Consider the following 55214-nt stretch of genomic DNA (forward strand, 5'->3'; position numbering starts at 1 on the left):
ACGACCAGACTGATGGCCCGTCCTGTCCCGAGTGTGGCAAAGGACTCGACGAAGACCTCGAGTTCTGTCACTGGTGTACGACTCGCCTCGAGCCAGTGGACCCGGACGCCGAAGACGTCGACGAGGCGGAGCGAGAAGAGCCCGTTCACAACTAATTCCTCCTCTGCAATCCTCGAGTCGAGAACGGGCTGACCCGCCGAAGCCGAAACCGGGTAGGAAAGGAATGGAGCGACTTACTTCTCGATGATGCTCTCTTCGACCGGTTCGCCGAAATGGCGGGCCGTATCCTCGTAGTAGTGAAGGAGTTCGTCGCCGGCCTCGAGGTCGGTGATCGCGGTTCGACCGTCCGAGGTTGCGACTTTGATCGTCTCCGCGTTCTGGAGGAGGGTCTCGATTCGGTCGCCGTCTTCGGTTTCGAGGGCGACGCGAAACATCGGCCGCTTTTCGATTTTGACGCGGCCGACGATCGCTTCGCGCGTGTTTCCGTCGATGTCGACGACCTGCACTTCGTCGCCGCTCTGGAGTTCCGAGAGGTACTTCGTGCCGCCGTCGGGCGTCCGGACGTAGGCGTGGACGGCACCGGCGTTGACGCGGAACGGTCGAGACGCAACGTAGGGCGACTCTGCCGTTTCGGCGTGGACGAACACGAGACCGCGGGACATCGAGCCGACGAGCATACCTTCGTCGTGCTCGAGGAGGGTGCCCGTATCGACGCAAACGCGGTCGGCGCTGCCGATGCGTTCGACGTCGAGGACTTCCGCGTACTGGAGGTCGAGCGATTCGCGGTCGGCGTCGTCGCGAACGTCGACCGTCTGTCGAATCTCGTCGGGGTCGTCGGAGTCGAGCAGGACGGAGTCCGCACCGATTTCGAGCGTTTCGAACGCCGTCTTCGCTTCCGCGGCACTCGTGACGCCGGCCACGAGGTCGGTTTCCTCGCCGATGCGAGCGATCAGGTTCTCGAGGGGGATAATCGTCCAGTCTTCGCCGACGACGATGGTGTAGTCGGCGTCTGCAGCGGCGGTTTCGGCGAAGTGCTCGTACTCCTTCGCGAGGATGCGGATGTACGCGCCGCGGTCGATGTCGCCGTCACGCCGGCGGAGCGTCGAGAGGTCTGCGGAGCCCGAGAGGTCCTCGGGGAGGTCGATTGTCGCGTCGCCTTCGCCTTCCTTGCCGACGATGATGGCGTCGGGTTGTGCGCCCGACTCATCGTCGCTATCGGCTTCGGCGTCGTCGATGTCGTCCACGAGCGTCACATCGCCGTCGGTTCGGTAGGCGGCGACGTTGATGTCGCCGAGTTCCCGTACCCGTGCAACCTCGTCCTCGTCGACCAGTACCCAGTCTGCACCCGCCTCGAGTGCAGCGGTAATCCGTTCGCGTCGGTCGTCCCAGTCGCCGACGGTGTCGTCGGCTTTGACCCAGACAGATCGCGTCATGAATTCACCGTCGAAGGGGATTGGCTTGAACGTGGCGAATGTCACAGACGACCTGTCGTCGTCGCGTCATTCGGTGTCAGTACCTCGGTTCGAGAGAGACGGCACGCTCCCGCTCGCTCGAGCGACCGCCGGAGGCGGTTCACAGAACGTGCTTCACTATGACACACTGGCGAAACGTTGAGAACGCTCGCACCCCATCTTCTGAATAATGAGTGCGTACGATGCGATCTGTTTCGATCTCGATCGAACACTCTGTGAGTCGACGCAGGACCCCGAGGCGCTTCTCGAGTCCGCGTTCGATCGAGCCCACCTCGAGCCGTTTTGCACGCCGAGGGATCTCAGAACGGCCGTGCCGTCGGTTCCGACCGCCGAGACGGCTCTCGAGTTCTACGAGAATCTCTTTACAGCAGTCGCTGCAAATGCCGACGTCGAATCCACTCACACGTCGACGCTCGCAGAGCGCTATCTCGAGGCGCAGGATCCGTCTGCTGTTCGATTTCGCCCCGGCGCGAAGGCGGCACTCGAGCACGCCCGCGAGCGCGGTCCGGTCGGCTTGATCACGAACGGTGGCCGTCCGACGCAGACGCAGAAACTCGAGGCACTCGACATCGCGGACGCGTTCGACGTGCGGGTGTTTACGGAGCCGAGCAAGGGCATTCATCCCAAACCCGACGCCGCCCCTTTTGAGCACGCGTTGAGAGAACTCGAGGCGACGCCCGACGCGGCGCTTCACATTGGTGACTCCCTGCACGCAGATGTCGCGGGGGCGAACGCGATGGGTCTCGATTCGGCCTGGCTCGATCTGGGCCACGACGACCCTGCAAGCGTCGGTCACGAACCGACGTACGAACTCGCGTCGCTCGAGGCGTTCGAGACGATCGTGTAACTGGCCGGTTTTCGAACGGTGACCAAAAGAAGCGAGCAGCGCAGAATCTAGCTATTGGGCGCGCGATTCAGGGGTGGGGAGGGAGCACGTCCGTGTGAACGACGGCACGATACTGTTCGTCGGTCGCCTCCTCGAGTCGTTTGAGCAGGGCTGCACCGTCGTTGAAGGTGTCGGGCAATTCGAACTGATCGTCGACGTGATCGTCTCGCTGCTTGCACCGTTTGACGAACGAGAGGAGCGTCGGGTAGGTGTCCGGCCGGGCGTAAACGATTCCGATGTCGTCGTCGACCTGCTCGTGCCAGGTGTCGAGGACGGCCCGGGCCTCCTGTCGCGGGTTCCGCTGGCGCTCGGTCAGATATTCTGCGTCGATGTCGACTTCGCCGAGGACCTCGTCGAACACGCTCTGGACATCGTCGGTGTCGACCTCGAGCGACGGTGCGTCGGCTTCCGCCTCGAGGAGGTCGAGAAATCCCTCGAGTTCGACGCGTCGGACGGCGACCGGGTAGACGAAGTCGTGTGTGTCTTTCGGCAGTTTGTACGACCGTCCCTCGACGCCCTGTTCGCCGGGGCCCGATTGGCCCAGCATCAACTCGAGTAATCCCATAGATGAATCAGTACGCGGGACTCGAATAAGTGTTCCGTGGCGCTCTCACGAGCGCTGTGGCGAGCGAGTGTCTCGCGCTGGTCGTCGTCGACTCGCTCGGGCTTACCACGTCTCGCCGAGGGCTGCTTTCACGCCACCGTACTCACTCGCACTCGTCCAGGTCCGCCCGCTCTCAGCGTGTTCGACCTCGTAGTCGTGTCCGCACTGGCCACAGCGATACTGGTCGGGCGCTTTCACCGGCTTGGACGCGCGGTGTCGCCGCGCCGACCACTCACACGCCGACCCGAGACAGCGCAGGACGTATCGCGGCTCGGAGAACGTCTCGCAGTGGCGAGGGGCCTCGAGTCGCGTCGCCTGCTCTCGAAAGCGGGTGCCGTGGCCGGACTCCCCGAAGCGCTGGAACTCCCAGGCGTGGACGAGTTCGTGTCTGACGACGCCGGCGAACGTCTCCCACTCGTAGCGTTCGTACGCTTGTCGAGTCAACACGATCGTCGCGACCTCGCGCGAACGGTTCCACCGACAGGCCCCGGCACGTCGGCGCGCGCGAGTCGACACCTCCCACTCGAGGGCCTCGCGATCGATCTCGAGGTCGTACTCGCGACAGACCTCTCGGGCGTGGATCCGGGCGCGAGCGACGATTTCGTCGTCGATCGTGAGGTCGGCGTCGGTCACGGGCCGGAAAACGCAGGCGGATTTTGAAGCTGTTACGGTTGGATTCGACGCCGCAGTCGGATGGCGACACCTCGTCTGGGTGTCCTGGATGTCGATAAGGAGGTTCTATGCGGGTGCCCCGGCTATCGGGAATTAGATTCCATGAGCGAGCCCTCACGACCCGAGCCGCGAGCACCGGAACCGGACGACCCAGTGTCCCCCACTGCGTTGGTCCTCACGGCCGCGTTCGAAGCCCCGCTCGACGAACGACGGCCGTGGCTCGAGCGCGCCACCCTCGTCGACGCGCTCGAGGTTCCCGGGACGGAGACGCCGCTGTATCTGACCGAAGACGACGTTGCGATCACGACGACTGGGATCGGCAAGAGCGACGCGGCGACGACGACGACCGCGTTACTCGCCACGCCGGGAGTCGACCTCGAATCGACCTACGTCGTCTCGAGTGGTATCGCGGGTTCGTCCCCCGAAACGACCGCGCTCGGGTCGGTCGCCATCGCCGACGCCGTCGTCGACTGGGACCGAAAACACCGTTGGGACCACCCGGAAGACTCGAGTTCCGCCGACGCGGCCGTCGAATCCCCCGCGGAGCGCCCGATCGACCTTCTTGCCTACCGTCCGCGAGACTACGTCCACCGACTCGAGGAGAGCCTCGTCGAGTGTGCGCTCGAGGCCGCCCGGGGCGTCGCCCTCGAGGCGGATGAGGACGCCCGTGCGTACCAGCGAACGTATCCGAACGCGCCGAACGCAGGGCCGACGATCGAGCGCGGGACGACCGTCTGCGGGGACGAGTTCTGGCACGGAACGCGCTACGCCCGAGAGGTCGAGTGGCTCTGTGGGGAGTACGACGCAGAACCGTACGTGACGACGCAGATGGAAGACGCGGCCACGGCGCGCGCCCTCGAGCGATTCGGCCTGCGCGAGCAGTACCTGAGCGTTCGGTCGGTTGCCAACTACGATCGGCCGGCACCCGGTCAGTCGGTCGCCGAGAGTTTCGACGGCAATCCAGGGAGTCTCGCGCTGGGGATTACCAACGCCGCCCGCGTCGGCGAAGCCGTCGTCGAGGGGCTCGTGACGGTGGATCCGCTCGGTCTCGAGGCGACCTCCTCGCGTTAGAGCCACCCGGAAATGGTGGTTGCGAGCGAGTCGGCCGTCGTGATGCTGCCCAGCAACAAGACGAGTGCGACGAGGCCGAACGCGATGTTTTCCGCCCGCGACACGTCTCGGTAGCGGTTGACCGCACCGATGAGCGCCAGGACGGTGATCGGCAGGGCGATGAGACCGTTGATCGCAGGCATGATGATGGCCATTCTGACGGGCGTGAGCCCGGTGTTCGCGAGCAACCAGAACGCGGCGACCGCCGAGAAGATGATGAGGGCGACGACGGTCGCTCTGAACTTCGTGTCTCCGAACCGGGTGTGATGGCCGAACGCCTGTGGGACCATGTAGCCAGCGCCGAACAGCGTCCCGGTCGCCGAACTGAAACTGGCGAGCAACGCGGCGAACAGGAAGATGTAGAGCGCCCCGCTTCCGAGGAGTGCAGCCAGGGGTTCGCCGGGCCCGGTAAGCGTCGTCGGGCCCTCGGTCAGCGTAATCGCGGAGACGATCATCACGAACGCACCGATCGTGAGCGTCGTGATGATGCCGGCGGCGTTGTCGCGGCGATAGGTGTTCACGTCGGACCACTCCTTCGTCGGCCCGATGCTCGACTGGATGAAGAAGTTCGGCCAATAAACCGTCGTCCCGAGCAAGGCGATAATGGCCGTGAGGTAGCCGACGTCGCTCTCTAAGGCTGGCACGAGGCCGGCGACGACGTCACCGACGGGAATGTCGAGGCCGATCAGCAGGAGGCCGTAGGACGCGAAGACGGTAATCACCATTGCAGCGATCGCGCCCTCGATGCGTTCGTACACGCGCAACTCGACGAGGGCGATTCCGACGCCGCTCGCGAGCAGGATGCCGATGATGACGTTGTCCAGGCCGGGAACGAGCCAGGCTAACGCCGCGCCGGCGATCGCGTAGTTCGCGATAGACCAGAACGCACTCATCACTGCCATCGAGATGATGACCAACTGACCGCTCGGGCCAGGGAGTCGATCGACGATGTAGTCGGTCAGCGGTTCTCGAGAGACGGCCAATCGAGCGGACATGTCGTGGAGTGCAATATCGATGAGAAACGCCAGCGGGAGCACCCACAGTAAGGCGAAGGCGAAGTTTGCGCCCGTATCCGCGAGAATGTAGACCGACCCGGCACCGAACACGTTTGCTGCGAACAATACCCCGAGACCGTACGACTCCAGTAAGTTTGCTATTCGAGCTTGCACACCGCCGATTTCGTATGTTTTACTCGCCATCGAGAACCACCTCGACACCGCGAACGTGAATGGTGACAGTCGTGACTGCGACAGATCGTGGGACCATGTCAGACTAATCAGGAATGAGCGGGGAGTGGGTTCGGCCTGCAACAGCCACTGCTGTGTGAATGACCTGTGAGCGTACGCGACGTATCACTTCGATTATCAACGGAGACGCCTCGAGCGTGCGACGCCGCCCGGATGAGCCCGAATACGGTGTGAGAAAAAACAGTACAGATACGCAAGCAGTCGAGAACGCTGACCGTCGAGTATCGGTTGCGTTCGGTACTCGCAGGTGGGTCCCGGTTACGCCTCGAGTGCGAGCCCGGATTTCGCCAGTGCGTCGTCCGTCGAGATATCGTGGTGGACGACGCCGGAGACGGCGTTCGCGATCGCTTGCGGGTTTTCGTGTTGGAAGATCGATCGCCCCATCGAGACGCCGGCGCCACCGGCGTCCATCGCGCCGCGCACCATTTCGATGGTCTGTCGGTCGGTCCCTCTCGAGCCACCGGCGATGACGACCGGCAGTCGAGTCGACTCACAGACGTGCTCGAAGCTAGCTGCGTCGCCGCTGTAGCCCGTTTTGACGATATCCGCTCCGAGTTCTTCCGCGAGTCGGACGGCGTGGCCGAGCGCTTCGGGATCTTCGGGGTCGACGTCGGGGCCGCGCGCGTAGGCCATCGCGAGCACCGGCATGCCCAGTCGCGTCGCCTGCTCGGTTACGTCGGCGAGTTGGGTGATCTGGTCGGGTTCGTGATTCGAGCCGACGTTGATATGAAAGGAGACGGCGTCGGCACCGACTCGAACGGCTTCTTCGACGGTGCCGGTCACCCGTTTCTCGTTCTCGTCGGGGCCGATCGACGTCGATCCGTTGAGGTGGACGATGTAGCCCTTGCCGTTTTTGTGTTCGTGAACGCGGGGCGCGATGCCTTTCTGCGTGAGAACCGCGTCTGCACCGCCGCTGGTGACACCGTCGATCGTCGATTCGATGTCTTTGAGCCCCTGTACGGCGCCGATCGTAGTGCCGTGATCCATCGGAACGATCACGTAGGAGCCGTCTGTACCGATTCTGTCGAGTCTGGCGTCGATTCCTGTGGTAGTCATTGCGAGTGTGTAGCAAGCTTGCAGTTATGGCTGTTCTGGTTCCGGTGTATCTTCCGTATCGTTCGTGAGGGTCTCGCCTCCCCGAAGAGCGCCGCGTTTGAGCTCTCGAGCTTTGGCCTCGAGGGCGTCTGCCGCGGGGGCCTCGCCCGCCGACCCGTGCTCAGCGACGATGTCGACGAGCGCGCTGCCCACGATGACGCCGTCGGCACCGGCGTCGATGATTTCGGCCGCGTGATCGCCCTCGCTAACGCCGAAGCCGACGGCCTTGGGCACGTCGTAGTCGTCGAGTCGCGAGAGGCTGTCGTGGGTCGCGTTCGAGACGTCCGCGCGCGCGCCGGTCGTTCCGAGGCGAGCCTGCACGTAGGCGAAGCCGGACACCTGCGACATGATCCGCTCGAGGCGCTCACCCTCGGTCGTCGGCGCGACGATGAAGACGAGGTCGAGGCCGTGATCGTCGCAGGCCTCGCGGAGGGGATCGGCTTCTTCGGCGGGGAGATCCGGAACGATAATCCCCGAGAGCCCGGTCTCGGCGGCGCGCTCGACGAAGGGGCGAACGGCCGCAGACGGCCCGTACTGCAGGATCATGTTGTAGTAGGTCATCACCAGCAGCGGCGCCTCCGTTTCGAGGTCGTCGATCAGTTCGAAGAAGCCCTCGGGCGTCGTTCCGGCCTCGAGTGCGCGGTTGATCGCGGCCTGAATCGTTGGCCCCTCGGCGATCGGCTCCGAGAAGGGAAGGCCCAGTTCGATCAGGTCTGACCCGCCGCGGTCGAGGGCTTCGACGTACGCTTTGGTGTCCTCGAGCGACGGATCGCCCGCCGTGATGTACGTGATGAGCGCGGGGTGGTTCTCGCGGATAGCGGCCTCGACGTCGCTGTCGTACTCGGTCGCCGTCGACTCGCCGCTCATCCGTCGAACACCTCCACGTCGGGGGCCGCCTCGAGATCACGCTTCTCGGTTTCCTCCAACACGGTCTCCAGATCCTTGTCGCCCCGGCCGGAAACGTTGACGATGACGAGGTCGCCGAGGTCTTCGTGCGCTTCTTCGAGATAACCTAACGCGTGACTCGACTCGAGTGCGGGGATGATCCCCTCGAGTCGCGACAGTCGGTGAAAGCCCTCGAGTGCGGCCTCGTCGTCGACGCTGACCGGGGTGACCCGTCCCGTGTCGACGAGATGGGAGAGTTCGGGGCCGACGCCCGCGTAGTCGAGTCCGGCACTCACGCTGTGTGATTCCATGATCTGGCCCTCCTCGCTCTGTAGCAGTTTCGTCATCGCGCCGTGGAGCACGCCGTCCGTCCCCGTCGACAGCGTCGCCGAGTTCGGGGCGATCGCGTTCTCGGCGTCGATCTCGAGGCTCGAGCCGCCGGCCTCGACGGCGTACAGATCGACTGCATCATCCGGCACGAACTCGTGGAACGCCCCCATCGTGTTCGACCCGCCGCCGGCGCAGGCGACGACGCTGTCGGGGAGTCGACCCGCCTGCTCGCGGATCTGCTCGCGGGCTTCTCGCCCGATAACGGCCTGAAAGTCACGAACCAGTTTCGGGAACGGGTGGGGTCCGACGACCGATCCGATGACGTAGTGGGTTCGTTCGACCGTCGTCGCCCAGTCGCGCATCGTCTCGTTGATCGCCTCCTTGAGCGTCCCGCTTCCGGCGTCGACGGGGTTGACCTCGGCCCCGTTCATCCGCATCCGGTAGACGTTCGGCCGCTGGCGGTTGACGTCCGTTCGGCCCATGTAGATCTCACAGGGCATCTCGAGGTGGGCCGCGGCCATCGCCGTCGCGGTGCCGTGTTGGCCCGCGCCGGTCTCGGCGATGATTCGCTCCTTGCCCATGTACTTCGCGAGCAGGACCTGTCCGAGCGCGTTGTTCAGCTTGTGTGCGCCGCCGTGGACGAGATCCTCGCGTTTGAGGTAGATCTCGCGGTCGTAGCGCTCGCTCAATCGGTCCGCGCGCTGGAGCGGCGTCGGCCGGCCGCCGAACTCGCGCATGCGCTCGCGGAACTCGTCTAAAAATCCGTCTTCGTTGTTCAATACGTAGCGCTCGTAGGCGTCCTCGAGTTCCTGGACGGCCGGCATCAGTGCCTCGGGGACGTACTGGCCACCGTAGTCGCCGAAGGTGGCGTCGCTGTCGCGCTCTCGGTTTCGTTCGTGGTCGTGGTCGCTCGTGCTCATCTCTCGTCTCCGTGGCTGTCTGCGTCGTCGATCATTCTCCGTGCTCCGTCGCGGTGACCAGCCGTCGGGTGTTCTCCGTCACGTTGCTGTCGCCCGCGCCGTGGTCCATGATGGCGCTTCCGACCAGGAGGGCGTCGGCACCCGCCTCGCGCATTCGTCTGACATCGTCGGGCGAGGAGACGCCACTTTCGGCGATCAACGTTACGTCGTCAGGGACGTGGGGCGCGACGGACTCGAAGGTTTCGAGGTCGACCTCGAGTTTCGCCAGATCGCGGTTGTTGACCCCGATGATGTTCGCTCCGGCTGCGAGCGCGTCCTCGAGTTCCTCCCGGTCGTGGACCTCGACGAGCGCCTGAAATCCTCGCTCGCGAGCGGCGACGACGAGTTCCTCGAGGTCAGCGTCAGAACGTGACGGGTTCTGACTGGCTCGCGAATCGTTCGATTTCCGAGCGCCGACGAAGCGTGCGATGAGCAAGGCGAGGTCGGCTTCGACGACGTCGAGTTGGTCCTCGCGGACGACGAAGTCCTTGCGAAGCACGGGGACCGAAACGGCCTCTCGGATTCGCGTCAGTGCCTCGGGTGAGCCACCGAAGTGCGTCGGCTCGGTGAGGACGGAAATCGCCGCTGCGCCACCCTCGACCATCGCCCGGGCTAGTTCTACGGGATCGTCCGCACGCGTTCCATCGGCGGTCGGACTCGTCGGCTTTACCTCCGCGATCACGGGCACGCGACCGTCCGCCTCCGCTCGCGCCAGCGCGTCGGGTAACGAGCGCGCGTCGACGTCGACGGGGGCATCACCACCCGGGCGCTCTCTGGCGGCCTCGAGGATCGACGCCACCGCCGGAGCGAGCTCCGTTCTGGAGTTCATTATTGTACATCGACGTACTCATATGTACAAAAGCCTTCCGCCATCGTCGCGAACGAACGGGCGTACAGCGGACGCGGGAGGTGGTCGTGGCGTACGAATACGGCTGCTACCGGGCGATCAGTTCGATCGCCGATCGTCAACTCGTTCATCGCGTCAGTCGATAGTGATCGACCGGCGATTATTCAACCCCGCATCACCTAGGCACACGTATGGAGGACGCCACGGACGCAGGAATCTACGCGCGCGAGTCAACGTACCTCGACCGATACGTCCAGCTCGGTGCCGCGAGCGGCCGGGTCTTGAGCGTCTCGTTTCCCACGACCCCCGACGCGGATGCCGAGGACGAACACCCCGTCCTCGAGGAGATATTCGAATACCTCGACGGTCTCGAGGAGGTGGACTTCGACGATATTCAGATCGCGTTGACCGTGCCGACCGACCAGCGGGCCGTCCTCGAGCAGGTTCGCGAGATCCCCTACGGCGACCAGGTGAGCGTCGAGGCGCTCGCGCGGATGACTCCCGAACTGGACCCGGAGGACGAAGACGACATCATCCTCGTCCGAACCGCGTTAGATGAGAATCCGACCCCGCTTTTGATCCCGGACCACCGCGTTCGTGACGGCCCGAGTGCTGCACCGCCGACCGTCGAACAGAAGCTCCGGTCGCTCGAGGAACTCTAAACCGCCCTTATCCGACGGAAAAATCTCTTCTCACTCGGCGTACCAGACCGCATAGAGGTACAACCCGATGCCGGCGAAGACGACGATGGACGAGACCTGATCGAGGACGAGAACGCGCGTGAAGAGGTAGCCAAACTGAAACATTCCGCCGGCCACGAGACAGACGGCTGCCCCGAGCAGCGCCGGCGATGTCGTCGTCTCTCTGGTCTGGATGAACAACACCGTTCCGACGCCGATGGCGATTACCCCGAAAACGAACTCCGCTGCGAGAATCGCCACGGGCTCGCCCGCGCTTTGCCCGTACAAGAGGAGCGCGAAGTACCCGAGTATGCCGTAGAAGATCGCCCGATACACCGCGTCCGGAATCGCTTCACGTGTGTCCATACTGAATTCGAACAGGTCCGTCCTCTTAGCCTTCGAGGATTCGCGCCCACTCGAGTTCGAGACCCTCGTGGACGACGAACTCGAAGGCGTTGATCAGGTAGTGAGCGACGACGACGACCAGAAAGCTCCCCGTGACGACGAAAATCGCCGCGAGGACGAATCCGAGGGCGCCCGTCACGACGATACCGACCGACCCCTGAATGCCGTGTCCCACCGCGAACGCGACGGAGGAGACGACGGCGAGGAGCCACGGCGAAACGCCGAACCCGGCTTCCATCGCGCCGATCATCGCGGCTCGAAAGAGCAGTTCCTCGAAGACGGCGATGATCGGCAACACGACGACGAGCAACACGCCCCACTCCGTCGCCGAGTCGGGGCCTAACAGCTCTCGCAGTTCCTCGTCGTGGTCGAACCCGAAGCGCGTCGCCAGCGCCGCAGCGACCTCGTTCGCCACGTAGAGGGCGATTCCGAAGACCGCACCCAATAGGAGCCCCTGCTCGAGGTAACGCCACGAGAACTCGATCCCGAGTGCGTCGGCAGGAATTCCCGTGTAGATCACTGCGCCGAGCAAGACGAGCGCGAACAGTCCCTGCGAGAACGCGACGTTCGCCAGCAACGCCATCGTCGACAACGATCTGGGATCGACGTCCGCTGGCTCACCGGAGGCGGGGTCGGCGTCGGTGTGACTCGATGGCCGTTCGTTCTCACCTGGGGGACTCGCGTCCGAATCCGCCTCGAGCGAGGACGTTTCCGACGGGGGGAGGTTCCCAGGGGTCGGCGAATCCGCGGGAGTCTGAATTGCTTCGGTTCGGTCGGATACCGTCGACTGGCGAGCGTCGGAGTCGGAGTCGGAGTCAGGGTCGGAACCCTCGAAAGCATCCTGCGTCAACTGCGATAAAACGAGCAACACGACGAGGACGACGCCCGTAATCCCGGCGAACGTCGCCCACGCAGTCATCTATTGTGGGTTCGGGTTCGAGCCGCTGGCGGAGCCAACGGCACCCTGACCGCCTTCGAACGCCGAGCCGGTAATCGATTTGAGGCGATCGACCAGCGAGTCTTTCTTCGGCTCGCCCTCGAGGGCGACGTCTAACACTTCGCTGATGTTCGAACACGGGATGATCTCGATCATCTCTTCGTACTCCTCTTCGATCATCACGTCCTGTTCGTTCGCCTCGGGGATGATGACCTTGGTGCAGCCAGCTTTGGCTGCAGCCTCGATCTTGTGGGTTACCCCACCGACGGGGAGGACGTCCCCGCGAACCGAGAGCGAACCGGTCATCGCGATCGACTGATCGACCGGAATGTCCTCGAGTGCGCTGATGACGGCCGTCGCCACCGTGATGGAGGCGGAGTCGCCGTCGACGCCCTGTTGGCCGGCCTGGACGAACTGGATGTGGATGTCTTTCTCCGAGAGATCGACGTCCGAGAACTTCTTGATGATCGCGGAGACGTTCTGGACGGATTCCTCGGCCATCTCTTTGAGCTGTCCCGTGGCGATGACCTGTCCGCCGCCCTGTGCGGGGGCGATTTCGGCCATGACGGGGAGCATGATCCCGGAGTCCTCGCCCATCACGGCGAGTCCGTTGACGCGGCCCTCGACGCCGTCGTCGGTGACCTGGAGCTCGTAGTCCTTGCGCCGTTCGATGTAGTCGTCGGCGAGTTGTTGCTCGATCGACCGGGAGCGGCTCTTCGCCTGCAACACGTCGTCGCGGGTCGTGCGTTCGCGGTCCTCGGAACGGGCGATGTCACCCGCAACGCGGACGAGACCGCCGAGGTCCCGGAACAGGAGCGTCAGGTGATCCTTCCGGCCCGCCCGGCGCTTGGCCTCGAGGATGAGCTCCTCGACGGCTTCGCGCTCGAAGTGTGGGAGACGTCCATCGCGTTCGACCTCCTGGGCGATGAAGCGGGCGTACTTGCGCCGCATCTCGGCCGTGTCCTCGATGGTGTCGTCCATGTACACTTCGTACCCGTATCCCTTGATCCGCGAGCGCAGTGCGGGGTGCATGTTCTCCATCGCGTCGAGGTTCCCCGCGGCGATCATGATGAAGTCACAGGGGACGGGTTCGGTCTGGACCATCGCGCCCGAGGAGCGCTCGGACTGGCCCGTGATGGCGAACTCGCCCTCCTGAATCGCGGTCATCAGCTTCTGCTGGGTACGGACGTCGAGCGTGTTCATCTCGTCGACGAATAACACGCCCTTGTTAGACTGGTGAATCGAGCCGGGTTCGACGCGGTCGTGGCTCGGCGTCTCCATCCCACCGGACTGAAACGGGTCGTGGCGGACGTCACCGAGCAGTGCACCGGCGTGGGCACCGGTTGCGTCCTCGAACGGCGCGGTGCGCTGATCGCCGTTGTTGACGATCATGTTCGGCACCATTGCGTCCGTGCCGCGGGACGTGTAGCGGAAGATCAGCCAAACGATACCTGCGGCGATGATGCCGAGCAGGATACTGGTCGGGCTGAGCAGCGTGTAGCCGATAATGATCGCGATGATGACCCACATCAGGATCGAGCGCATCTGGTTTCGCTTGCGCGCTTCTTCCTTGTGGGCGTCGATAATCTGTTCACCCTTCCCGGCGGGGACGGTTCGGACCTTCGGCTCGTTGCCGTCGTCCGGGTTGTGGTAGACTAAGACATCTTGAAGATCCTCTCGCGGGAGCAACTGGCTCATCGCCTTCGCCAGCATCGACTTCCCGGTACCCGGGGAGCCAATCATCATCACGTGTCGGCGCTGTTTGGCCGCTTTGATGATGATGTCTCGTGCTTCGTCCTGACCGATGACCTGGTCGACGAGCCGGTCTGGGACCTCGATATCGGCGGTCGAATCGACTTTGAGCCCGCCGAGAAGATCGTCTTCGGCGTTCTCTTCGTCTACTTCGACACCCGGATCGACTTCGACCGTGCTCCCGAGGTCTTCGACGGTTTCGATGTCGTCTTCTTCCTCGGTCGTCGAATCCGACTCGAGTTCGTCGTTCGGGTCGGCGATCGGATCGTCGAACTCGTCACTATCGTCGAGTTCGCCGGTATCGCCGTTCGAATCGTCGATATCGTTACGTTGGTCATCGTCGTCGACGTCGTCGCGCCGGTCACCTTCTTCTTCGAGGAGCGACCGTTCTCCCTGACGATCCGACGCCGGCTCCTCGTCGCGGGGCCGTGACTGAGTCTGGTCTGACTCAGGCTCAGCGTCGGGGTCGTCTTTGGGAGGATCGTCAACGTTCGTATCGTTGCTCATAGAACTCTGTTCAGTACCTGATTCGAAGGGACTGGCACTGATATACTTTCTCCATGCGGCGGATAGCAAAAACTCCAGATATACGGGGACTCGACTGCTATAAACCCGGGTCAGCGTTTCCCGCCGGCTCGATTTAGCGATGAGATTTCCAACTTATGTGCAGTGATAACACACTGAACTATTCTACACGTGTGACTCGCTTTCGTCGTTCGCAACTGTTGGGAAACTCGCCACGCTTAAGCATACCGCCCGAGCAATTTTCCGCATGAGCAGGGGGTTTTACATCGGGCGTTTCCAGCCGTTCCACAACGGGCACCTCAGTATGATCGAGCAAATTGCCGAGGACGTCGACGAACTCGTCCTCGGGATCGGCAGCGCCGACGACTCGCACACGGTCCGAAACCCGTTCACGGCCGGCGAACGGATCATGATGATCACGAAGTCGCTGGTCGAGTTCGATCTCGTCACCTACGCCGTCCCGATCGAGGACCTCGAGCGAAATTCGGTCTGGGTGAGCCACGTCCAGAGTATGAGCCCGGACTTCGACGTCGCCTACTCGAACAATCCACTCGTCATCCAACTCTTTCGCGAAGCCGGCATCGAAATCCGACAATCACCGATGTTCAATCGCGAGGTCTTAGAGGGGACTGAGGTCCGCGAACGGATGATCAACGACGGCGACTGGGAGACGCTCGTCCCCGAAGCCGTCGTCGGCGTCGTCGACGAGATGAACGGAATCGAGCGTCTCCAGATGATCAGCGACTCGGACTCGAACGGTGCTTGATATTCTACTCCACCTGAAGGCGACGGAACCTCGAGTGTTGGCGGCCCACGACTCAAGTGATCGGCAGCCAAAATACGCCGATTGGCGAGCGTATCTCCTTTCTGTGGCCGTCTCGTACCGTCGGCTATGATCACGCTCGCATCGGATTTTGGGACGCCGTACCCCGCGGCGATGAAAGGCGTCCTGGCCCGACGGACGAACGCCCGATTGGTCGACGTCGCACACGACTTTCCGCGACAGGACGTGCGGGCGAGTGCATTCTGGCTTCGAGAAGTGCTCCCCTACTTTCCGCCAGCGACACACCTCGTGGTCGTCGACCCCGGCGTTGGAACCGACCGACGGGCGATCGTCGTCCGTGCTGGCGAACACCTCCTCGTCGGCCCCGACAACGGCGTACTCCTGCCAGCAACACGGCGACTCGCCGACAGCGGACGTGACGGAGACACCGACGTCGACTACGAATGCTACGAGATCGAGGAATCTGCCCTCGAGCAGGTCGAACCTGTGGGAGCCAATACTGCCGGAGCTAATACCGGATCGATTCCGAACGGACCGGACGCGACGGCGCTCCACCCGAGCGAGGACGATACCGGTCGCCCCGACGGCCCTGCCAGCGCGACCTTCCACGGGCGGGACGTCTTCGCACCCGCCGCGGGCGAGGTCCACGAAGCTGGACTCGAGGGAGTCACCGACCTCGAGTGGCTCACACCGCTCGTCGACGACCCCGTCGACTGTCGCCTTCCAGAACCGACGCTCGAGGACGAACGCGCGGCGGGTGAAGTGCTGACCGTTGACGACTTCGGGAACGTGATCACGAACGTTCCCGGCGGATTTCTCACAGGGTGCGACCGCGTGAGCGTGAACGACGAGGTCGTCCCTATCGGCGAGACGTTCGCATCCGTTCCGGTCGGTGAGCGACTCGCGACCGTCGGCAGCCACGGCTACGTCGAACTCGACGTGAATCAGGGCCGTGGCGACGAGGCGTTCGGCCTCGAGGGTGGGAAGCACGTGACGCTCGAGACGATTGAAGACGACTGAGACGGAGACAGAGACGAATAGCGATTCTCCGTGATCTGGTCGTCCTTATCCGACCCTTGACGATGAGCCTCGTTCGCGGACGTGGTGATCGGGATCGATGACGATCTCGCCATCGGCGTAGACGGTGATTCGACACGAGGCATACCGAAAAGCAACCGATCCGTTAGACGCACGCGGGTCGGTTTTGTCCCAGTGACCCACGAGACCGTTCAACGCGTCTGGATCGACCCGTCTCGAGAGTGACTCGAGATCCTCGGTTTCGACACCGAGTATCGACGAGACGGCGAGAACGAGTGCTGTACTTACCGGTTCGTAATCACCGGTCTGACACCAGACGTGATACGTCCCCCGACTGTCGTCGTAGTACACCGGACGCCCGGTCTGTTCGTTGACCTGCGTCAGGCGATCTCGAGTGGTTTTGGACATGATACAGGATACAATCATGCGTGTTAACACTTAACATTATTGGCTGCGAGTAACTCATCCCTATTGATACATCTTGTACCGTATACGATTACTGACTGATCGGTTACCGGTGTGCTTTCTACGTTATACGAACGGAAAAACGGTAAAAAACTGACTCGGCGTCGTTATTCGGCGGCGATGACGTCGTCGATACGGACGATCATCGTTGCGGCTTCGGTCGCACTCTCGACGGCTTCACGCTTGACGTCCGCCGGGTCGACGACGCCGTACTCGAGCGGGTCGTCGATGGTGACGTCCTCGCCGTCGGTAATCAGGCCTGCGCGACCCTCGGACTCGTGAGCGGAACGAAGGTCCACGAGCGCGTCGATTGGGTCCTGGCCGGTGTTCGCCGCGAGCGTTCGGGGGACGATATCGAGGGCGTCGGCGAAGGCCGTCACGGCGAGTTGTTTGCGGCCTTCGATACCCGCTGCCTCCTGGCGGATCTTGTCTGCGATGGCGATCTCAGTCGCACCGGCACCGGGGACAACTTCGCCGGAATCGAGCGCCGTCGCGACGACGTCCAGCGCGTCACCGATCGCTCGCTCGAGTTCGTCGACGACGTGTTCGGTCCCACCGCGGACGAAGACCGTGACGGTCTCTGCGGCCGCGCCGCCTTCGATGAACGCGAGGTCGTCGTCGCCGTAGTTCGCCGAGCGAACCCGGTCAGCCTCGCCGAAGTCGGACTCCTCGAGGTCGTCGAGCGCACCGACTCGCGTCGCACCGGTCGCGGAGACGACGTCTTTCGCGTCGCTGCTACCGATGTTTTCGAAGAGCAAGATGCCCTCGCTCGCGAGGAAGGAACTGACGCGGTCGTCGACGTCGTCGGTCGTGATGACGACGTCAGCACCGCTTTCGGCGACCGTTTCCGCGTAGCCACGGACCTCGCTCTCCTCGGCGCCGATCGCCGTGTTGAGCTGGTCGATGGAGTCGATAGCGTACTCGGCATCGATCTCTCCCGTACGGACGCCGAGTTCGACGTCGAGTACAGCGATCGAGGCATCTTCGACCTCCGCAGGCATGCCGTCGTGGGCAGGCTCCTCGTCGAAGACGATTCCGGGAACGAGCTCCGTCGCGTTCGAGGAGGCTCCGACCTGGGTGTGAACGGCGACGTTGTCGCGGGCGACTGCCGCGTCGGTTTCGACGTGACGAATCGCTTCGACGACCGTTTCGGCCAGCGATGCTGCAGTGAGGCCGCCGGTGCCCTTGCCGGTCATGCTCGACTCGGCGACTTGTTTGAGCACGTCGTCGTCGACGCCGTCCTCGTTGACCTGCTCGGCGATTGCCTCGAGTGCGATTTCGGACGCTTCGTGATAGCCTTCGACGATCGTCGTCGCGTGAACGTCCTGTTCGATGAGGTCTTCGGCTTCACCGAGGAGGTTCCCGGCGACGACCGCAGCCGTCGTCGTTCCGTCCCCGACTTCTTCCTCTTGGGAATCGGCGACTTCGACGATCATCTGGGCTGCAGGGTGTTCGATGTCCATCTCGTTGAGAATCGTCGCTCCGTCGTTGGTGATGACGACTTCTCCGCCGGAGTCGACGAGCATCTTGTCCATCCCACGGGGACCGAGTGTCGTCCGTACCGCTTCCGCCACGGCCTTCCCGGCCATGATATTCGACGACTGGGCATCGCGACCCTGCGTTCGCTGACTATCCTCGCTCATGATAAACATCGGCTGTCCGCCCATGCGTCGCTGTTGTGCCATAATTGAATCCTCACTAACTATGTCGTCAGCACTTCTATATAAATATTGCGCTCCAGAACCCCTCCCGTCTGGCGATTGCTCGCTCGGCTCAACGCCGCGAGTCGTCGCCACTCGAGTCCCTCGTGGCCGGTAGCAAAATATGGGTCGGCTAGAAAGTCCCGGCAGGGATGCTGGAACTTGAACACGGGTTTCGCGTCGTCGACGTCTACGCGAGACTGCCACCGGATGGGGCGTCTCCCGGCGGAAGGGACTCCACGAGTACCCCGGATCGACTCGAGCGAGAGATGCATCAAGCGGGAATCACCAGATCGGTCGTCTTTCCACCGGCGAGCGCCGACACGAGTTACGTCGGTGCGAACAACGGCGTCGCCCGCCACAGCGTCGACCGGCCGTTTATCGCACTCGCTCGAATCAACGGAACACGACGACCAGGAACCTCCTCGATCGGACGACTCAGAAACGCCGTCAGCAGCCGAAACCCGTATCACACGACTCCGGACGATATCGAAAAGTACGCCTACGATGACCGATTCCACGGCTTCGTCATCGATCCCAACGTCGACGATTATCCCGACAAAGCCGTCCTCGAGACGCTCGAGTCAGTCGGGCTCCCCGTCCTCGTCGCCGGTACTGGTGACGTTCGTCCCGTCCACCTCGAAGCCACCCTCCTCGAGCGATCGTTTCCCGTCGTCGTCGCACACTTCGGCGGCCACCCCCTCGAGCGCTCGCGCATGCACGAGATGATAGATTTACTCGAGCGCTACGACGAGTGCTACGTCGAGACGAGCTTCGTCCAGTATCGCGAAGTTCTCGAGCGCGCGTTGCTCGAACACCCGGATCGCGTGCTCTTCGGCAGCGGCGTTCCAGCCCGTCACCCAAACGTCGCCGTGATGGAAATCCTGACGCTCGACGTCTCCGAGGACAAACTCTGGCGTGCCTTTTCGAAGAACGCCTGTCGTGTGTTTGAGGCCCTATCCCCCGCGGGAAGCGGATAGAACGTCGCTCGAAGTACTATCGGGCATCGACCGGCCTATCACTTCCAATAGCCGGACGACGATACCACAGTCCCCCCGAGCAAGCCCACCGCTCAGAATCACGGACTCAGGGTCTGCGACGGAACGGGATCCGTCGATCGAGCACCCTCATCCGCCGAGACCCTCGAGAATCTCGTTCGCGACTCGTTCACCCGAACGGATCGCCCCCTCCATGAACCCGCGCCCCTCGAGCGCCGTCTCCGAACCGGCCCAGTGGACGCCGTCGACGGGTTCGCGGAGCGCACCACCGCACGTCGTCACCGTTCCAGGAGCCATCACGGCGTTGTACCCGCCCGTCGACCACCGCGTCGTCGACCAGGCTTCGTCGACGTACTCGAGGGGATCGACCGCCCGCGAGCCGAGGTAGCGGGCACACTCCTCGAGCACTCGTTCCCGGCGTTCGGACGCTGGCCGTTCGCTCCACTCGAGGGCGTTGCCGCCGGCGACGAACGCGATGAGCAACCCTCGGTCCCCGTCCGGAAGCGTCGCGTCCGCGATTTCGGACACGACGCCGTCGGTTGCCAGTACCGACCCCGAATAACCGGCCTCGCGCCAGAACGGCTCCTCGTACGCCGCGACGCACTTGATTACCGCCCCCATCGGCATCCGCTGTAGCAACCCTCGTCGGCGGGCAGGTAACGGCGGATCGTGCTCGATACGTTCGATCAGCGGCGGCGGGACGGCGACGACGGCGTTCGAAACGACGTAGGATCCGTCGGACGTCTCGAGCGTCACGTCGTCCCCGCGTCGGTCGATCCGTCTCACCGGCTCGCTCAATCGGAGTGCGTCGCCGAGAGTCTCGGCCAGCCCCTGAGAGAGCTGTTGGGTACTGCCGGCGAGGCGATACTCCTGGGTAACGCCGCCCGAGTCGGTGACCGTCTCGAGCCCACCGCCAGCGTCGACGGCCGAAACAAAAGACAGCAACGAGAGTTGCGTCGGCTCGACGGCGAATTCCGCGCGGACGAAGGCGTCGAACGTCTCCCGTGCGGCGTCGGTCGCTAACACCTCTCGCTTCCAGGATTCGAGAGTCGTCCCGTCCCACCTGTCGGCCTCGGCCGCCTCCTGGGGCGCCTCGAGGGGAACGTCGCGACGGAGGGTCTCGACCCGTTCGAACGCGTCGCGCAACTCGGCCGTCGATTCCGGTGCCAGCGCCCGAAACCGCTCTTCGTGTTCGAACACCTCACCCGTTACGGCGACTCGATCGACGCCCGAACGGTACTGTTCGCAAAGCTCGAGGTCGAATTCGTCGACTAACTCGAGAACCCGCGCGTGCTCGCTTCCGATCCACTCCGCGCCGAGGTCGATCGTCCCGCCAGTTGACAGCGACTTACTCGCCGTTCGACCGCCGACGCGATCTCTCGCCTCGAGCACAACCGCGTCCAGCCCTCCAGCGGTTAGTTCTCGCGCCGCCACCAATCCGGCGAGTCCCGCACCAACGACGCCGACGTCGGCGCGATCCGTCGTTCGAGTATTGGTCATAGTTGCGAGCACATCACTGGGCAAAATAGCGTTGGGGCCTGCGGCGGATCGTTGATTACAGTCGCGGTTAGACCGACGACTCAACCGATGTACCGAAGATCCTCGTCGGTCGGCACGTCCATCTGCTGTTGTTGCTGTTGTTCCATCTCCTGAATCTTGCCGATCACGTCCTCCATCTCGTCTGCGCGCTCGTCGAGCGAGTCGTACTCGAGGTCGAACTCGAGGAGTTCCTCGAGTACCTCGAGCACTGCGCGTGCACTTTTCGGATCGACGAGATAGCCGCTGGTTTCACCCATCAGACAGGCCGCGTCGAATCCGCGGCGCTCGCCCAATCCGAGTAAGAGTCCCGACACGCCGACGATCCCACCAGCGGGTTCGTCCTCGCGAAACTCGACCCCGACGTCCTCGAGTTCCTCCAGCAGCGACTCGTCGCTGACAGCGCCAATGACGGCGTACTCGTCGATGAGTTCGCCGGTCGGAACACCCCCGAGTGCGTACACCTCGCTCGCGCCGAACTCCTCGGCGATATCGAGAAACGCGTTCGTCAACGTGTAGTGACCCTCGTTCGTCTGGGCCTGGTGATCGCCGGTTAAAACGAGTAAATCTCTGCCGTCGGGAACGGAGACGGCGTGTAGTTCAGCGCAGGTGAGTTCGGCAACGCCGTCCTCGAGACTCACCTGCGGTGGAAACTCTTCGGAGTACACTCGGCGGACGAGCGTACTGTCGCCCTCGAGTTCTTCGAGCAGGTGTTCGACGGCGAGACTCCCGACGTGTCCGACGCCCGGTAGTCCCTCGACGAGGACGGGGTCAGTAACGTCGGCCTCGGCGACTGCATCGATCTCGAGTTCGTCCATACCGTATCAGCGCCGGCGACGTTTAAGAGCGCGTCGGTACTCGCCGTGTGGATCGTTCGGATCGAACGGCGCAGGCGCGGTATTCTCGGTCTCGCTCCCACAGTCAGGACACGTCTCAGAAAGCGTGTACACCGGGCGGTCGTGTGCGTCGCGCCACGCCGAACACACCCTGATGTCCGATTTCATGGCTTACTCGTCGTCGGTTCGTCGATCGCGGTGGTACTCGCCGTCGCCACCTTCACCTTCGATCGCGGTGATCGCTCGCTGTGCGCTCTCCTCGAGGTGGGATTCGGCGGTCTTGTAGTTCGGCGCACGAACTTTGATTCGATACTCCGGTGCACCGACGTAGCTCACCTCGAGGTCGACTTCCTCGGGGACCTCGCCGTTTCCTTCGGCGGCCGCAAGCGCCTCGCGAATGCCGTCGACGCCACTTGGCGAGGCGTTCTCGAGGTCGACGTAGCCGGTTACGTTGACGTACGGAACCGAGACGTTTTCGCGAGCCGTCTCGACGAGCGAGTCGATTTCGTCCTCGGAGAGATCGGTGTCCTCGAGCGCTTCGACACCGTGGATCGCCGCCTGCTTGAAGCCGTTGTAGAGGCTGCCGTGGGCCGCGATCAGTTCGTTCGCGATTGCGGTGTAGGTCTCGTCGTCGGCGTCCTCGCCGAGGGCGATACCCATCCAGTTGTCTGCCTTTTGCTCGTTTTTCCACTCCTGAATCTTGTCGGAGCGCTGGTGGTCGTTGACGTCTTTCAACGAGAGATCGATCTGCTGGGAACTCTCGTCGATGTCGAGGACCTTGCAGACGACGATCTGACCCTCGCGGACGTGGTCGCGGACGTTTTTGATCCATCCGCTCGCGACCTCGGAGATGTGAATCAGGCCGCGTTTGTCCTGATACTCCTCGAGATCGACGAAGACACCGAAGTCCTCGATCTCGTCGATCTTACCGACGACGAGTTCGCCGGGTTCGGGCCAGCCGCTGTATTTCATCGTGACTCGACAGTTTCGACGATCTCGTGTTCGATCTCGGCTTTGCCACCGGTCGGTCGCGCGAGCGTCGTGCCACAGACGGCACAGGCGACCTCCGAGGAGGCTTTGCCGAAGACGGTCTGTTCGTTCTCGCAGTCACTGCATCGGACACTGTAGAAATTTCCTGCCATTGAAATCACTCCTGGAACTCGAGTCGGCCAGCGCGCCATCCCTCGCGGAGGTGGGCCTTGCCACATTCGCCACAGCGGTACTTGAGGTCGGTTTTCTTGGTTGGCTTCTCGCCACCAGGAACCTTCGAGAAACGACCGGAGTTACCGATCGTTGCGCTGTTCCGTCGGGTACGGCGAGCGTCCCATTTCATTCCGCTGGAACGGCCGGATCGGGCCTTCTCGACTTCGTGCTCGTGGTGTTCGTTACAGTGCGGGCAGTACGTGTTGAATCGGCGTGGCATCTGCATTGTTAATTCACTTGGCGTGGGGTAGGGCAGGGCTGTTTAAAACCCGTTTGGTTCGCTCTCGTGCCAGAAGTCCTTCGTGGACTCGGAATGAGCGTATCGTATTCACGATCGTGCGTAGTGACTGGTTCTCGAGGACCCCTTCGAAGCGTTTAATCGCCTCTCCTGTGAAGTGGGAGGTATGAAGCGCCTCATCATTCACGGCGACCCGGGCATCCGGAAGGGGGCTATCGTCGAGTACGACGGCGAGGAACTGGTCTGCTTCGGGATCAATCGCAACGGCGAGTGGCACGGCCCCGAAACCGTCCAGTTGTGGTGTACCGTCGGGAGCGAAGACGAGTACGAGGACTTCGAAAAGCGAAATTTCACCCCGCACTTCCTCGACGTCGAACGCGTCGACGCCGACGACGTCACCGTCGTTCGGCCGTCGGCCGATCTCGCGATCTGACTCGAACTTGCCGCCGCCGGGCAACGTTCCCTTCTCTCGGTCGGTTCCCGTCGTCGACCTCGAGAGCTGTGGCCTACGCGTACTGTGACTCCTCTTCTACACGTTTTCCCCTTCTGCACGTTTCCGAACACGCCGTCGTCTTTCGCCGGTGGGTCGTTACACTTCGTATCCACCCACCTACACCGTTTTACAAGTCGAGGTCCGAAGACGCGTTCTCGATGGCACGCAAACCTGTCGGCGAATCGCAACACGGATACGGGTGCCGAAGCCAGTGGTCGTTACGGTCGACGCTGCACACCGCACTACTACGCGGCCCTATCGAGGTACTATATGACTCCAAACTCGCTCTCCGAGGCGATTCGGACGCGATTTCGAGCGTTGTGTTCGACATCGCGGTTCACCCAATTCGCTGGCGTCGGTTTCGTCGGCGCGGCGGTGGACAACCTCGTCCTCATCTTGTTGGTCGAATTGACGGTCCTCGGCCCGCTCTCCGCGAAAGTCATCTCGTGGGAGCTGTCGATCGTCGTCATCTTTCTGATCAACGAGTGGTGGACCTTCGCCGACTACGGGGCGATGACGCCTCGAGCGTTCGGCACCCGATTCGTTCGCTCGAATGCGGTCAGATTCGGCGGCTTTCTGGTGACGATGTTGGTCCTCGCTGTGTTAGTCGAATGGTTCGACGTCTGGTACGTCGCAGCGAATATCATCGGTACCGGAATCGGCTTCTTCGTCAACTACACCTGCGAGAGCCTCTACACGTGGAAGGTCCATCGAGACTAACGGTAGAAATCCCCATACGGTAGTCGAATCACAACCCTTATCTAACACACTCGGTTATGAAGTGATAGCGGGATGGGATAGCCAGGAGATTCCGGCGGGCTCATAACCCGCAGACCGGTAGTTCAAATCTACCTCCCGCTACTTTTCGACGCGAGCAATAACGAAGAACGGAGTTATGAGTGACGTGAGCGTCGAAAATACGCTGAGTAGATTTGAAGTAGACGACGAGGGGGCACAGCGACCGAAGTCGCCGTAGTTCAAATCTACCTCCCGCTATGTTTTGGCGCGAACAAGCACGTGAGCGCCATCCATAGCACGGGGTAGATTTGAATCAGGGAACAGCGTTGCTGTGACCGTGGTTAAAATCTACCTCCCGCTACTTTTCGAGACGAACAATACCGCCGAGCGAAGCGAGGGGTCCGTGAGTCTCGAAAATACGACGAGTAGTTTGAACGAGAGAAGACCGGAGTGAAACGACGGTCTTCACGTAGTTCAAAGCTACCTCCCGCTACGTTTCATTGCAAACAACAACGAGGAATAGAGTACCGAGTATGGTGAAAAAGCGTTCTGAACAGGGAGGACGAGTCCAACACCTCAACTTCGCGCTGGTTATAGAGTTACCGTCTTAGTGACTGAGTATCTCATTGGGACCTCTCCACTCGTCATGTAATAATCCATACCGGTCAACATCCACGTATTCTCCACCAGCAAATTGGGCCTCACGCGCGGTCCCTTCGTGGACGAATCCCAATCGCTCACAGAGCGTCTTGGAAGCCTCGTTGGGTGCCATCACGGTTGCCGAAATCCGGTGCAATCGGAGGTATTCAAACCCATACTCGATGAGATACGCGCTGGACTCGAGTGCGTAGCCGTTTCCCCATGCTTTTGGGTGGAACCAGATACCGAAGTTCGCGTATCCGTCCCCCTTGATGATTGGCGAGAGCGAAAGCGATCCGACTGGTTCACCGACGAATTCCCCTTCTGACGGTACGGCGAGGAGAGTGACCGAATCACCATCGTTGTCGATCGGCCAAAGTTCGTCTCGATATCGGTCGTTGGTATATGGTGTTCTGAACGAACTGATGAAACGTCGGACTTGCGGATGGTTTACTCCTTCTCGGAGGAACCTAATATCTCCTTCTTCGGGTGGTTTGAGCTCGAGTCGGTCGCAATTGATGAACGTCGGTCGTGTCATAATAATCTCTAGTAGTCAAATGATTGATAGACAGTACTGTGGAACGCAAAGCTAACAGACCTCGTTTGAGACGGCGTGGCAGTCAGCTTAGAAGCAGAAAGAAGCAGTCATTGGTCAACTCTGTTGCGTGATTTGAGGTGAAAGAAAATAAACGTATTGACCAGTTCTACAATATTGGTGAAAATAGCGGAATCATGTCCGTAGATGTAGTGGTTGGTATTTTCACTAACGCAGATGTCTGAGAAGCGGGTTTTAACAGCACCCTTCCAGTGCTTCAGCGGGAAGCACCCGAGAGCGGAATCGGTCCACTCTCTGTCACGACCCGTCGAATTCGAATACAACCACCAGCAATCGGGCCCACTGGCGAGGTGGTGCTGTTATCGAGGGACGAAGAACTGCCTCGAGTCAGTCCCGAATCTCGATTTCGGTTCGGTCGGTCAGGCCGCGCTCCTCGGCGTTCTCGCAGGCGATAGCGACTTCGATGGTGTACGTGCCTGTATCGACGGATTCCCACTCGCCCGGTTCGACCTGAATCCGCTGTGGCCACTCGCGGCGAAACCGCTTGCGCTCGCTGCGCGAAAACGAGAAGGCGTCCAGTCGATCTGGCACGTCTCGAGGCACCTGAGAGGCTGCTTCGAACCCGTCGACTGCCCACGTCCAGACGTTCGGCGACTCGGTTCGCAATCGGACGGGAAACGGAATCCGATTGCGGAACTCGACTCCGATCCGAACCGGTTCGCCGAGTTCGTAGGTGTCCCGATTCGTCGTGACCGAGACGTCGATCGCTCGATTTCGAAGGGCCTTCGGCATGAACGCGTGACTGAACGCGTCCCAGTTGATCGTCCGACGACTGTTCTTGTCGTCGTCGGCTTTCGAGGGCGTGAAGGGTTCGTCCCCGCGCTCGAGCGCTCGCGATTCGTAAATTCGTCTCATCGGTCAATTTCGGGTGCGAGTGCGTCCGGCGGTTCGTCGACGGCGTCCGCGTACGCAGCGTCGAATCGGTGGCACGCGATCGGATGGTGTTTTTCCCCCGCTTCGAGGGTCGGACGGTCGGTCTCACACGGCGTGGTAAACGCCGACTCGAGTCGTTCTCGTGCGCTCTCGACGTCGTCTGTCGCGATCTCCTCGAGCGTGTCCGAGACGATTTCTTCCGCGCGTGCGTCCTGAAGTTGCTGTGGAATTCCGAATTCGTCGCGAATCGCCGTCGGAACGTCCGCTGCCTCCGAAGGCTCCGGGAGGACCGACTCGAGGCCTGCTTCGGCGTCGGCGAGTCGGAGTCGCAAGGTGAACACGCTGTGGAAGGCGTCCTGGTCGAACTCGAACTCCGCTGGGGGGATGACCTTCGGACAGCGGGTGTGGAAGCGACAGCCCGACGGTGGGTCGATCGGCGAGGGAACGGTTCCCTCGAGGATGACGCGGTCGCCCTCCCACAGCGGGTCGGGTTCGGGAATCGCGGAGAGCAACGCCTCCGTGTAGGGGTGTGAGTCGCCGGAGAACACCTCCTCCGGGTCGCCGGTTTCGACGATGTTGCCGAGGTACATCACGGCGATCCGATCCGCGACGTGCTCGACGACCGAAAGGTCGTGTGCGATGAAGAGGTACGAGAGGTTGAACTCCTCCTGGAGGTCGTTGAGCAGGTTCAGGATCTGGGCCTGAACCGAGACGTCGAGTGCGGAAACCGGCTCGTCACAGACGATGAACTCCGGTTCGACGGCCAGTGCGCGGGCGATTCCGATTCGCTGGCGTTGCCCGCCGGAGAACTCGTGTGGATACCGGTTGGCGTGACTGGCTTTGAGGCCGACAGTCTCGAGGAGTTCTTCGACTCGTTCGTTCCGTCGCTCAGACTCCGACCGATCGTCTGCGTCGTCGCTCTCGAGGATGTCGTGAACGTCGAGCGCTTCGCCGACGATGTCGTTGATCGTCAGCCGCGGATTCAGGCTCGCGAACGGATTCTGGAAGATGTACTGGATGTTCGTCCGCATATCCCGCATCTCCGTTCGCGAGAGTTCGGTCAACTCGGTGCCGCGGTATTTGACCGATCCGCCTGTCGGCTCGGTGAGTTGCACGAGTGAGCGGCCGAGGGAACTCTTCCCGCAACCACTCTCGCCGACGAGGCCGAGGGTCTCTCCCTCGTGAATCTCGAGGTCGACGCCGTCGACGGCCTTGACTTCCTCTTGGCCCCCGAGGAACCGATCGAGGAAGCCGTCGTTGGTCGTGTAGTACTTCTCTAACCCTTCGATCTCGAGGAGTGGCTCCCCCGAATGCTCACTCATTGGGACTCACCTCGAACGTCGATATCGTAATCTAATCCGTTCGCGAGTTCGCCGGTGTATTCGTGACAGGACGCCACGTGACCGGTGTTTTCTGTGTCGTCGGCGACTACCTCTTCGTCCGTGTCCATGAGTGGGGGTTCGCGTTTCATACAGACGTCTTCGGCGTAGGGACATCTCGGATGGAACCGACACCCCGTCGGCACGTCGATGAGGTCGGGCATCGCCCCGGGAATCGTCGTTAACTCCTCGCGTTCGTCTCCAATTCGCGGAATCGACGCCATCAATCCAACCGTATAGGGATGTTTTGGCTCGTAGTAGAGTTCCTCGACGGGCGCTCGCTCGACGGCCTGTCCCGCATAGAGGACCATCACCCGATCGCAGAGTTCGGCGACGACGCCGAGGTCGTGCGTGATCAGTTGGATCGCCGTATCGAAGTCCGAGGCGAGTTCGTCGAGTAACTCGAGAATCTGGGCTTCGATCGTCACGTCGAGTGCCGTCGTCGGTTCGTCACAGATCAGGAGATCCGGGTCGCACGACAGCGCCATCGCGATGACGGCTCGCTGTTGCATCCCGCCGGAGAACTCGTGGGGATAGTCCGAGTAGCGCGCCGACGCGTCGGGAATGCCGACGCGCTCGAGGAGTTCGATCGTCTCTTCTTTGGCCTCCTCGTCGGTCACGTCCTTGTGCGTGCGGATCGCTTCGGCGATCTGTTCGCCAACCGAGTAGACGGGGTTGAGCGCGGTTTCTGCGTCCTGGAACACCATCGCGATGTCGTTCCCGCGGATATCCCGCAACTCGCTTTCGGAAAGGTCGAGGAGATTCTGCCCCTTGAATCGAATCTCACCGCTGACGATTTCGCCGGGGCTCTCGATCAGTTGCATCAGCGAGAGGCTCGTGACGCTCTTTCCGGCACCACTTTCGCCGACGATACCGTACTTTTCGCCGCGTTCGATCTCGTAGCTGAGTTCGTCGACTGCGCGGACCACCCCGTCTTCGGTGTAGAACTGTACGACGAGATCTTCCACTTCGAGTAGTGACATTGTTATCGCATCCTCTCTTTTGCTGCGTTTCCTTGCGGGTCGAGTGCGTCGTTGATACCGTCACCGACCAGGTTGATGGCCATCACGAACAGGAAGATCGCACCCCCGGGGAAGAGCGTGATGTGCCAGTGGCCGTAGACGATCGAATCACGTCCGTTCGAGAGCATCGAGCCCCATTCGGCGCTTCCCGGCTCGAGGCCGATCCCCAGGAATCCGAGCGCTGCGGCCGCGAGCACGATCGTCCCGATGTTCAGCGTCGCCTGGACGATGACGGGTGCCATCGCGTTGGGGACGATGTGTTTGAAGACGATCGTTCGGTCGGGGGAGCCGAGTGCTTTCGCGGCCAGCACGTACTCGTTTTCTTTGACCGAGAGTATCTCTCCGCGTAAGAGTCTGGCGTAACTCAGCCACCCCGTAACGACGAGCGCGAAGATGATCACCCAGAATCCGGATCCGAAAATCGCGACGATGGCGATCGCCAGGACCAGGAACGGGAACGCGTAGAGCATGTCGATCATTCGCATGATGACCTCGTCGATCCAGCCGCCGAAGTAGCCCGCAACTGCTCCGAGCGGGATTCCGACGACTAACGCGAGCACGACGGCGATAAACCCGATACTCAGACTGAGTCGTCCGCCGACGAGGACGCGAGAGAAGATATCACGCCCCGCCCAGTCCGTCCCGAACGGATGTGCGAACGACGGTGCCTCGTTCGCCTCGCCGACGTACATCTCGTTCGGACCGAACGGCGCGAGTGAAATCGGCTGCAGCGTGATCTGATAGCCCATCGTCGACACCTCGATCGGACGGGCGAAGATGGCGAGAACCGCCATCACGGCAATAATTAGCATCCCGAATAACGCCGTTCGATTCGATTTGAATCGGAGCCAGGCGTACTCGAGGCGACTGCGTCCGCTACTTTCCGATTCGCCGTCCCAGACTTCGGTGTCCGTCTGGTCGGCGACCGCTTCGTCGAATCCAGTAATGCGGATTCGACCACGTTGTGTCGTTGGTTGTCGTTGGCTCATAGTTAATATCGAATTCGTGGATCGAGATACGAGTAGATGATATCGACGATCAGGTTGGCGACGATGATCGTGACTGCGATCAACAACACGCCGGCCTGGATGATGGGGAAGTCACGCTCGAAGATTGCGCCGACGAGCAATCGACCCATTCCCGGCCAAGCGAAGACCTCCTCGACGACGACTGCGCCGTCGATGAGGAACGCGATCTGCAACCCAGCGACGGTCACGACTGCGATCAACGAATTACGCAGCACGTGTTTGAGGATGACCGTTCGCTCGCGCAACCCTTTCGCTCGTGCGGTCCGGACGTAGTCCTTGTTCAGTTCCTGGAGCATCGACGACCGCATCAGTCGCGTGATGAGTGCGGCGGATGCCGTCCCGAGCGTGATGGTCGGGAGGATCATGAACCAGAGCGTGCTGAAACTCAACAGCGGCGCGTCCGGCGGAATAACGCTGAACCATCCGAAGTGAACGCTGAAGATCCACAACAACACGAGACCGAGCCAGAAGTTCGGCGTCGCGATACCAGCGAGTGCAGCGATTCGGCTGACTTCGTCTGCGGTTTCGCCTTGCTTGACTGCGGCGATGATCCCCGTCGGGATACCGATCCCGAGTGCGAGAACCCACGCCGAGACACCGAGGAGAATCGTGTGTGGCAGTCGAGCGGCGATCGATGCGCCGACATCTCTACCGGTGATCGGCGATTCACCGAAATCGAGCAACAACGCGTCTTGTAACCAGAGCAGGTACTGTTCCCAAAGAGGGAGATGGAGGTTGTAATCCTCTCGAATTCCATCGAGGACCTCTTCGTCGACGTCACCGAAACCAGCGATCATGTCGACCGGGTCGCCCGGTGCGATGTGAATGAACGAGAACGTAATCGCTGAGACACCGAACAGAACTGGTATCGTGACGAGAACCCGCTTTAGTATATAGCGTGAAAGAGACATTGACCTGTTAGAGGGTGCGTCTTACTGTACTTCGAGGTGTTCCTCAGCGAGTTCGTCCTGATAGTCCGTTCCGGTGAAATCTTCCAGAATCGGGGAAATTGGCGTGTACGCCAGCTCTCCGACGTCGTGGAACACGTTGTCCATGATCGTCTCGCGTGGAATCAGGCCACTGATGCCGCGGCGAACTTTCGGATTGTTGAACGGCTCCTGCCAGAGCGGGAAGGTCAGGTATTCGTTCGAGAGTCCGAGTGCGCCGTCGACGTCGAAGTCGTCGTCGTCTTCGAACTCGGCGACGCTTTCGGCCGGGAGTCCCTGGCTGAGGTCGATGTCCCCGACTTCGAGCGCCTGGTGACGTGACGACCCTTCTGGGATAACTTCCATGACGATCGTTTCGACTGGTGGGGTTTCGGGGACGTCGTTGTCGTACTCGTCGCCGGTGTACCAGTGGTCGTCGTACCGTTCGATCACGAATCGGTCGTCTTCTTGATGTTCGTCGAATTGGTACGGACCGGTTCCGACTGGGCCGTCGGAGAGGTTGACATCGCCATCTTCGGCACCTTCTGGGACGATCGGGACGTCACCGGCACCAGTCGCCTCGAACGGTCCACTGTAGTCTCGGTGGTGTTCGATGACGATTTCGTGGTCGTTGACGATCTCGCTGCTTTCGTACCAGTCGTAGACGTCCGACTCGCGAACTTCGTCCTCGTAGCGCTCGTAGGAGGTTTGGACGTCGTGTGCGGTGAACTCGTCACCGTTGTGGAACTCGACGCCTTCGCGGAGGTAGAACCGCCAGGTTGTGTCGTCTTCTTGCTCCCAGTCCGTCGCAAGACCGGGTTGTGGAGTACCGGCGAAATCGACGGCGATGAGGCTCTCGTATACGAGCGTGGTCGCCATGAGCGAGACCGTGTCCTCCTGACTGATCGGATCGAAGTCGGGGACGTCGGAGCCGAGGTCGACACGAAGCTCGTCGTCGTCGTTGTCGACTTCCGTGTACACTCCCTCGTGTGGCGCGTACACTGCGGTGAACTCACGTCCTGCCATCGGATGCGTCTTGAACCCGCTCACCTCGTCGTTATTCCAGGCAGTTACCTGTTCGCCGAATTGAATGAGTGCAACGGGGGAGAGTTCGACGAGTCGTTCCTGTGCATCCGCGTAAATATCTTGTCGCGCTTCCTGGTCCGACTCTTCGACCCCTTCGTCGACCAGGTCGTCGTACTCTTCGTCCTCGAAGTGATTCGTGTTGATCCCACTTGGCGAGTGCGCACTCGAGTGATACGGGTTGTTCATGAACACGTGTGGGTCCCAGTCTGCACTGTGACCGTTACAGAGGAGGGCGTTCTCCTCCTCTTCAGCAACGCTGTTCATGAAGTCGAGATACGCCCCCCACTCCATGTCATCGAAAGAAACGTCGAAGAATCCGGTCTCGTTCAGTTCGTTTTGAATGAGTTCGCCGTAGGCGATTCGGTCGGAACTATCCGAGTTCGCGTACACCGTCGTCTCGAACGGTGGTTCGACGCCTTCTTCTTCGAATCCTTCCGCGATGAGTTCCTCTGCTGCGTTGTCTGCTTCGACATCGCCCTCTTCGGAGATACAGCCAGCGAGGCCGATTAGACCCGCCGCACCGAGTCCTTTGAGCAGTGGTCGCCGACTAATATCGCCGTCATCGTTCGATCCGTGTGATGGCATGTCTTTGCTATATCTACCAGGATGTTATATGAGTTATGATTGGTACGTTTCCGGCAACTTCTGTCTGTATCTTTACGCGAAAAACGGAAACTCACTTTGTAGGAAAGCGAGTTTATTCGACACGATCTTCAAGTTATTAACGAGAATGATCGCTCATTAATGGACTAATTCCCCCAATATTGGTTGTATATAAATGTGGATTTTTAAACATTTCACGCCGACAGCTCGGGTTAGCCAGTATACTTATATACTACTATAGTCGGTGAACTGTCGGCAAGAGAACGCGCTGGGAGGGCTTCGATTACGAGTCGCCGTTCTCGTCGACGATGACGACCTCACCGTCGACGACATCGACGTTGATCAGCGTTTTGACGCGGTAATCTGCGTCTGCGACCTTGTTTTCGCCGCCGACTTTCTTGATCACCGCAACGGTGTCTACGACTTCGGCACCGATCCCATCGAGGGCCTCGAGCACGGATGCCAGCGTCCCACCCGTCGAGAGGACGTCGTCGAGGACGAGCACGCGTTCGCCCTCGCGGACGTCGTTGATGTACATCTCGTTCTCCGAGTACCCCGTCTGCTGGGAGATAGCGACCTCGTCGTCGAGTCCATACTGGCGCTTTCGGATGACCGTCAGTGGAATGTCCGTCATCAGCGAGACGGCCGTCGAAATGTGGATGCCCATCGCGGCCGGCGTGACGATTCGATCGACTTCCTCGAGTTTCGCTTTTCGGATGATCCGAATGACGATCTCCCGAAGCAAGCCGGGGTCGAGTTTCGGCACGCCGTCACTAATCGGGTGGACGAAGTAGTGATAACCGTTTTTCTCGATGATCGGGGCGTCGAGAAGCGACCGCTTCAACTGATCCATGTCGTGGGTCTGGTGGTCTTCGAGTAAAACTTGACGATACACTCGAGCCACGAATGATCGATCGTGATATCGCGACGTGGTGTCATACCGTCTGCTATCAGTCGGTACTGGTGCAACCACGATCCATCCGCAGTTCCACCGTCAAACAGGGACAACAGTCCGTCTCAGTTGTCGCTTCCGTAGCTGAGTTCCGGGGGCTGATCACCGTGGCCGAGTCGCATATTCCGCTCGTAATAACTGTGGACGATCGCCGTCACCGTGAACGTTGCAGCGGTGATCCCCAGCCACGCGAGATCCGAAAAGACCGTCAGCGGGTAAATCTCGAGCCAGAGTGCGGCGACGAGCGCGCCAGAAATCGCACCGAGGGAGAGGTAGAGTTCGCGCCAGGCGAACTCGTGGCCGGGAACGATCTCGAGGTAGATACTGATATCCCGGGCTCGATCCGTCGCCTCGATGACGCCGTCGTCGGAGTCGAACTCGAGAATCCCCGATTTGTCCATCTTCGGTAGGTGCGTCTGCTGGAGGGTCGTGTACACGCGCTTTCGTTGTTCGGGCGTGACTTCCTCGAGCGTGGTTTCGTACTCCCAGGCGGCGACTTGCTGGGCGAGATCACCGAGTTCGACGGGACGGGAATCCTGCTGGAGATACTGCAGGACGTAGCGTCGTCGCTGGTTACGTAATACTTCGAAAACTTCACCCTTCGATAGTGAGTCTCCGGAATCGATACTATCAGATTGTTGTTTTTGCACCACAGATCACCTCACTACGCCGGTCGAGACTGCCCGCTAATTCGCGTTCGAACCGCCACCGATACCCAGCAAGGGGGATCGACGACAGAGAGGGACGTGCGACTGAAACCGGTCGCATAGTTGGTAATTCAAGGCATGAACGCCACCTATATAATTCTCTTGACGTTCCCTCAAGCGGTATCTGTCAACTCACTCTCAAGAAGTGTGGCGATCGAATCCGCAATCTCTCCGGCTAATCCCGCCTTCGAGCCAGAGAACCTGGCTGCATCGGCGTCGTGGACCAACAGGGCGTTCGTTTGCTCGGCCCCCATCACACTCGCGTCGTTCGCGACGACGAAGGCCAATTCTGCGCGCTCGAGTGTCTCGCGCGCTTGCGCGATCATCGCCGCTTCGTCGCCCGACGTCTCGGTTTTGAAACCGACGATCGGCAACTCGGGGTGGTCGTCTCGAATCTCGTCGATGAGTTTCGGGGTCGGCTCGAGCGACAACGAGAGATCCTGGCCCGAGCGGATCTTCTCGGCGCTCGAGTCGACGGTGTAGTCGCCGATTGCGGCGACCGAAACCAGCGTGTCCGCGTCCGTACACGCCTCGCGGGTCGCCTCGAGCATCGCGTCGGCACTTTCGACGGATCGAAGCGTCGCGTACGACACCGTCCCGTCGGGGTTCGTTTGGGCCACCGCGCCGTCGCTGGTGATCGAACGCGGACCGACCAGTCCGTGGACCAGCGTCACGTCGGCACCACGGACGTAACAGGCCTTGGCGACTTCCCGGCCCATCTTCCCCGACGATCGATTCGTCAGGACGCGAACGGGGTCGATCGCTTCGCCCGTCGCACCGCTGGTGACGACGACGTGGTCGCCCTCGAGGGGTCGATCACCCGCCGCTCGAGCGATGTCGGTGACGATGGCGTCTTCGCTCGCGATTTTGGCTTTCCCCTCCTCGACGCGCGGATCGACGAACTCCACGCCCCACGCCGAGACGGTGTCGATGGCCTCGAGGACGCCGGGATGGTCGTACATCGGTTCGTGCATCGCGGGCGCGATGACGACGGGCGTATCGGCACCGAGAGCCGTCGTCGCCGTCGTCGTGACGGGCGTATCGTCGACGGCCCCGGCGATCTTGCCGACGGTGTTGGCCGTGGCGGGGGCGATCACGAAGACGTCCGCCCAGCCGTCGTACCCGCACAGTTCGACGTGTTCGACGCTGCCCGTAATTTCGGTGACGACGTCGTTGTCGGTCGCGAACTCGACCGCCCACGGGTGGATGATTCCCGTTGCACTACCGGACATCACGGCCCGAACGCTGGCACCCTGTCGTCGCAACTCGTGGGCCAACTCGACCGTTTTGACGGCCGCGATCGAGCCCGTAACCCCGAGTGCGACGTTGACTCCCTCGAGCATTCGTCACTGTCTTCGGACGTTGGTGGCTTACGTGTACCGGAGACAACCGTCCCCGAGGCGGCCAAACAATTTATCATAGTGGGATAAGCTTGTGTTGCTATCCAGTAAGTATGTTGCCACGTCGTCCCTCTGAGCGAGATGGTTCCAAACCGGATAGCCGAGCAATTTCGCCGGTGATCGGCGTGGTGCTGATGGTCGCAATCGTCGTCGTGGTGGCCGCCATCGCTGGCGCGATGGCCCTCGATATGGCTGATACCTCCGAGCCGCGACCAAACGTTGCGCTCGAGGCCGAACCCGATGGGGACAGTACAACCTACGAAGTCAGCCACCAGTACGGTGAGGAACTCGAAGGCGATATTACGTTCCAAAGCGCCGACGACTCCGAGGAACTAGACGATGTAGAATTGATCAGTCCGGGCGGTGAGACCTCGATCGACGTCGAGGACGCTGACATCTCCGAGGTCGACGTCATCTGGACTGGCGAGGATGGCACCGAGTATATCGTCGATACGCTGACGCTCGAGCCATATATCGAAACAGAACACGGACTCGAGTTTGGAACCTACGATGACTGTGAGGCGATCGGGTACGATCACGCAGATTCTGAAGAACATGACGACATTGAAATTGATGAGGGCGTAGACGTTGCCGATGACACTGTCCACTGCGATATTAATGCAGACGCCGAGGTTGAAATCGAAGATGGATACACTCTCGTTGGAAACTTAGCGATCGAGGATCTCGAGGTGGAGAATGGAACTGTCGAAGGGGACATTCGTGCGACTGAGGAGGTCGAACTCGAGGGTGATGATGACGATGACGATGAAGCGAAAGTTGATGGCGATATCGAACTCGATGGAACTGGCGAGGAGAACGAATTCGAACTCGAAGACGGGCATGTAACAGGTTCGATTGATGCCCATGGTGTCGATGAATCGGAATTAGAGATCGAGGATAGTACGGTTGACGGGGCAGTCGACATTCACGTTGAAGGTAGTGAAGAGGCTGAATTAGAGATCGATGATAGTACGATTGAGGGGCCAGTTGAAATCTATAGCGAGGATGAAGTAGACCTCGAAATAGATGGAGAGATCAAGGATTCAGTTGTTATTTTCAGTGGTGACGAAGTCGAACTCGATAGCCAAGGTACTGTCGCAGGCTCAGTTGACATCTATAGCGACGGTGACATTGATGTTGAAGGTATTAATGACGAGTCGGTTGAAGAGCACAGTGAATCTGACTTCGAATAAGCTACAGAGCGGAAATCAGACTACTGGCTCCAACTACACGTGACGCTTAGTTCTCTGTGTCCGTCTCTGCAACACTCGGGTGCATCGTCGGCTGCTCGTCCAACGGCTCCGAAAACGCCTCGAGCATCCTCGCTCTCGCCTGTTCGTCACGCTCGAGGCGTTCGTCGTCGTCGATTTCCTCACACCCCGGCGGCACGTCCCGGTCGCGGCCGGTGAAGTAGCCCTCGGGGGCGACCCAGTCGTGGTAGAAGTTCGCGTCCGAGTCGTGAATCACCGCGAGGCCGACTTTCGCGCCGTGGCCCGCCGCGACGATGGACTGGTGGGGTTCGTTGGCCAGTCGCCCGGCCGCGTAGATGCCGTCGACGGCCGTTCGCCCGCCGTCGTCGACCGAGACGTAGTGCTTGCTCCCGCGTTGGAGTCGACCCACGTCGAGCGGAACGAGGTACTCGCTGTCCGACCACGACGCTGCGATCACTCGCCGCGCCTCGAGTGGCTCGCCACCGTCGGTCTCGAGGATGAACCCTTGCTCGAGGTCCGTGTCGTCGATCGCTTCGATTCGCGTCACGTGACCGAGTTCGAACGTCGCGCCCGCGTTTCGGGCCTGTTCACGGCTCAGTTGCAGGTAGCGTCGCGCGTCGATACCATCGGGATAGCCGGGGTAGTTCTCGAGGCTTGCGTTTCGCGCGAGGATCGATTCGCCCCCGTCGACGACGAGGGTGTCCAGTCCGGCACGGGCGGTGAAGATCGATGCGGCGAGGCCGGCGACGCCGCCACCGACGATACAGACGTCTCGCATGTCACGAGGTAGTTTTCGGTCGGTATAGAAGGTGGCGACTCGAGTCTCGAGTGCACCTCCTGTTCGATTCGGTGGCTATCATCTTCCAACACTCTCTGGATGACAATCCTTACTTTCGAACGCATCGTACCGGTGGGCGTGGACAGAATTCTCCTCAGTACGCTCGTCTATCGCTCTCCGGAGGAGGTTTTCCCGTACGTGCAGGCGTTTACGAACTATCCTCGGTACACCGAGCACCTCGAGGACGTAACCGTCCACGGCGACGGCGGCGTCGGCTCTCGGTACGACCTCAGGTTCGCCTGGTGGAAGCTGACCTACACGGCTCGCTCGAGGGTTACGGATATCTCAAACCCCCAGTCACTCGAGTGGCGACTGACGAACAGTATCGACGCGCGCGGCGAGTGGCGCATCGAAGCGGAACCCGAGTCGGCCCCCGTCGGCGAGGAGACGGCGAGTCGAGTGTACTTCGAGGCGGTGTACGATCCGCACACGGCGGACACGAGTTCGCTCTCGCTCCCGCGATTCGTTTCGCTGGATTGGGTTATCAGGAAGGTCCAACCCAAGCTGGTTGGGGAAGCCGAAACCGTCGTCGAACGCCTCGTCGCGGACATCGAAGGGAGGCGACGGCCCGTCGAGTTGAAAGTTCACGAAACGCCGTAGCCGACCCGTGCTGGAACGGTCTGTCGTGTCGGCTCCGAGACGCTGGAGCGTCTCGGTTCTGAGTCGACCCTGTTTTAGAGCGTGTACTCGTGCTCGCCGTCCTCGCTGGCGAGGAACGCCTCGAGTAAGTCGATCGTCGCCGCGACGTCGTCGACGTGGGCGGCTTCGGTCGGGGTGTGGAGGTAGCGCGTCGGCACCGAAATCGCGCCGACGGGCTTGGCTCCGGCGGGGAACTGGAACCCGGCCGTATCGGTGCCGCCGGCGGGCAGAATCTCGTGTTGATAGTCGATACCCTCGTCCTCGGCGACCGACTGCAGTCGCTTGTGGACCTTCGGGTTCGTGATGACGCTGCCGTCTTTGAGTTTGATTGCCGTCCCCTCACCGAGGTCGGTGACGTGCTTGCCGTCCTCGAAGCCGGGAACGTCGTTCGCGACGGTGACGTCCAGTGCGATGGCGAGGTCGGGGTCGACGTCGACGCCGAGGGCTTGCGCACCGCGGAGGCCGACTTCCTCTTGCACCGTCGCACAGAAGTGGATCGTCGCGTCCGGGTTCTCGAGGCGGCGCGCGGCCTCGAGCATCGCGAACAGGCAGACGCGGTCGTCCAGGGCTTTGCCCGTGACCGTCTCACCGACGCGTTCGGTCGTTTGGTCCATCGTGACGAGGTCGCCCGGCGAGACGCGTTCCTCGAGGTCCTCGTAGGGGAGGCCGACGTCGACGACGACGTCTTCCACCTCGGGTGTCTTCTCGCGTTGCTCGTCGCTCAGCGTGTGCGGTGGCGGCGAGCCGATCACTCCCGGCAGGTCGCCGTCGTCGGTGTGGATCGTCACCCGCTGGGCTTTGAGAATGCGGGCATCCCAGCCCCCGAGCGCGTCGAGTTCGACGAAGCCGAAGCCGTCCTCGCCGCCTTTGAGGTGGCGAACCATGAACCCGATCTCGTCCATGTGCGCCGCGACGGCGACGGCGTGATCGGACTCGCCCTCGAGCGTGCCGACGACGTTCCCCATCGCGTCGGTCCGGACGCGATCGACGCTCTCCTCGAGGTCCTCGATGACGAGGTCGCGAATTCGGTCCTCGTAGCCGGGGACGCCACTCGTTTCAGTCAGTTCTTTGAGATGGTCGAAATCGAAAGCGGATGATTCCATACTGACACTCGTTGCGACGTGAAAATAAACGTACGGGCTCGAACGAGTGATCGGGGACCTCGAGTAATCACGGTATCGTCTTCGAACTTTGTCACGACTGCAACCGCGGAGTATTAACGGGACGATCCGCTAGGAGTGTGTGTATGAGTGACGTACGTGTTGCAGGTGTTGGCGTGACCTCCTTCGGGAACATGCCCGAGAAAACCGGCCGGGAGCTCTTCGCGACGGCGAGTATCGAAGCGTTCGAGGACAGTGGCGTCCCCCGTGAGGACGTCGACGCGCTCCTCTACGGCAACTTCATGGGCGAACTGTCGGAGCACCAGGGCCACCAGGGGCCGCTCATGGCCGAGGCCGCCGGAGTTCAGGCCCCGGCGACCAGATACGAGTCGGCGTGTGCCTCGAGCGGGACCGCCGTTCGGGACGCGGTCTTGCGCCTTCGAAACGGCGAGGACGACGTGATCCTCGTCGGCGGGGCCGAACGGATGACCAACCTCGGAACGGCGGGGGCGACGGAGGCGCTCGCAATCGCCGCGGACGACCTCTGGGAGGTTCGGGCCGGGACGACGTTCCCCGGCGCGTACGCGTTGATGGCACAGGCGTACTTCGATGAGTACGGGGGCGAGCACGAAGATCTCGCCCACATCGCCGTCAAGAACCACGAGAACGCGTTGCCGAACGACAAAGCGCAGTACCAGCGTGCGATCGACGTCGAGGACGTCCTCGAGGCACCACAGGTCTCCTCGCCGCTCGGTCTCTACGACGCCTGTCCGCTCTCCGACGGGGCGGCGGCGCTCGTCCTGACGAGCGAATCCTACGCCGAGGAACACGACCTCGAGAGCGCCGTCTCGATCACGGGCACCGGACAGGGCGGCGACCGAATGGCGTTACACGACCGCGAGTACCTCGCGCGCTCACCCGCTGCCCGCGACGCTGGCGAGGAGGCCTACGCCGATTCGGGCATCGGCCCTGCAGACGTCGATTTCGCGGAAGTCCACGACTGTTTCACCATCGCGGAAGTGCTCGCGATCGAGTCCCTCGACCTCTTCCAGATCGGCGAGGGAATCTCCGCGGCTCGAGACGGCCGAACGACGGCCGACGGCGAGACGCCGATCAATCTCTCCGGTGGGCTGAAAGCGAAGGGCCATCCGGTGGGCGCGACCGGCGCGTCACAGATCGCTGAGGTCACGAAGCTCCTCTCCGGCAAACACCCCAACAGCGAGCTCGTCGAGGACGCGACGACGGCCCTCGCGCACAACGCGGGTGGCACCGTCGCCAGTGCGACCGTCCACGTTCTGGAGGTGAGTGACGCATGAGCGAGAACGAGACGGGCCCACGAGACGCCGGCTTCGACGAGTGGCTCGACGCCGCCGAGGAGAACGCGGCCTACTACCTCGAGTGCCCCGATGAACACGGCTCCCTCCCACCCCGCCGGGTCTGTCCCGACTGTGGGGCGACCGACCTCGAGGAAGTCGAACTCCCCGACACCGGCGTGGTCCAAACGTTCACCGTCACCCACGTCCCCACACCGGCCTTCGAGGAGGACGCCCCCTACGCGACGGCCGTCGCGAGCTTCGGGGCCGTGCGCATCACCGGACAGATCGTCGGGATCGACCTCGAGGCCATCGAGAACGGCCTCGAGGTCGAGATCGAAGTGACGGTCTCGGAGACGACGGGCGAACGGGTCCTTTCGTTTGCGCCCGTCTGAGCGAGCGCCCTCGAATTATCGCCCGACCACGTGATTTCGAAAGCGTACGGCTTTTATGGCCGCTTCCGGTTACGTGCCAGTCCAGATGGCAAACCTCTACGAGCAGACCCAGACTGAGATCGATCCGGCCGACCTCCGGTTTTCGGCGTCGGAGATCGAAGCTCAGGTCGATCACCTCACCGAGTTCATTCGCGACCGCGTCGAGGCCGCGGACGCCGACGGCGTCGAGGTCGCGCTCTCGGGCGGAATCGACAGCACGACGACCGCCCACCTCGCCGTTGAAGCGCTCGGTACCGACGCGGTCCACGGGATCATCCTCCCGAAGGAGGTAAACGAGGACGAGAACATGAGCGACGCCGAGCGGGTCGCCGAGGACCTCGGCATCGACTACGACGTGATCGGCATCGATTCGGTCGTCGAGGAGACGCTAAGCCGGACCGACGCCGAGAACGACAACGCCTCCGAAGACCACTGGGAGGGACGCTACGTCGGCAACACGAGCGCCCGCATCCGCATGACGATGACGTACCTCGTCGCCAACCGGGAAAATCGGATCGTCCTCGGGACCGGCAACCGCGCGGAACTCGCGACGGGCTACGTGACGAAGTACGGCGACGGCGGCGTCGACTGCAACCCGCTCGCGAACCTCTACAAACAGCAGGTCCGGCAGGTTGCGGCCCACCTCGGCGTTTCGGAGTCGCTCGTCCGAAAGACGCCGACCGGCGGCATGGTCGACTACGGAACCGACGAGGAGGAACTCGGGATGGACTACGACACGCTCGACGCCGTCCTGGCGTTCTACATCGACGGGAACCTCCCGGCGTCGGTCGTCGCTCGACTCACGAATACCACGGTCGAAAGCGTCGAGCACGTCGCGTCGCTCCACGAGGAGAGCGACCACAAACGAACGCCGCCGACGGAGCCGGAACCGCTGTTCTGATCGTGTTGTACACCGTTGGGGCTCGAGGACACCTGCGTAAACCCGTAAATGAAAAGACCCCTGATAAGACCGGCTGGAGTGCTAACGCCGCAGGTTGAAGTGTCCATACACTAACCTTCGACTATCGAATCGAGCCACGCCCGCTGGCTCGCGGTTGTCGACGTATCGGCTGTATCAGTCTCGCCGCCCACACGCAGGCGGTGACGGGGAAGGGCTTCTCCTCGAGCACCCGTGAAAAACGAGCCCGTGAGTGATTACGACACCGGGAACACGAAGCGACACGACGCGTTTCGCCGAACAATGGCCGAAACGCCGACAGAACGAACGCTCGCGCGTACACTCGAGACACAGACTCACGACTGGACTCGAGTCTCTCGTTCTGACGGTCAGCGAAGACAACCGAAAATACACAGATATGATCCACGAAACGTGGTGCAAGGCGGTAGTTGACGGATGAGCCGCGCACGAAACGCACTCAGCCAATTCATCGACGAATTGGATTACGTCGTCTTCAGCGCCGGGTTCGTCGTCACGGCACTCGCAGTAGTCGTCTTCGCGTTTCGAGACGATGTGGCTGCGGCCCACATGGAGAACGCGAACGAGTTCCTGCAGGCGAACTTCGGCTGGGCGTACCTACTGGTCATGTTCGCCCTGATCGTCTTCGTCGGCTTTTTGATCTTCAGTCCGTGGGGGAACATCACCCTCGGAAAGGACGACGAGGAACCGGCGTTTAGCTTCCCCGCGTACTTCGCAATGTTGTACTCGGCGGGAATCGCCGCCGGCGTCGTCTTCTGGGGACCAGCGGAGGCGATTTTCCACTACGACGCCGTCTCGCCGTTCGTCGACGCGGAGGCCGGGTCACCCGAGGCCGCCGTCGGCGCCGTCCAGTACACCTTCTTCCACTGGGGAATCTCCGCGTGGACGGCCTACGTCGTGTTGGGCATCCCGATCGCGTACTACGCCCACCGATACGACGCGCCGATGCGCATCTCGACGATCCTCCTCCCCTGGCTCGGTGAGGACAACCTCGAGCGCCCGATCGCGAAGGCCGTCGACGTCCTCGCCGTGTTCGCGACGATCGGCGGCGTCGCGGCGACGCTCGGTTTCGTCGGCGACCAGTTTCTGACCGGCATCGAGTGGACGACCGGGACCGCCGTCGGCGACGGAGGGACGGTGCTCGTCATCACCGGACTGACCGTCGCGTTTACGATTTCCGTCGCGCTCGGGGTTCGAAAGGGAATCCGCCGGATCGCGTACTTCAACCTCGCGCTGTTCGCGGTGTTGTTGCTCGCGACCTTCGTGCTCGGACCGACGCGGTTCATCATGGCGCTCGGAACGGAGGCCCTCGGCGGCTACATCAACGACTTCATCACGATGAGTTTCTACACCGGTGCCGACGCCGCCGAGAGTTCCGCCGTCTCCGGCTGGGTCGGCGACTGGACGATTTTCTACTGGGCCTGGTGGTTCTCGTGGTCGCCCTTCGTCGGCCTGTTCATCGCCCGCATTTCGCGGGGACGGACCGTCCGTCAGGTCGCCGTCACCGGCGTTCTCGCCTCGACGAGCATTACGATCCCGTGGTTCGCGACGATGGGTGGCTCGGCCATCTTCCTCCAGCAAAACGGTGAGGCCGACATCCTCGGCGCGACCGACGTCTACGCTGAGGCCGGCGCGGGCTACCCGCTGTTCGAAGCGCTTCCACTCGGTGGCGTCCTGACCGTCATGTTCCTCCTGCTGGTGACGACGTTCTTCATCACCTCCGCCGACTCCTCGACGCTCGCCCTCGGCATGCTGACCACCGGCGGCGAGGAAGAGCCCTCGACGATCAACCGAGTCATCTGGGGCTTTCTCATCGGTGCGCTGGCCTCGCTGTTGATGGTCGTCGGCGGCGTCGACGCGTTGCAGGCGGCCGCCATCATCACCGGCGGCCCGTTCGCCATCGTCACCCTGATCGCGGTCGCCTCGATGGTGCTCGCGTTCGGGAACCGAAACGCCATCTTCCTCCGGGAGGAAGACGATATCTCCGTACCTGGCTCGGACTCGTCCGTTGAGGACTCCGTCGCGGACGACTGAGATGGGCGGTAGCGAGTAATTGCTCTGTTTTCGAACTCGAGAGTGCGTCCTCAGAGGCACCGAGTGAGCACGTAACCGGATTTGCGCCCGTGTAGCGATACTCGCTCTCTCTTTTTCTGTGGAGTGATCAGTAGGTATTTTGTCACTCGAGCGAAAGCCACGGTCGATGGTGACCGAACTGCTACTCAGTTACACCACGCTGGCGGTACTCCTCGGATTTTGTGCCGTCGTGTTCGCATCGTACCTCGGCACAATGCTCGCTCTCCGGGAGTTTCACGACTCCGATCCCGAGAATTCATCGTAACGTCACCTCGGCCGAGACCGCCAGGGAGGTGAACTCGTCGGGTCGGTGGGTTGGCACTCGAGTCACGGCGCGACTCGTCGACGCCGTTGGATGGCTACTCGTCGACGCTGCCGGACGACTGTAACAACTCGGCGGTCAGGTACTCGAGGAATTTGTCGGGATGTTCGGCGTGTGGGAGCTGGGTGGCGTAGTCGATGACGACGAGGTCGAGGTCCGCAGCCTCGGCGAGGTCGCGCCCGTCGGCCAATGGAACGAGTTCGGCGTCTCGGCCCCAGACGAGCGTCGTCGGGGTCTCGAGTGCGGCCAGCTCCGTCGCGAGGTCGAACTCCGGGTCGAGCGTTCCGGACGCGAACGACGCAGGAGCGTAGCGAGCGCCGGATTGGTGGGCGCTTTTCCAGGCGTACTCGACTTCTCGCTCGTCGATGCGGGAGGAATCGTAGTAGCCGTCGCGATCGTAGAAGTAGCGAATCGAGGGTTTGCTCGCGAGTACGTTAAAGAGCGTCGTCCCGACGACCGGTGTCCGGAGGAGGGTGCGAACCCACGGTCGCTCCTCGCCCGTCTCGGCGGTCGGGCCGACCAGGACGAGTTGCTCGATATCGGTCTCGCCTGCCGCGTCGGCGGCGAACGCCCCGGTCAACGAGGAGGCGACGACGATCGGGTCGTCGGTGACGTCGTCGACGAAATCGCGGACAAACTCGGCGTATAGCGTCGCGGAGTAGACCAACGGCGGCCGTTCGGAGCGGCCAAATCCGGGGAGGTCGACCGCGAAGACGCGGTACTCCTCGGCCAGTCGCTCGACGATCGGCTCGAACTCGTGGCTGCTCGAGCCGGCGTAGATCCCGTGCAAGAGGAGCAAATGTGGATCGTTCGGGTCGCCGGCGACAGTGTAGCTGGTCTCGATCCCTCGCCAACGATAGGTTCGTTCGATCCCGACGAGCGGGTTCTCGAGGCCGTCCGCACGGTGTTTGAGGAGTCGGTTTCCGACCACGGCCGCGCCGACGGTGCCAAGCGCTCCACCGAGTAGTGTGCGGAGTCTCATATCCGACCGTTCACCATCGATGCTCTTAGGCCTGCGGTTGGCAATCAGCCCACGTCTACGGCGAGTGTCACTGCTGGGCAGCGCTCACTCGGTCTCGAGTTCCTCGAGACAGGCGTCGACGGGTGCCAGTACCTCGCCGGCGATGGCGTAGGGATCGGTCTCGCCGGTTCGGACGCGCTCTGCGAGCGCGTCGATCCCGCCGCTGTCGGCGAGTTCCTCCTCGAGCATCGCGTGGATGTCCTCGCGGAGGAGCGTGCGGATCTCCTCGGCGTAGCGCTGGCGGACCTGTTCGGCGTGTTCGCCGGAGTCGTGGAGGTACGTCCGGTGATCGTGAAACGCCTCGAGTAGCGTTTCGATTCCCTCGCCGCTCGTCGCGACGGTTTCGACGATGGGAGTGGTCCAGCCCGCGTCGGATTCGTCTTCGACAGACTCGCCGTCCCAGTCGTCGTGGGCGTCGATGACCTCCTGGCTGTGGTGACCGTCGCCTCCGCCGGCGGCGAAGCCGCTCTCGTTGCCCAGTTGGATCATGTCTCGCAGCTCCTGGACTGTTCGGTCGGCACCGTCGCGGTCGGCTTTGTTGACGACGAACACGTCCGCGATCTCGAGGATACCGGCTTTCAGCGTCTGAATCTCGTCGCCGGAACCTGGCGGGACGAGCACGGCGACGGTGTCTGCCGTGCGGACGATGTCGATCTCGTTCTGGCCCGCGCCGACGGTCTCGATGATGATCTTGTCCTTGCCGAAGGCGTCCATGGCTTTGACAGCGTCCGCGGTCGCCGTCGAGAGCCCGCCCAGGGTGCCGCGGGCGCTCATCGAACGGACGAAGACGTCCATGTCGCCGACGGTCGAGGCCATCCGAATGCGATCACCGAGAACGGCCCCGCCGGTGAACGGCGAGGAGGGATCGATGGCGATCACGCCCACCGTCTCCCCGCGCTCGCGGTAGGTTTCCGCGAGTTTGTCGACCAACGTCGACTTTCCTGCGCCCGGACTGCCAGTGATGCCGATGACGTCAGCCTCGCCCGTGTGCGCGTAGAGTTCCGAGACGAGGTCTCGGTAGCCCGGCGAGCGGTTCTCGATCTTCGAGATGACGCGAGCTAACGCGCGGTGCTTGCCCTCGAGGAGGTCCTCGAGTACCGTCTCGTCCGAACTCATCGCTCGGGTGCGTTCTCGCGGACGAACTCGATCGTCTCCTCGACCGACGTGCCGGGGCCGAAGATCGCAGAAACGCCCTGTTCCTCGAGTTGCTCGCGGTCTTCGTCGGGGATGACGCCGCCGGCGAGAACGAGGGTGTCGTTCTTCGCGTCGTACTCCGCTAAGCCGTCCATGATCTTGGGAACGAGCGTGTCGTGGGCACCGGAGAGGATCGAGATGCCGAGAACGTCGACGTCCTCCTGGACGGTTGCCTGGACGATTTCCTCGGGGGCTTTGTGGAGTCCCGAGTAGATGACTTCGAACCCGGCGTCACGGAACGCGCGCGCGATGACGTGAGCACCGCGGTCGTGACCGTCGAGGCCGACTTTGGCGACGAGACAGCGGATCGATTCTTGCTCCTGTTCGCTACTCATGTCCGGTACTTCCCCAGCCGCCTGTTTGACTTTAACGGAAAATTGTGGTGTTTCGGTTTCCCTCACAGCGGGGTAAGAGCGGTGACGAAACGGCACCGAGTCGGTGGGTTCGACGATCCAATCGTGGCGCACGCGAGCCGTAATCGGCGTGAACCAAAGGCTAAAGAGCGAAACGACCTAACAGTCTGGTAATGACTATCGTTCGTTTACTGCGGAGGGATCTCTCGTGGGCGTCGAGATAAAAGAAACCAAAGTGACCGACGCCGAGTTCGAGGAGATGAAAGGGTTCGTCTTCGAGTACCTCTCGGCCAGCGTCGAGAAAGAAGACGAAGGCGGCCGGATGCGGTGGTACCCGTGGCACTCCGCGGAGTACCGTCACAATCACATCCTCAACGTCGTCGATCTCGCCGAAGAGATCGCCTACGAGGAGGGCGCGGACGTCGACGTCACGCGCGTCGCCGCCCTCTTTCACGACGTCGCCAAACTCGAGGCCGACCAGGAACTCCACGCGGAAGCCGGCGCACGCGTCGCTCGAGAGTACCTCGAGTCGCGTGGGAGCTACCCCGACTCGTTCGTCGATCAGGTGTGTCGCTCGATCGAATACCACTCCTACCAGGGTGAGTTGACCGACCTCGACCGCGAGACGCAGTGTCTCGTCGAGGCCGACTTGCTCGACAAAGTCGGCGCCAACGGCACCGCGCTCATGCTCTTACGCATGGGCTACGAGGCGCGGACGCACATGGACGCCGACGAAATGGTCGATCGCGTCCTCGAGCGCGGCTACGACGCCGCTTCGCGCGTCCGGAGTGACACCGCGGAGGGAATCGCCCACCGACGACTCAAACGCGTCAAGTGGTTCAGCGAGTGGCTCGAGGACGAGATCGCTGGCATTGGCGAGTAGCGCCGACAGACGAACGCGGTTCGCGTTTTTTCGGCTCCCACCCGCCGTGAGCTGATACCTTAGACGAGTTGCAACATGCCGACGCCGAGAAAGAGCGCGCCGAAGCCGGCGAGCACGGCGGCGCTCGCCGCAGCGACCGCGGGCGCGAGGGCGTCGACGCGCCGACCGATCGCGACCAATCCGGCGGGGTAGGTGACGATCCAGATCGCGACGCCCGCGAAGAACCCGGAGAGCAGCGTCGGAGAGCCGGTTTGGACGACCATCGTACCCTCGAGCGACTCCCCGACTCCGGGGACGTGCGCGAGGACGTCGAGCGTTCCGGGCTGGAGTAACCCGACGCCGACGGTGAGCCAGAAGCCGAGTTGGTAGGGGTTCGTCAGCGAGAGCGCGAACGTCTTCTGGAACCCGTTCGAGGCGCCGGGGGAACCGTCCGCCGCGGTGAACGTCGCGGTGTTTCTGGCTTCCTCGAGGGCACCCAGCGCGAAGTAACACATGAGCACGCCGCCGACGAGGTAGAGGGCCGGCTGGACCGCGGAGGACTGCTCGAGGAGGGTCGCGACGCCGGCCAGCGTGAGGACGAAAAAGACGATGTCCGCCGTCATCGCACCTAACCCGGCCCGGAAGCCGGCCGCCCAGCCGCGGACGACGCTCTCTTCGGCGATGATGGCGTTCATGGGGCCCGGCGGGGCGGCGAGCGCGAGGCCGAAGACGACGCCCGCGAGTGCCGTTGCGAGGAGGCTCACTGGCGCTGAATGGGGCGCGTTTCGTGAAAAGGCCACTGGCTTTGATGTCGTTGGGGCCGTAGCGGACCGTATGGTCGACGTACTCGCAGATGACATCGAACGTTTCGTCCGCACGATCGGGCCGGATCCCGACGAGACGCTTCGCGAGATGGACGCCTACGCCGAACGCGAGGGGTTTCCCCACGTCGGACCTGCCGTCGGCGGCGTCCTCAGATTCCTCGCCCGGACGAGCGACGCCAAACGGATCTTCGAGTTCGGTTCGGGCTACGGCTACTCGGCGTATTGGATGGCCGGGGCGCTGCCTGCAGACGGCGAACTCGTCCTGACCGATGTCGATTCGGACGTCCTCGAGCGCGCCCGCGAGTACCTCGAGCGCGGCGGATACGCCGACCTCGCCCGATTCGAACTGGGCGACGCACAGGAGACGATCGAAGCGTACGACGGCCCCTTCGACGTCGTCCTGATCGACCACCAGAAAGAACGCTACGTCGAGGCGCTCGACGCGGTTCGTCCGAAAGTGCCAGTCGGCGGTGTCGTCGTCGCGGACAACGCGATCACGGCGTCACCCGTCGACTTCGACGATCTGCGCGCACTCGTCGATTCCGACGGTGGATCGACCGACGCGCTCGACGCGAATCCAGAAACTCGCGGTGTCGCCGACTACCTCGAGAAGATCACTGACGATCCGGACTTCGAGACGATTTTGCTGCCGCTGGGAGAAGGAATCGCCGTCAGTTACCGCGTGTCGTAGGATTCGCTCTCGAGAACCTTCTCCTCAGGCGCGTCGGCACTGGTCGTCGCGCCGTACTCGCGGAAGCCGAGAAAGGCCGTCGCCGCACAGGCGGTGAGCAACGTTCCCCAGGTCAGCGCGTCCAACGAGTAGACGTACACCGCGACATTGCCGGGAACGGCCAGGCCGACAGTCTCGAGACCGACGAGGTGAAAACTGGTGAGCGAGAGGAACGCGACCCAGAACCCGAGCGCGAGCGTCGCGAGCGTTCGCCGGGAGACTCGAGTCGCGTAACTCGCGACGCCGTAGACGCCGGCGATGGCGACGGCGGTCGCCGCGAGCGTCGGCGTCACCGTCTCGACGACGCTCCCTGTGGTTCCGGCGGCGGCAAGGCAGATGAACGAGACGGCGAGCAACAGTCGGTCAGAGCGAGTGATAGTCGAGAGCACGTCGTGCACCGGTTTGCTGGGACGAGTGGTCGATCGAATATATAACTTTGGCTCTGTCCCCGATATTGACGCGTTCTGTCGATTTACTCGGTTGTCCGTCGACTCGAGGTCATCTTGTCTTCGAGTCGTGGAGTGGACGTTCTCGCCGACGACTCGAGCCACGTGTTCTGACGACGATGCGATCGTGTTCAGTCCACATATCGGACCGCATAAGTACGCGAGCGATGTTCGCTGCACAATGAACGACGCCGATCGAGAGGCCGTCTACGGCCGGAACGAGTACTACTGGGGGACCGAGCCGAACGAACTGGCCAGACGAACGCTCGAGGAGTTTTCGGGTGCGGAGACGCAGTCGGCGGTGAGCGATACGCAGTGGGGAAGCGAGACGCCGACGGTGATCGATATCGGTGCCGGCGAAGGCCGTGATGCGGTGTTTTTCGCCGAGAACGGGTGGACCGTGTACGCGATGGATGTCTCACCGAACGGGTTGGCGAAGGCGGAGCGTCTCGCCGAGCGTCGGTCTGTCACCATCGAGACCGTCGAAGCCGACGCGAACGACGCACGTCTTCCAGAGATGGTCGACGCGGTCTACTCCGCAGGGACGGTTCAGTACATCCGTCCCGAGAACCGCGAACGACAGTTCCGGCGCTTTCAAGCCGACACGAAGCCCGGCGGCCTGCACGTGATCTTTGCGTTCGTCGACCACCCCGACGTACCGACGCCCCCGGATTGGACGGATAACGAGTACTTCTACGAACCCGGCGAATTGGCGGGCTACTACGAGGAGTGGGACGTTCTCGAGGTCGAATCCGTGATCTTCGACGACGAGTCGGGTGGTGAACCCCACCAACACGCAGCAGAGATTCTATTCGCACGGAATCGGCCCTGATCAGTTCGGTTTCCCCGCCTGGAGGGTGCCAACTGGTGGCAGAACGCTTTTGTGACAGCCGTCGAACCTGTTCGTATGGGCAACATTCCCGGCCCGATCAACGCCTCCGACAGCGTCGTGCGTTCCGTTTTCGGAATCGTCCTCGAGGCTCAGACCTACAAGAACGTCGTCTACCTGTTCTTGGCGTTCCCGTTGGGGTTCATGTACGCGATGTTCGTCTGGTTCGGATTCATTTTCGGGCTCGTCCTCTCGGTGTTCGTCGTCGGGTTCGGAATTTTGCTCGCGACCGTCTTCGGGACGCGACTCCTCGCCCGCTTCGAGCGCTGGCTCGCGAACGCGTTGCTCTCCCTCGAACTCCGATCCCCGTCCGACCGACCCCGATCGGGAGGGATCTGGGAGACGACCAAAGGCATGATCGATGCGCCCTCTACCTGGCGAAATCTGGGATTCATGACGCTCAAATTCTGGTTCGGGTTCGTCGGCTTCCTGCTCGTCGCCTTCCTCGTCAGTTCGATCGAGCTCCTCTTCACCCCGCTTCGCTATCCCACGGCGGTCGAGTTCGGTACCGTCAACGACCAACCGATCGTCTGGACGATCGAGACGCTCCCCGAGGCGCTCGTCGCCGTCCCAGTCGGCGCGCTCGCGGCGCTGGTGCTCTTGCACGTCTCGAACGGCGTGGCCTACGTCGCGAAACGAAAGGCGATCGCACTGCTCGGACCCGTTGCATCAAGCGAGGACTCAGACGACGGCTCAGAAGAACCTCACGAACCGGCACACTAACCTTCGACAATCGCCGTGCGCATTCGGACGGCGGGTTATCGCTCTGCGTCACCCTCGAGTCGATTCCCTGCTCGTGACTCGAGGTGGGACTTCGGCATGAGGTCCTCGATGGGTTGGTCGTCGAGCCACTCGAGGAGGGCCACGAGTTGGTCCGTCGCGGCTTCGAAGAGCTGCTCGCCGATTTCGGGTGTCGCGTCGGTTTGGTCGCCGAAGACGCCGTTTTCGCTGTTCTCGATGCAGTCGTAGAAGGTGGTCGCGCCGTGGACGCGTTCGGCGTCGTAATCGAAGACGGAACCGCCGTCGCGGGCGTCCTCGAGGCGGTCGGTTCGGACGAGTTCCTCGGCGATGTGCATGATCATGGCAGTCTCCTTGGGGCCGCCGTGAGGGCCGGGGGTGTCGAAGACTTCCGTAATTAGCTGGGGAATCGATTCGTCCCACATCCACTCGACGGCGTAGGCGGTTTCGTCCTCGTGGAGTCGTCGACCCACTTCGCGGAGGTGGGCGACGTTGCCGCCGTGGGCGTTGACGTAGACGATTCGGTCGATGCCGTGGTAGGTGAGGTTGCGAGAGAGGTTCTCGACGTAATCGCGAAAGACGGGCGCGTCGACCCACATCGTCCCGTGGAACTGCCGGTGGTGGGGACTGACGCCGATCTGAATCGGCGGGGTACAGAGCATATCCGCCCGCTCGCTGGCTGCTCGAGCGAGGGCGTCGGCGATCATGGCGTCGGTTCCCTCCGGCAGGTGTGGACCGTGTTGTTCTGTCGAGCCAACGGGCACGACGGCGAGTGACTCCCGTCCGACGTACTCGCCGAGTTCGGGCCACGTTCGGTGTGGAATGTACATGCGTACTCACTCGTCTCGACAGCCAAAACAGTGCGTATCGTCGTCCTCGATTTCCGGCGTCGCCGCTCAATCAGAGCGGTAGCCGCGAGGTTCTTCCGTCGCAGCCGTTGGCTCGTCGTGAGGTGGCGTCGACACCACCCACTCGGGAAGCGTCGCGCGAACGTCGATCGATTCGCTTCCGAGGACGGCGAATCCGCTGAAGATCAACAGAAAGCCGACGACCGCCAGCGGCGCGATGGCTTCGCCGAGCAGCGCCCAGCCACCGAGCGTCGAGACGACCGGGACGACGTAGAAGACCAGGTTCGCCTGAATCGCACCTGTCGACTCGAGCAGACCGAAGTACGCGATGTACGCGAGGACGCCGGCGAAGACGCTCACGTACGCGAGGGCGACGAGCGCGTTCGTCGACCAGGTGATCGCGGCCCACGACTCGCCGGCGGACCAGGAGAAGCCGTGCGTGAGCGCCGCCGCGAGTGGCAGTCCCCACGCGATTCGGGCCGTACTCGAGAGCGTTGCATTTGCGCCAGCACGGCGAATTAACACGGCTCCGAGTGCGGCGCTCGCCGCGCCGGCGAACAGGATGGCGCGACCGAGAGCGTCGCCGCCGACCAGCATCGCGGGGTCGGGACTGACCACGAGCGCGACGCCGACGAGTCCGAGGACCATCCCGAACGCGCCGCGGGTGGACAGTCGCTCGTTCGAGAGCAAGACGGCGGCGAACACCGGCGTCAGGATCGGATTCAGGCTGAAGACGATCGCGCCGACGGCACTGGTGGCGTACTGCTGACCGACGAAGAGGAGCGCGTTCGCGAGGCCGATCACGAGGCCACCGGTTGCGAGGATGCCGACCACGTCGCCGCGCGTTCTGGGTCGTAGGTCCTCGACCGATGCGGTGAGCGCAACGTAGCCGAGCATGATGATCGCGGCGAGGTCGAATCGCAGCGCGACGAACAGAAGCGGCGGGAAGTACTCGAGGCCCGCTTTCGCGGCGACGAACGTGCCGCCGAAGAAGACACTCGAGAGGGCGAAGAGAACGATCGTTCGGCGATCGATCATGGGTTCACCCCGATCGTCCGAAGAGCCGTGACGACCCCAACACGGGATCGTCGGTGTGGAGAGAGATGGAACATCGTGTTTCGTATGACGGGCCCAGCGGGGATAGTTTAATTCAGAAAAATCCTCATAGCAGGAAATCGTGGAGGGGGCAAGAAAGGAGCGCGTCCCGGGAAACGAACTCATGCACGTCCCGTGGTATCACACTGTGAAAAGATTTCACGGTGCGAAAGCACTAACTCGACGCACCCGAAGATGGACGTATGGAATCGGCACTCGAGGAGATCGAGTTCCTCGCGCTGTCACCGAATCGCGTGGCGGTACTCGACTCGCTCGCGACGGGTGAGCGGACGCGAAACGAACTCGCTGCGGAGACGGGGGCCTCACAGGCGACGCTGGGTCGTATTCTGAACGATTTTCGAGACCGCGCGTGGATCGAACGCGAGGGGAGTACGTACGTCGCGACTGCGACGGGACGACTCGTCAGTTCGGGATTCACCGATCTCCGGGAGATCATCGAAACCGAACAGCGACTTCGAGGCGTCGTCGAATACCTCCCGACTGACGCGCTGACGTTCGACCTCAGGCGATTGGCCGACGCGACCATCACGACGCCGACGCAGATGCGCCCGAACGCGCCGTTGTCACGCCTGCTCGAGTTGCTCGAGGACGCCGACGAGGTGTGGACCGTCTCGCACGCGTTCAACGAACAAACGCTGACGGTCGTACAGGAGCGAACGGCGAGAGGGGAGCAAGCCTTCAAAGGCGTCTTCTCGCAGCGAGCGATCGACGCACTCGCCACCGACGACGAGTTACAAACTCGACTCGAGGACCTCCTCGAGGAAGACGATGCAGCGGTTCGCGTCCGCGAGGACGGCGTCCCGCTCGCGGTTATGCTCCTCGACGACGTCGTCTACCTGCTCGTTCGCGACGAACACGGCGTCTTGCGGGCCTCGATCGATACTGACGACGAAGTCGTGCGATCGTGGGCCCGAGAAACCGTCGACGACTACTGGGAACGCGCCGACTCGCTCGAGGGGGCGAACGACGAATTTCTCGAGTGAGCGTTCGTCGGCACGTTCGCTTTCGCTATCGTCGCCACCGTGAGGGCACTATCCAGATCGTCGTGGTCGTACCCGTGTGCGATCGACGTTGGTAGTCTCGCTCCCCGCCGAAACGTTGTGGATCGGTCACGCTTCTCTCGAACCACCTGCCTGGTCACGGCTGCGCTCGACGAACTCTTCGCGAGAGAGTTCCTCCGAGAGGAGCGCCTCGAGGTCGTCTCCGATGCGGTCTGCGGCGATCGTATCCGGATTCAACACCGCGTCCACGCCGCGGTCGAGGAACGCCTCGGCCGTCTCGGTCTCGTCGACGCGGACCACGCGCGAGACGTCGGTCTCGAGATCGACGACGGCCTCGGCGCGGTCGTGTTCCGGCGTCAGGGAGACGACGAGCGCGGCGGACTCGAGATTCGCGTACTCCCAGACGTCGTCGTTCGCCACGTCGCCGTAGACGTAGTTCTCACACGAGTCGCGAATCTCCTCGAGCAGGAGTGGATCGTCCTCGATCACGAGCGTCGGCCGGTCGAGACGCGAACAGGCTTCGAGGACCTGTCGGCCGCCGTGTTCGAAGTCGACGACGATGACGTGGTCCGAGAGGTCGTCCGCGACCGATGCTCGGTTACCGACCGATTCGCCGAGTCGCTGAACGACGCCTCGATCGCGAAGCCAGCGGTTGATCT

Annotated in this window: 59 protein-coding genes and 1 tRNA gene (2 of these 60 cut by a window edge); 21 read left to right on the forward strand and 39 right to left on the reverse strand. The window is 62.1% G+C overall.

Annotated features, from left to right (window positions below; genetic code table 11):
• Positions 1-155: the final stretch of a DUF7575 domain-containing protein gene (locus tag BB347_RS01120; protein WP_076579251.1), read on the forward strand. Its footprint begins 292 nt before the window's first position; 155 of the gene's 447 nt are visible here — the last part of the coding sequence; the start codon falls outside the window, past its left edge; it ends in the stop codon at positions 153-155.
• Positions 156-233: 78 nt separating this feature from the next.
• Here the strand turns inward: BB347_RS01120 and BB347_RS01125 are convergent, their stop codons facing one another.
• A complete protein-coding gene (locus tag BB347_RS01125; protein WP_076579249.1) occupies positions 234-1433 on the reverse strand; it encodes a 3-dehydroquinate synthase II in 1200 nt (399 codons plus the stop codon).
• Between the two features lie 208 nt (positions 1434-1641).
• Here BB347_RS01125 and BB347_RS01130 point away from each other — a divergent pair, with 208 nt between their 5' ends.
• Positions 1642-2319 (forward strand): HAD family hydrolase, encoded by a 678-nt coding sequence (locus tag BB347_RS01130; RefSeq protein WP_076579243.1) that lies wholly within the window; start codon positions 1642-1644, stop codon positions 2317-2319.
• Positions 2320-2386: 67 nt separating this feature from the next.
• Here the strand turns inward: BB347_RS01130 and BB347_RS01135 are convergent, their stop codons facing one another.
• Together BB347_RS01135 and BB347_RS01140 are read right to left on the reverse strand one after the other, a co-directional pair.
• Positions 2387-2923, reverse strand: coding sequence for a hypothetical protein (locus BB347_RS01135; RefSeq protein WP_076579240.1), 537 nt, complete (start codon positions 2921-2923; stop codon positions 2387-2389).
• 102 nt (positions 2924-3025) lie between these two features.
• Positions 3026-3595 (reverse strand): SprT family zinc-dependent metalloprotease, encoded by a 570-nt coding sequence (locus tag BB347_RS01140; RefSeq protein ID WP_076579237.1) that lies wholly within the window; start codon positions 3593-3595, stop codon positions 3026-3028.
• A 141-nt stretch (positions 3596-3736) separates the two neighbouring features.
• On the opposite strand from BB347_RS01140, the gene BB347_RS01145 reads away from it, so the two are divergent.
• Positions 3737-4705, forward strand: coding sequence for a phosphorylase family protein (locus tag BB347_RS01145; RefSeq protein WP_076579235.1), 969 nt, complete (start codon positions 3737-3739; stop codon positions 4703-4705).
• Here the strand turns inward: BB347_RS01145 and BB347_RS01150 are convergent.
• The 5 genes from BB347_RS01150 to trpC form a co-directional block, all read right to left on the reverse strand.
• Positions 4702-5943: an NRAMP family divalent metal transporter gene (locus BB347_RS01150; RefSeq protein WP_076579233.1), complete on the reverse strand. Its 1242-nt coding sequence runs from the start codon at positions 5941-5943 to the stop codon at positions 4702-4704. The genes BB347_RS01145 and BB347_RS01150 overlap by 4 nt on opposite strands.
• A 306-nt stretch (positions 5944-6249) precedes the next feature.
• Positions 6250-7047 carry a 2-amino-3,7-dideoxy-D-threo-hept-6-ulosonate synthase gene (locus BB347_RS01155; RefSeq protein WP_076579231.1) on the reverse strand — a complete coding sequence of 266 codons (798 nt, stop codon included), beginning with the start codon at positions 7045-7047 and terminating at the stop codon, positions 6250-6252.
• Between the two features lie 24 nt (positions 7048-7071).
• Positions 7072-7953, reverse strand: a complete 882-nt coding sequence (trpA, locus tag BB347_RS01160; RefSeq protein WP_076579229.1) for a tryptophan synthase subunit alpha — start codon at positions 7951-7953, stop codon at positions 7072-7074.
• Positions 7950-9221, reverse strand: a complete 1272-nt coding sequence (gene trpB, locus BB347_RS01165; RefSeq protein ID WP_076579226.1) for a tryptophan synthase subunit beta — start codon at positions 9219-9221, stop codon at positions 7950-7952. Before trpB ends, trpA begins: the two co-directional genes overlap by 4 nt.
• 31 nt (positions 9222-9252) lie before the next feature.
• The gene (trpC, locus tag BB347_RS01170; RefSeq protein ID WP_076579223.1) at positions 9253-10089 is read right to left on the reverse strand and encodes an indole-3-glycerol phosphate synthase; all 837 of its coding nucleotides are present in this window, start codon (positions 10087-10089) and stop codon (positions 9253-9255) included.
• Positions 10090-10298: 209 nt separating this feature from the next.
• Here trpC and BB347_RS01175 point away from each other — a divergent pair, with 209 nt between their 5' ends.
• Positions 10299-10769, forward strand: coding sequence for an MGMT family protein (locus BB347_RS01175; protein ID WP_076579221.1), 471 nt, complete (start codon positions 10299-10301; stop codon positions 10767-10769).
• Positions 10770-10799: 30 nt separating this feature from the next.
• On the opposite strand, the gene BB347_RS01180 is transcribed toward BB347_RS01175, so the two are convergent.
• The 3 genes from BB347_RS01180 to lonB are packed head-to-tail and all read right to left on the reverse strand — an operon-like array spanning position 10800 to position 14388.
• Positions 10800-11153, reverse strand: coding sequence for a hypothetical protein (locus BB347_RS01180; RefSeq protein ID WP_076579218.1), 354 nt, complete (start codon positions 11151-11153; stop codon positions 10800-10802).
• A gap of 25 nt (positions 11154-11178) precedes the next feature.
• Positions 11179-12111 carry a type II CAAX endopeptidase family protein gene (locus tag BB347_RS01185; RefSeq protein WP_076579215.1) on the reverse strand — a complete coding sequence of 311 codons (933 nt, stop codon included), beginning with the start codon at positions 12109-12111 and terminating at the stop codon, positions 11179-11181.
• Positions 12112-14388, reverse strand: a complete 2277-nt coding sequence (lonB, locus tag BB347_RS01190) for an ATP-dependent protease LonB (protein ID WP_076579212.1) — start codon at positions 14386-14388, stop codon at positions 12112-12114. It abuts the gene before it with no gap.
• Between the two features lie 265 nt (positions 14389-14653).
• Between lonB and BB347_RS01195 the strand changes: the two genes are divergently transcribed.
• Together BB347_RS01195 and BB347_RS01200 are read left to right on the forward strand one after the other, a co-directional pair.
• Positions 14654-15172: a nicotinamide-nucleotide adenylyltransferase gene (locus tag BB347_RS01195; protein WP_076579210.1), complete on the forward strand. Its 519-nt coding sequence runs from the start codon at positions 14654-14656 to the stop codon at positions 15170-15172.
• A gap of 126 nt (positions 15173-15298) precedes the next feature.
• Positions 15299-16210 (forward strand): SAM hydrolase/SAM-dependent halogenase family protein, encoded by a 912-nt coding sequence (locus BB347_RS01200; RefSeq protein ID WP_076579208.1) that lies wholly within the window; start codon positions 15299-15301, stop codon positions 16208-16210.
• 45 nt (positions 16211-16255) lie between these two features.
• Here the strand turns inward: BB347_RS01200 and BB347_RS01205 are convergent, their stop codons facing one another.
• Complete coding sequence (locus BB347_RS01205) at positions 16256-16636, reverse strand: HalOD1 output domain-containing protein (protein ID WP_076579206.1); 381 nt, start codon at positions 16634-16636, stop codon at positions 16256-16258.
• A gap of 164 nt (positions 16637-16800) precedes the next feature.
• Complete coding sequence (gene thsA / locus BB347_RS01210) at positions 16801-18345, reverse strand: thermosome subunit alpha (RefSeq protein WP_076580191.1); 1545 nt, start codon at positions 18343-18345, stop codon at positions 16801-16803.
• Positions 18346-18545: 200 nt separating this feature from the next.
• Between thsA and BB347_RS01215 the strand changes: the two genes are divergently transcribed.
• Complete coding sequence (locus BB347_RS01215) at positions 18546-19373, forward strand: amidohydrolase family protein (RefSeq protein WP_076579204.1); 828 nt, start codon at positions 18546-18548, stop codon at positions 19371-19373.
• Positions 19374-19520: 147 nt separating this feature from the next.
• Here BB347_RS01215 and BB347_RS01220 read toward each other — a convergent pair whose 3' ends face one another.
• The 6 genes from BB347_RS01220 to BB347_RS01245 form a co-directional block, all read right to left on the reverse strand.
• Entirely contained in the window at positions 19521-20891 is a 1371-nt protein-coding gene (locus BB347_RS01220) for a flavin monoamine oxidase family protein (RefSeq protein WP_076579202.1), read from the reverse strand.
• Between the two features lie 80 nt (positions 20892-20971).
• Positions 20972-21745: a proteasome assembly chaperone family protein gene (locus tag BB347_RS01225; RefSeq protein ID WP_076579200.1), complete on the reverse strand. Its 774-nt coding sequence runs from the start codon at positions 21743-21745 to the stop codon at positions 20972-20974.
• Positions 21746-21751: 6 nt separating this feature from the next.
• Positions 21752-21931, reverse strand: a complete 180-nt coding sequence (locus BB347_RS01230) for an RNA-protein complex protein Nop10 (protein WP_076579198.1) — start codon at positions 21929-21931, stop codon at positions 21752-21754.
• 3 nt (positions 21932-21934) lie between these two features.
• Entirely contained in the window at positions 21935-22735 is an 801-nt protein-coding gene (locus BB347_RS01235; protein ID WP_076579196.1) for a translation initiation factor IF-2 subunit alpha, read from the reverse strand.
• Positions 22732-22905: a 30S ribosomal protein S27e gene (locus tag BB347_RS01240; protein ID WP_076579194.1), complete on the reverse strand. Its 174-nt coding sequence runs from the start codon at positions 22903-22905 to the stop codon at positions 22732-22734. Before BB347_RS01240 ends, BB347_RS01235 begins: the two co-directional genes overlap by 4 nt.
• A 5-nt stretch (positions 22906-22910) precedes the next feature.
• Positions 22911-23192 (reverse strand): 50S ribosomal protein L44e, encoded by a 282-nt coding sequence (locus tag BB347_RS01245; RefSeq protein ID WP_076579192.1) that lies wholly within the window; start codon positions 23190-23192, stop codon positions 22911-22913.
• A gap of 178 nt (positions 23193-23370) precedes the next feature.
• Between BB347_RS01245 and BB347_RS01250 the strand changes: the two genes are divergently transcribed.
• From BB347_RS01250 to BB347_RS01260, 3 genes are all read left to right on the forward strand, one after another.
• Positions 23371-23637, forward strand: a complete 267-nt coding sequence (locus BB347_RS01250; RefSeq protein ID WP_076579190.1) for an HAH_0734 family protein — start codon at positions 23371-23373, stop codon at positions 23635-23637.
• Positions 23638-23967: 330 nt separating this feature from the next.
• Complete coding sequence (locus tag BB347_RS01255) at positions 23968-24417, forward strand: GtrA family protein (protein ID WP_076579188.1); 450 nt, start codon at positions 23968-23970, stop codon at positions 24415-24417.
• 66 nt (positions 24418-24483) lie between these two features.
• Positions 24484-24558: transfer RNA gene (locus tag BB347_RS01260), tRNA-Met, on the forward strand.
• 484 nt (positions 24559-25042) lie between these two features.
• Here BB347_RS01260 and BB347_RS01265 read toward each other — a convergent pair.
• The 10 genes from BB347_RS01265 to coaBC all read right to left on the reverse strand — a co-directional run bounded on the left by BB347_RS01265 (position 25043) and on the right by coaBC (position 35609).
• The gene (locus BB347_RS01265) at positions 25043-25612 is read right to left on the reverse strand and encodes a GNAT family N-acetyltransferase (RefSeq protein ID WP_076579186.1); all 570 of its coding nucleotides are present in this window, start codon (positions 25610-25612) and stop codon (positions 25043-25045) included.
• A gap of 405 nt (positions 25613-26017) precedes the next feature.
• Positions 26018-26545 (reverse strand): hypothetical protein, encoded by a 528-nt coding sequence (locus BB347_RS01270; RefSeq protein ID WP_076579184.1) that lies wholly within the window; start codon positions 26543-26545, stop codon positions 26018-26020.
• Positions 26542-27885 carry an ABC transporter ATP-binding protein gene (locus BB347_RS01275; RefSeq protein WP_076579183.1) on the reverse strand — a complete coding sequence of 448 codons (1344 nt, stop codon included), beginning with the start codon at positions 27883-27885 and terminating at the stop codon, positions 26542-26544. The genes BB347_RS01270 and BB347_RS01275 overlap by 4 nt, the downstream gene beginning before the upstream one ends.
• A complete protein-coding gene (locus BB347_RS01280) occupies positions 27882-28925 on the reverse strand; it encodes an ABC transporter ATP-binding protein (RefSeq protein ID WP_076579181.1) in 1044 nt (347 codons plus the stop codon). The genes BB347_RS01275 and BB347_RS01280 overlap by 4 nt, the downstream gene beginning before the upstream one ends.
• A gap of 2 nt (positions 28926-28927) precedes the next feature.
• Positions 28928-29953 (reverse strand): ABC transporter permease, encoded by a 1026-nt coding sequence (locus BB347_RS01285; protein ID WP_076579178.1) that lies wholly within the window; start codon positions 29951-29953, stop codon positions 28928-28930.
• A gap of 2 nt (positions 29954-29955) precedes the next feature.
• Positions 29956-30903: an ABC transporter permease gene (locus BB347_RS01290; protein WP_076579176.1), complete on the reverse strand. Its 948-nt coding sequence runs from the start codon at positions 30901-30903 to the stop codon at positions 29956-29958.
• Between the two features lie 21 nt (positions 30904-30924).
• Positions 30925-32589 carry an ABC transporter substrate-binding protein gene (locus BB347_RS01295; protein ID WP_083687694.1) on the reverse strand — a complete coding sequence of 555 codons (1665 nt, stop codon included), beginning with the start codon at positions 32587-32589 and terminating at the stop codon, positions 30925-30927.
• 301 nt (positions 32590-32890) lie between these two features.
• Positions 32891-33460, reverse strand: a complete 570-nt coding sequence (gene hpt / locus BB347_RS01300; RefSeq protein WP_076580187.1) for a hypoxanthine/guanine phosphoribosyltransferase — start codon at positions 33458-33460, stop codon at positions 32891-32893.
• A 164-nt stretch (positions 33461-33624) separates the two neighbouring features.
• The gene (locus tag BB347_RS01305; protein ID WP_076579173.1) at positions 33625-34212 is read right to left on the reverse strand and encodes a DUF7344 domain-containing protein; all 588 of its coding nucleotides are present in this window, start codon (positions 34210-34212) and stop codon (positions 33625-33627) included.
• 167 nt (positions 34213-34379) lie between these two features.
• Complete coding sequence (gene coaBC, locus BB347_RS01310; protein WP_076579170.1) at positions 34380-35609, reverse strand: bifunctional phosphopantothenoylcysteine decarboxylase/phosphopantothenate--cysteine ligase CoaBC; 1230 nt, start codon at positions 35607-35609, stop codon at positions 34380-34382.
• Between the two features lie 110 nt (positions 35610-35719).
• Here coaBC and BB347_RS01315 point away from each other — a divergent pair, with 110 nt between their 5' ends.
• Positions 35720-36859, forward strand: a complete 1140-nt coding sequence (locus BB347_RS01315) for a type IV pilin (protein WP_076579167.1) — start codon at positions 35720-35722, stop codon at positions 36857-36859.
• A gap of 46 nt (positions 36860-36905) precedes the next feature.
• On the opposite strand, the gene BB347_RS01320 is transcribed toward BB347_RS01315, so the two are convergent.
• Positions 36906-37655, reverse strand: a complete 750-nt coding sequence (locus tag BB347_RS01320; RefSeq protein ID WP_076579164.1) for an NAD(P)/FAD-dependent oxidoreductase — start codon at positions 37653-37655, stop codon at positions 36906-36908.
• Between the two features lie 138 nt (positions 37656-37793).
• Between BB347_RS01320 and BB347_RS01325 the strand changes: the two genes are divergently transcribed.
• Complete coding sequence (locus tag BB347_RS01325) at positions 37794-38315, forward strand: SRPBCC family protein (RefSeq protein ID WP_076579161.1); 522 nt, start codon at positions 37794-37796, stop codon at positions 38313-38315.
• A 74-nt stretch (positions 38316-38389) separates the two neighbouring features.
• On the opposite strand, the gene BB347_RS01330 is transcribed toward BB347_RS01325, so the two are convergent.
• Positions 38390-39457 (reverse strand): M42 family metallopeptidase, encoded by a 1068-nt coding sequence (locus tag BB347_RS01330; RefSeq protein ID WP_076579158.1) that lies wholly within the window; start codon positions 39455-39457, stop codon positions 38390-38392.
• 143 nt (positions 39458-39600) lie between these two features.
• On the opposite strand from BB347_RS01330, the gene BB347_RS01335 reads away from it, so the two are divergent.
• The 4 genes from BB347_RS01335 (at position 39601) to BB347_RS01355 (ending at position 44172) form a co-directional block, all read left to right on the forward strand.
• On the forward strand, positions 39601-40770 hold the full coding sequence (locus BB347_RS01335) for a thiolase C-terminal domain-containing protein (RefSeq protein WP_076579155.1): 1170 nt from the start codon (positions 39601-39603) through the stop codon (positions 40768-40770).
• Positions 40767-41162, forward strand: a complete 396-nt coding sequence (locus BB347_RS01340) for a Zn-ribbon domain-containing OB-fold protein (RefSeq protein ID WP_076579153.1) — start codon at positions 40767-40769, stop codon at positions 41160-41162. The genes BB347_RS01335 and BB347_RS01340 overlap by 4 nt, the downstream gene beginning before the upstream one ends.
• 85 nt (positions 41163-41247) lie before the next feature.
• Complete coding sequence (locus BB347_RS01345; RefSeq protein ID WP_076580185.1) at positions 41248-42102, forward strand: NAD+ synthase; 855 nt, start codon at positions 41248-41250, stop codon at positions 42100-42102.
• Between the two features lie 453 nt (positions 42103-42555).
• Entirely contained in the window at positions 42556-44172 is a 1617-nt protein-coding gene (locus BB347_RS01355) for a BCCT family transporter (protein ID WP_076579149.1), read from the forward strand.
• A gap of 398 nt (positions 44173-44570) precedes the next feature.
• Here the strand turns inward: BB347_RS01355 and BB347_RS01360 are convergent, their stop codons facing one another.
• The 3 genes from BB347_RS01360 to BB347_RS01370 all read right to left on the reverse strand — a co-directional run bounded on the left by BB347_RS01360 (position 44571) and on the right by BB347_RS01370 (position 47083).
• Entirely contained in the window at positions 44571-45515 is a 945-nt protein-coding gene (locus BB347_RS01360; RefSeq protein ID WP_076579146.1) for an alpha/beta fold hydrolase, read from the reverse strand.
• Positions 45516-45599: 84 nt separating this feature from the next.
• Entirely contained in the window at positions 45600-46670 is a 1071-nt protein-coding gene (gene meaB / locus BB347_RS01365) for a methylmalonyl Co-A mutase-associated GTPase MeaB (RefSeq protein ID WP_076579143.1), read from the reverse strand.
• A complete protein-coding gene (locus BB347_RS01370) occupies positions 46667-47083 on the reverse strand; it encodes a cobalamin B12-binding domain-containing protein (protein ID WP_076579140.1) in 417 nt (138 codons plus the stop codon). The genes meaB and BB347_RS01370 overlap by 4 nt, the downstream gene beginning before the upstream one ends.
• Before the next feature lie 226 nt (positions 47084-47309).
• Between BB347_RS01370 and BB347_RS01375 the strand changes: the two genes are divergently transcribed.
• A complete protein-coding gene (locus BB347_RS01375; protein ID WP_076579137.1) occupies positions 47310-47984 on the forward strand; it encodes an HD domain-containing protein in 675 nt (224 codons plus the stop codon).
• A gap of 59 nt (positions 47985-48043) precedes the next feature.
• Here BB347_RS01375 and BB347_RS01380 read toward each other — a convergent pair whose 3' ends face one another.
• Positions 48044-48727 carry a LysE family translocator gene (locus tag BB347_RS01380; RefSeq protein ID WP_076579135.1) on the reverse strand — a complete coding sequence of 228 codons (684 nt, stop codon included), beginning with the start codon at positions 48725-48727 and terminating at the stop codon, positions 48044-48046.
• Between the two features lie 70 nt (positions 48728-48797).
• Between BB347_RS01380 and BB347_RS01385 the strand changes: the two genes are divergently transcribed.
• On the forward strand, positions 48798-49478 hold the full coding sequence (locus BB347_RS01385) for an O-methyltransferase (protein ID WP_076579132.1): 681 nt from the start codon (positions 48798-48800) through the stop codon (positions 49476-49478).
• Here the strand turns inward: BB347_RS01385 and BB347_RS01390 are convergent.
• Positions 49463-49915, reverse strand: a complete 453-nt coding sequence (locus BB347_RS01390; protein WP_076579130.1) for a hypothetical protein — start codon at positions 49913-49915, stop codon at positions 49463-49465. The two genes, BB347_RS01385 and BB347_RS01390, sit on opposite strands and share 16 nt — an antisense overlap.
• 229 nt (positions 49916-50144) lie before the next feature.
• On the opposite strand from BB347_RS01390, the gene BB347_RS01395 reads away from it, so the two are divergent.
• Complete coding sequence (locus BB347_RS01395) at positions 50145-50795, forward strand: methyltransferase domain-containing protein (protein WP_076580183.1); 651 nt, start codon at positions 50145-50147, stop codon at positions 50793-50795.
• Positions 50796-50870: 75 nt separating this feature from the next.
• On the forward strand, positions 50871-51575 hold the full coding sequence (locus BB347_RS01400; RefSeq protein ID WP_076579127.1) for a sensor domain-containing protein: 705 nt from the start codon (positions 50871-50873) through the stop codon (positions 51573-51575).
• A gap of 35 nt (positions 51576-51610) precedes the next feature.
• Here BB347_RS01400 and BB347_RS01405 read toward each other — a convergent pair whose 3' ends face one another.
• On the reverse strand, positions 51611-52420 hold the full coding sequence (locus BB347_RS01405; protein ID WP_076579124.1) for a creatininase family protein: 810 nt from the start codon (positions 52418-52420) through the stop codon (positions 51611-51613).
• A 66-nt stretch (positions 52421-52486) separates the two neighbouring features.
• On the reverse strand, positions 52487-53476 hold the full coding sequence (locus BB347_RS01410; RefSeq protein ID WP_076579121.1) for a DMT family transporter: 990 nt from the start codon (positions 53474-53476) through the stop codon (positions 52487-52489).
• A gap of 260 nt (positions 53477-53736) precedes the next feature.
• Between BB347_RS01410 and BB347_RS01415 the strand changes: the two genes are divergently transcribed.
• Entirely contained in the window at positions 53737-54537 is an 801-nt protein-coding gene (locus tag BB347_RS01415) for a helix-turn-helix transcriptional regulator (RefSeq protein ID WP_076579118.1), read from the forward strand.
• 126 nt (positions 54538-54663) lie between these two features.
• Here the strand turns inward: BB347_RS01415 and BB347_RS01420 are convergent, their stop codons facing one another.
• Positions 54664-55214 carry the 3' end of a cation:proton antiporter domain-containing protein gene (locus BB347_RS01420; protein WP_076579115.1) on the reverse strand. The gene runs 1099 nt beyond the window's last position, so only the last 551 of its 1650 coding nucleotides appear in the window; the start codon falls outside the window, past its right edge; its stop codon occupies positions 54664-54666.

The organism is Natronorubrum daqingense (assembly GCF_001971705.1).
Classification (GTDB): domain Archaea; phylum Halobacteriota; class Halobacteria; order Halobacteriales; family Natrialbaceae; genus Natronorubrum; species Natronorubrum daqingense.

Excerpts from the sequence above, each read along its gene's own strand:
- BB347_RS01125 (WP_076579249.1), bottom strand. The coding sequence starts at position 1,433 with ATGACGCGATCTGTCTGGGTCAAAGCCGACGACACCGTCGGCGACTGG.
- BB347_RS01130 (WP_076579243.1), top strand. The coding sequence starts at position 1,642 with ATGAGTGCGTACGATGCGATCTGTTTCGATCTCGATCGAACACTCTGT.
- BB347_RS01135 (WP_076579240.1), bottom strand. The coding sequence starts at position 2,923 with ATGGGATTACTCGAGTTGATGCTGGGCCAATCGGGCCCCGGCGAACAG.
- BB347_RS01145 (WP_076579235.1), top strand. The coding sequence starts at position 3,737 with ATGAGCGAGCCCTCACGACCCGAGCCGCGAGCACCGGAACCGGACGAC.
- BB347_RS01150 (WP_076579233.1), bottom strand. The coding sequence starts at position 5,943 with ATGGCGAGTAAAACATACGAAATCGGCGGTGTGCAAGCTCGAATAGCA.
- BB347_RS01155 (WP_076579231.1), bottom strand. The coding sequence starts at position 7,047 with ATGACTACCACAGGAATCGACGCCAGACTCGACAGAATCGGTACAGAC.
- trpA (WP_076579229.1), bottom strand. The coding sequence starts at position 7,953 with ATGAGCGGCGAGTCGACGGCGACCGAGTACGACAGCGACGTCGAGGCC.
- trpB (WP_076579226.1), bottom strand. The coding sequence starts at position 9,221 with ATGAGCACGAGCGACCACGACCACGAACGAAACCGAGAGCGCGACAGC.
- trpC (WP_076579223.1), bottom strand. The coding sequence starts at position 10,089 with ATGAACTCCAGAACGGAGCTCGCTCCGGCGGTGGCGTCGATCCTCGAG.
- BB347_RS01175 (WP_076579221.1), top strand. The coding sequence starts at position 10,299 with ATGGAGGACGCCACGGACGCAGGAATCTACGCGCGCGAGTCAACGTAC.
- BB347_RS01180 (WP_076579218.1), bottom strand. The coding sequence starts at position 11,153 with ATGGACACACGTGAAGCGATTCCGGACGCGGTGTATCGGGCGATCTTC.
- BB347_RS01185 (WP_076579215.1), bottom strand. The coding sequence starts at position 12,111 with ATGACTGCGTGGGCGACGTTCGCCGGGATTACGGGCGTCGTCCTCGTC.
- lonB (WP_076579212.1), bottom strand. The coding sequence starts at position 14,388 with ATGAGCAACGATACGAACGTTGACGATCCTCCCAAAGACGACCCCGAC.
- BB347_RS01195 (WP_076579210.1), top strand. The coding sequence starts at position 14,654 with ATGAGCAGGGGGTTTTACATCGGGCGTTTCCAGCCGTTCCACAACGGG.
- BB347_RS01200 (WP_076579208.1), top strand. The coding sequence starts at position 15,299 with ATGATCACGCTCGCATCGGATTTTGGGACGCCGTACCCCGCGGCGATG.
- BB347_RS01205 (WP_076579206.1), bottom strand. The coding sequence starts at position 16,636 with ATGTCCAAAACCACTCGAGATCGCCTGACGCAGGTCAACGAACAGACC.
- thsA (WP_076580191.1), bottom strand. The coding sequence starts at position 18,345 with ATGTTTATCATGAGCGAGGATAGTCAGCGAACGCAGGGTCGCGATGCC.
- BB347_RS01215 (WP_076579204.1), top strand. The coding sequence starts at position 18,546 with ATGCTGGAACTTGAACACGGGTTTCGCGTCGTCGACGTCTACGCGAGA.
- BB347_RS01220 (WP_076579202.1), bottom strand. The coding sequence starts at position 20,891 with ATGACCAATACTCGAACGACGGATCGCGCCGACGTCGGCGTCGTTGGT.
- BB347_RS01225 (WP_076579200.1), bottom strand. The coding sequence starts at position 21,745 with ATGGACGAACTCGAGATCGATGCAGTCGCCGAGGCCGACGTTACTGAC.
- BB347_RS01230 (WP_076579198.1), bottom strand. The coding sequence starts at position 21,931 with ATGAAATCGGACATCAGGGTGTGTTCGGCGTGGCGCGACGCACACGAC.
- BB347_RS01235 (WP_076579196.1), bottom strand. The coding sequence starts at position 22,735 with ATGAAATACAGCGGCTGGCCCGAACCCGGCGAACTCGTCGTCGGTAAG.
- BB347_RS01240 (WP_076579194.1), bottom strand. The coding sequence starts at position 22,905 with ATGGCAGGAAATTTCTACAGTGTCCGATGCAGTGACTGCGAGAACGAA.
- BB347_RS01245 (WP_076579192.1), bottom strand. The coding sequence starts at position 23,192 with ATGCAGATGCCACGCCGATTCAACACGTACTGCCCGCACTGTAACGAA.
- BB347_RS01250 (WP_076579190.1), top strand. The coding sequence starts at position 23,371 with ATGAAGCGCCTCATCATTCACGGCGACCCGGGCATCCGGAAGGGGGCT.
- BB347_RS01255 (WP_076579188.1), top strand. The coding sequence starts at position 23,968 with ATGACTCCAAACTCGCTCTCCGAGGCGATTCGGACGCGATTTCGAGCG.
- BB347_RS01265 (WP_076579186.1), bottom strand. The coding sequence starts at position 25,612 with ATGACACGACCGACGTTCATCAATTGCGACCGACTCGAGCTCAAACCA.
- BB347_RS01270 (WP_076579184.1), bottom strand. The coding sequence starts at position 26,545 with ATGAGACGAATTTACGAATCGCGAGCGCTCGAGCGCGGGGACGAACCC.
- BB347_RS01275 (WP_076579183.1), bottom strand. The coding sequence starts at position 27,885 with ATGAGTGAGCATTCGGGGGAGCCACTCCTCGAGATCGAAGGGTTAGAG.
- BB347_RS01280 (WP_076579181.1), bottom strand. The coding sequence starts at position 28,925 with ATGTCACTACTCGAAGTGGAAGATCTCGTCGTACAGTTCTACACCGAA.
- BB347_RS01285 (WP_076579178.1), bottom strand. The coding sequence starts at position 29,953 with ATGAGCCAACGACAACCAACGACACAACGTGGTCGAATCCGCATTACT.
- BB347_RS01290 (WP_076579176.1), bottom strand. The coding sequence starts at position 30,903 with ATGTCTCTTTCACGCTATATACTAAAGCGGGTTCTCGTCACGATACCA.
- BB347_RS01295 (WP_083687694.1), bottom strand. The coding sequence starts at position 32,589 with ATGCCATCACACGGATCGAACGATGACGGCGATATTAGTCGGCGACCA.
- hpt (WP_076580187.1), bottom strand. The coding sequence starts at position 33,460 with ATGGATCAGTTGAAGCGGTCGCTTCTCGACGCCCCGATCATCGAGAAA.
- coaBC (WP_076579170.1), bottom strand. The coding sequence starts at position 35,609 with ATGCTCGAGGGAGTCAACGTCGCACTCGGGGTTACGGGCTCGATCGCG.
- BB347_RS01315 (WP_076579167.1), top strand. The coding sequence starts at position 35,720 with ATGTTGCCACGTCGTCCCTCTGAGCGAGATGGTTCCAAACCGGATAGC.
- BB347_RS01320 (WP_076579164.1), bottom strand. The coding sequence starts at position 37,655 with ATGCGAGACGTCTGTATCGTCGGTGGCGGCGTCGCCGGCCTCGCCGCA.
- BB347_RS01330 (WP_076579158.1), bottom strand. The coding sequence starts at position 39,457 with ATGGAATCATCCGCTTTCGATTTCGACCATCTCAAAGAACTGACTGAA.
- BB347_RS01335 (WP_076579155.1), top strand. The coding sequence starts at position 39,601 with ATGAGTGACGTACGTGTTGCAGGTGTTGGCGTGACCTCCTTCGGGAAC.
- BB347_RS01340 (WP_076579153.1), top strand. The coding sequence starts at position 40,767 with ATGAGCGAGAACGAGACGGGCCCACGAGACGCCGGCTTCGACGAGTGG.
- BB347_RS01345 (WP_076580185.1), top strand. The coding sequence starts at position 41,248 with ATGGCAAACCTCTACGAGCAGACCCAGACTGAGATCGATCCGGCCGAC.
- BB347_RS01355 (WP_076579149.1), top strand. The coding sequence starts at position 42,556 with ATGAGCCGCGCACGAAACGCACTCAGCCAATTCATCGACGAATTGGAT.
- BB347_RS01360 (WP_076579146.1), bottom strand. The coding sequence starts at position 45,515 with ATGAGACTCCGCACACTACTCGGTGGAGCGCTTGGCACCGTCGGCGCG.
- meaB (WP_076579143.1), bottom strand. The coding sequence starts at position 46,670 with ATGAGTTCGGACGAGACGGTACTCGAGGACCTCCTCGAGGGCAAGCAC.
- BB347_RS01370 (WP_076579140.1), bottom strand. The coding sequence starts at position 47,083 with ATGAGTAGCGAACAGGAGCAAGAATCGATCCGCTGTCTCGTCGCCAAA.
- BB347_RS01385 (WP_076579132.1), top strand. The coding sequence starts at position 48,798 with ATGGTCGACGTACTCGCAGATGACATCGAACGTTTCGTCCGCACGATC.
- BB347_RS01395 (WP_076580183.1), top strand. The coding sequence starts at position 50,145 with ATGAACGACGCCGATCGAGAGGCCGTCTACGGCCGGAACGAGTACTAC.
- BB347_RS01400 (WP_076579127.1), top strand. The coding sequence starts at position 50,871 with ATGGGCAACATTCCCGGCCCGATCAACGCCTCCGACAGCGTCGTGCGT.
- BB347_RS01405 (WP_076579124.1), bottom strand. The coding sequence starts at position 52,420 with ATGTACATTCCACACCGAACGTGGCCCGAACTCGGCGAGTACGTCGGA.
- BB347_RS01410 (WP_076579121.1), bottom strand. The coding sequence starts at position 53,476 with ATGATCGATCGCCGAACGATCGTTCTCTTCGCCCTCTCGAGTGTCTTC.
- BB347_RS01415 (WP_076579118.1), top strand. The coding sequence starts at position 53,737 with ATGGAATCGGCACTCGAGGAGATCGAGTTCCTCGCGCTGTCACCGAAT.